Genomic DNA, 54,326 nt, shown 5'->3' with positions numbered 1-54,326 from the left:
CTTCAGCACATCGACTACAGCCTCGAAGAACTGGGCCTTCTGGCTCATGAACTGCAGTTGTTGCTCCAGCTCCTTGATGCGCTGCTCAGGCGTCAAGTTTTTAGGATCGGTCACGGCTTGGCTCCTGTCGGCTCGAATCGAGGCCCCCTGACTCCAATCCTGCCGACCATGCTTACGCAACCATACCAAAACAGTGGAGCGGCCCTGGATGCCATAGCGCTCCTGAGCCTGCGTATAGGTCAACTCGCCTTTTTCGATCTGGTCGACCACCGCCAATTTAAAAGTCAGCGAGTAATCACGCTGCGTACGCTTAACACCTTGCTCCATCGAGATCTCCAGATTCTCAGGTAGAAGGTGTAAACCTTATTCAGGACGGGACACGGCCCACAAAAAAGGCCCCATTCATACGAATGGGGCCTTTTTTGTGGCTACTGGCAGCTCCGCAGAGCCGCCACGCAATCAGTTACTGCGGTTTGCGAGTGCCACGCCCAAAGCCTGGACGCTGACCTTCGCCGGCCGGACGGCCACGGCGATTGTCGGCATCGGCTGGCTTGCGCGGTGCGCGCTCGCCTGACTCGGGACGCTCACCACGTGGCTTGCCAGGCTTCTTGCCGACATCACGTGGGCGCTCTGCCACCGGCGTGCCGCGCGACGGCTCGCTACGGCCTTCACCACGTGGCGCGCGAGGCGCACGTACTGGGCGCTCGCCTTGCTCCTCGCGTGCACCACGGCCACTGCTGGACGCAGGTGCAGCGCCGCCAGCAGCCGGGCGCAATGTGCGGCCAGGACGCTCACCACGGCCAAGCGGCTTGGCCGCCTTGCGTTGCAGGCGGTCCAGCTTGTCGCGGGCCTTTTCCTTCATTTCCGGCAGTGCGACCGGCTTGAGGCCGACTTCCTCGCTGAGGATGTCAACTTCACGCTGGCCCATTTCGCGCCAGCGGCCCATCGGCAGGTCGGAGGTCATGAACACCGGGCCGAAGCGCACGCGCTTCAAGCGGCTGACCACCAGCCCCTGGGATTCCCACAGGCGCCGCACTTCACGGTTACGGCCTTCCATCACCACGCAGTGGTACCAATGGTTGAAGCCCTCACCGCCCGGTGCTTCCTTGATGTCGGTAAACTTAGCCGGGCCGTCTTCGAGCATCACGCCGGCCTTCAGGCGTTCGATCATTTCCTCGTCGACCTCACCACGCACGCGCACCGCGTATTCGCGGTCCATTTGGTAGGACGGGTGCATCAAACGGTTGGCCAGTTCACCGTCTGTGGTGAACATCAGCAAGCCGGTGGTATTGATGTCGAGACGGCCGATGTTGATCCAGCGGCCTTCTTTAGGACGTGGCAGGCGATCAAACACGGTTGGGCGCTTTTCCGGGTCGTCACGGGTGCAGATCTCGCCATCGGGCTTGTTGTAGATGAGCACGCGGCGCAGGTTTTCCGTCGCTTCTTCGCGGCGCAGCACGCGGCCATCAATGGCGATAGCATCATGCAGGTCGACGCGCTGGCCCAGGGTGGCATCTTTGCCGTTGACCTTGACGCGGCCAGCACTGATCCAGGATTCGATTTCGCGGCGCGAGGCAAGGCCCATGCGAGCCAGGACTTTCTGCAGTTTCTCGCCAGCGGGGCTGTATTCTTCGGTTTCACTCATCTGGGCACCTCCCGGTGTTCTCTGGTGATGGGACGATCAAGTCGTCGAAGGGGCGCGCATCATACGCGTAACGGGCAGGCAGCGCACCTGGCGCAGAGCATAGCTGGAGAGAGCGATGCGTCCAGCTACCGGTGGTCGGCTCAGCGCTTGCGTCGTGCCTTGGAGCCCAGCACCAGCAGACGCATGTCCGCCTCGGCCATGACCAGGCGCTGCTCACCCTAGTCGAGTTTCTTCCAGGCCTTTATCTCGGCCTTGCTACGGCCACAACCCAGGCAGATGTTGTCGCTGAACTTGCAGACGCTGATACAGGGGTCTTTCATGAGGTCTCTTCACGGCTGGCAGATGGATCATCTGCAGCAGGTGAGACAGCCTCAGTGTCGCCGCGGTTCGGCTCTTCGTCCGCTTGCGCCAGGTCATCGAAATCGGTTTTCAGGCCTTGTTCCATGGCATCCAGTTCCGCCAGCAGCGAGCCGAAGCTGGTTTCCGAGCGGGCATCCGCTTCGCCGGGCTCTTCACCCAACGCAAGGTCGGCGCGCGCCTGCAGGCTCTGCGGTACAGCGGGATCGTCATCGTCGGCAAGGATCGGCTCCGGCTCCAGTTCGCGCAGCGCAGCCAGCGGCGGCAGTTCATCGAGATTCTTCAGGTTGAAGTGATCGAGAAAGCCCTTGGTGGTGGCGAACATCGCGGGGCGCCCGGGCACGTCGCGGTAACCGACGAAGCGAATCCACTCGCGCTCCTGCAGAGTCTTGACGATCTGGCTGTTGACCGCCACGCCGCGAATCTCCTCGATCTCGCCACGGGTAATCGGCTGCCGGTAGGCGATCAGCGCCAGGGTTTCGAGCATCGCGCGTGAGTAGCGCTGCGGGCGCTCCTCCCACAACCGGCCGACCCAGGTGGAGAGGTTTTCGCGGATCTGCAGGCGGTAACCGGAGGCCACCTCCTTGAGCTCGAACGCGCGCCCCTTACAGCTGCCACCGAGAATCGCCAGCGCCTTGCGAAACACATCGGGCTCCGGCCGCTCGGTCTCCTCGAACAACTCCATGATCCGCTCGAACGACAGCGGTTTGCCAGACGCGAGCAGAAGGCCCTCGAGCAAAGTTGCGAGTTGTTTGGGATCGGACAGATTCATGGTCAGGACATACCGCGAGAGGGCTGCAAAAGCGCGAGTCTAGCAGTTCATTCAAACTCGCTCTCGTCGTCTTCAACGCCCGCCACGCGCAGGCGCACATGCACGGCGGCAAAGGCTTCGTTCTGCACCAGTTGCACAAGGGATTCCTTGACCAGCTCGAGAATCGCCATGAAGGTCACCACAACACCGAGGCGGCCCTCTTCGGCGGTGAACAGCTCGACGAAGGGCACGAATTCACCGCCTTTGAGGCGTTCCAGCACTTCGCTCATGCGCTCGCGGGTGGACAGCGCCTCGCGGCTGACCTGGTGGCTCTCGAACATGTCGGCGCGGCGCAATACCTCGGCCATGGACACCAGCAGTTCCTGCAGACTGACCTCGGGCAACAACTTGCGCGCGCGTGCTTGGGGGGCTTCGACGCGCGGCACGGTAAGATCACGACCGACCCTGGGCAAGGTGTCGATGCCTTCCGCTGCGGCCTTGAAACGCTCGTACTCCAGCAAGCGGCGGATCAATTCGGCACGCGGATCGTCTTCCTCCTCTTGCGCCTCGGAGGAACGTGGCAGAAGCATGCGCGACTTGATCTCGGCGAGCATGGCGGCCATCACTAGGTACTCGGCGGCCAGCTCCAGGCGCACGCTGTGCATCAGCTCGACATAGCCCATGTATTGGCGGGTGATTTCCGCCACAGGAATGTCCAGCACATCGATGTTCTGTTTGCGAATCAGGTAGAGCAACAGGTCCAGCGGGCCTTCGAAGGCTTCGAGAAAAACCTCCAGGGCATCCGGGGGGATGTACAAATCCACCGGCAGTTCGGTTACCGCCTGGCCGTAAACCAAGGCGAACGGCAGCTCCTGCTGGGCACCGGCCTGGCTGTCGACGGAAGCGGCCGTGTCAGTCGTCAACTCAGCGCTGCTCGGCAAACGGAGACGGGTCGCCACAACCGACGCGGATCACCTCGGGCTCGTCATCGAGCAGGCTGATCACCGTGGACGCTTCCAACCCGCCGAAACCACCATCGATGATCAAATCCACCTGGTGTTCGAGGATCTGGCGCATTTCGTAGGGATCGCTCATCGGCAGATCCTCGCCCGGCAGGATCAGACTGACGCTCATCATCGTCTCGCCCAGCTCCTCCAGCAGCGCCGAAGCGATCGGATGATTGGGCACGCGCAAACCGATGGTGCGACGCTTGGGGTGCAGCAGCATGCGCGGCACTTCTCGCGTAGCGTTGAGGATGAAGGTGTACGGGCCGGGCGTGTGGTTCTTCAGCAGCCGAAAAGCTGCGGTGTCGACTTTGGCGAAGGTACTCAGCTGCGACAGGTCGCGGCACACCAAGGTGAAGTTGTGCTTGTCATCAAGCTGGCGCAGGCGACGGATGCGCTCCAGCGCACTCTTGGCGCCCATCACGCAACCGACGGCGTAGGAGGAGTCTGTGGGATAGACCACGACACCGCCGTTGCGGATGATTTCCACCGCCTGTTTGATCAGGCGGGCCTGGGGACTCTCCGGGTGAATCTGAAAAAACTGGCTCATGGTCAGAGGCTCTCAAACGGCATCGGCAGACGGGGCGCAGGCGAACCGCGTCCAGATGGGTGACAGATCATCAGGCAACGGCCGGTGCATGCCCAGTTCCGACCAATCGCCAGGCGCGTGAAAATCGCTACCGACACTGGCCAGCAGACCGAATTCACGTGCCAGGATCGCCAGGCCACCGACCTGCTCCGCAGGCTGCATGCCATTGACGACTTCCAAGGCATGACCACCCGCTGCAGCGAACGCCGTGACGAGTTTGCGCCGCTTGCTGCGGGTGAAATCGTACTGCCAAGGATGGGCCAGGCTGATCCATGCGTTGGACTGGCGCAGGGTCTCAAGCGTTTCATCTAACGTCGGCCAGTGCTGCTTGACGTCGCCCAGCTTGCCGGAGCCCAGCCATTTGCGGAACGCATCGGCGCGATCCTTGACGTAGCCGCCACGCACCAGAAACTCGGCGAAATGGGGCCGCGCCGGGGCATTGCCGCTTTCGCCCTGAGCCAGCTGAATGGCGCGCGCGCCTTCGAGCGCCCCCTCCATGCCCTTGAGTGCCAGGCGCAGTGAAATCTCCTCGGCGCGCAGCCAGCGGCCCTGGTGAAGGTCGGCAATCGCCTGAAGCAGCGCTGGCGCATCACGGTCAAAGGCGTAACCGAGCACATGGATGGTCGCACCGCCCCACGTGCAGGACAGCTCGATGCCATTAACCAGCCGCACGCCCAGGCTCTCAGCCGCCGCGCTGGCTTCGTCGAGTCCTTCGAGGGTGTCGTGATCGGTCAGCGCCAGCATCTGCACGCCTCGCCCATGGGCACGCGCGACTACCTCGGCAGGCGGCAAGGCGCCGTCCGAGGCGGTGCTGTGACAGTGAAGATCAACCTGCATAAGGGGCGCTTTCCCGACAATTCATGTTTGTTATTATGCCCCGGCTGGCGGATTCTTGCTGGCACGCACTGCTTTCTCTCCCAATGTTTGCGAACCCAAGGATCGACATGCTCTACGCTATCATCGCCACCGATGTGGAAAACTCCCTGGAACGTCGTCTTTCTGTCCGCCCGGCCCACCTGGAGCGCCTGGAAAAACTGAAAACTGAAGGGCGACTGATTCTCGCCGGCCCCAACCCGGCCATCGACAGCAACGATCCAGGCCCTGCCGGCTTCAGCGGCAGCCTGATCGTCGCTGAATTCGAGTCACTGGAAGCCGCGAAGGCCTGGGCCAATGCCGATCCGTTCCGCGATGCTGGCGTGTATGCCGAGATCGTGGTCAAACCGTTCAAACACGTACTGCCTTGATCGGGAATCGTCACCACCTACCATGAGCAATCTGCTGCTGATCGACGACGACGTCGAACTCTGTGACCTGCTGGCCAGTTGGCTGACCCAGGAAGGCTTCCAGGTCACCGCCTGCCACGACGGGCAGAGCGCTCGCCAGGCGTTGGCACAAGCGGCCCCTGACGCCGTGGTACTGGATGTGATGCTGCCAGATGGCAGCGGTCTCGAGGTGCTCAAGCAGCTGCGCAGCGAGCACCCCGAATTGCCGGTACTGATGCTGTCGGCTCGCGGCGAGCCGCTGGACCGGATTCTCGGCCTGGAGCTGGGCGCGGACGATTACCTCGCCAAACCCTGTGATCCCCGTGAGCTGACCGCCCGCCTGCGCGCCGTGCTACGCCGCAGCTTGCCGCCGGCAACTTCGAGCCAGCTGGAGCTGGGTGACCTGCGTTTCAGCCCGGCGCGCGGCGTGGCGGCACTTGGCGCAGACGGCCAGGAGATCGTTCTGACGCTTTCCGAAAGTCGCGTCCTAGAAGCCCTGCTCAAGCAACCCGGCGAGCCGGTGGACAAACAGGTGCTCGCGCAACTGGCCCTGGGCCGCAAGCTCACCCTGTACGACCGCAGCCTGGACATGCACGTCAGCAACCTGCGCAAGAAAATCGGCCCCCATGCGGACGGCCGCCAGCGCATCATTGCCCTGCGCAGCCGCGGCTATTACTACGCTATCTGAGCGCCTATCCAACGTCTCGCAAGCTAGAGCCAGGCAAGGCGAAGAAGCGCAGTTTGCTAGCGGTAAATGAGCATTCGGGGTCCGACTTCAACGCAGCAGGGCCGACGCGCCGCAGACTGTTGAGCGCTTTACACAGCGCCGCATCTCTTTACCCTGCCTTTACCTTGGCTGACCGCGCCTTACCTTGGAATCCCTAATCTGGGCACATCCGGCAACTGGCCGGTTTCGAGACAAGGAGATACACCATGCGCAAGACCATGACCGCCCTGCTCCTCGCCATGACCCTGCCGACACTGGCAATGGCAGCCCCCGGCGGTGACCATCGTCCAGGCGGTGATCACGGCCCGCGCTTCTTTCAGCAGCTGGACCTGAGCAAGGATCAGCAACGCCAGGTGCACAAGCTGATGGGCGAGCAGCGCAAGAACGATCGCGAACTCACCCAACGCTACCTGGATAAACTGCCGGCAGCCGACAAGCAGGCACTGGAAACCGAGCGCAAGGCATCGCGTGAGAAACAACAGACCGCCATCCGCGCCCTGCTGACACCCGAGCAGCAGAAGACCTTCGATGAGCAGGCTGCCAAAATGAAAGAACGCAAAGCCGACCGCCAGGCCTTCGAAGCCTGGAAAGCCGAGCACAAGAAAGCCGGCTGATTACACAGCCTGCCGCCTGAACAGCAGGCGGCCCCCATCAAGGCCTGCGCTACTCACGTGGCGCAGGCTTCTGCCGTTCAAGGAGTTTGTGTGCGTTCATTGTTCTGGCGAATATTTGGCAGCTTCTGGCTGGCCATCGCCCTGGTGGCAGGCTTGTCGATGCTGCTCGGGCGTGCCCTGAATCAGGACGCCTGGATTCTCAACCAGCACCCCGGCCTGGAAAACCTGCCGGCGAAATGGGTACAGGCGTACGAGACGGACGGCGCGCGGGCAGCACAGGATGTGCTGGAACAACGCAAACGGCGCTTTCGTATCGACACCCAAGTACTGACCGAAGCTGGCCAACCGGTGATTCGTGGCACTTTCCCACCACGCGCCGCCGCTTTCGAGGAACGCAATGAGGGCGAACGACGCTTGCCCTGGCGACGCCTTACTACCGACTACACCAGCCCAACAAGCGGCGAAACCTATCTGTTCATCTACCGCATTCCGCACCCGGAACTGGATGCCTGGCACCGCGGTAGCCTGCTCTGGCCACTGAGTGCACTGGGCATTGCACTTGTAGTGTTGACGCTGTTCAGCCTGCTGCTCACGCTTTCCATCACCCGCCCTCTGGATCGTTTACGTGGCGCAGTGCACGACCTCGGGCAAACGACCTATCAGCAAAACAGCCTGGCGCGCCTGGCTAGCCGTCGTGATGAACTTGGCGTACTGGCCAACGACTTCAACCGCATGGGTGCGCGCCTGCAAGACCTTATCGGCAGCCAGCGCCAACTTCTACGCGACGTGTCCCATGAATTGCGCTCGCCCCTTGCCCGCTTGCGCATTGCCTTGGCGCTGGCAGAACGCGCCGAGCCTGCAGAACGGGAAAAGCTCTGGCCACGCCTGATTCGCGAATGCGACCGTTTGGAAGACCTGATCAGCGAAATCCTCACCCTCGCCCGCCTCGATGCCGAGCCTGGCTCGGCGCAGCCCATCGACCTGGCGCAACTGGCCGGCAAACTGCGCGAGGACGTGAAGCTCAGCCATCCCGAGCAGCAACTCGACATCACCCTGCAACCCGGCATGCACCTGCAGGGCTGGCCGGATATGCTCGAGCGGGCGCTGGACAACCTGCTGCGCAACGCGCTGCGTTTCACCCCCGCAGGGCAGCCCATAGAGCTGAATGTCGTGCGCCGTAGCGATGAGGTGTATCTGGAAGTCCGCGACCGCGGCCCCGGCGTTGCCGAGCAGCACCTTGCGCAACTGGGCGAGCCGTTCTTCCGCGCGCCGGGTCAGAGCGCCGCCGGTCACGGCCTCGGCCTGGCCATCGCCCGGCGCGCCGCAGAGCGCCATGGTGGCCGGCTGCAACTGGACAATCTCGCGGACGGCGGTTTCAGCGCCAAGCTCATCCTGCCTCACGACGCGGCGCACCCGGCTTGATCGCCACTGCCTGAGCCGGGGCAGCGCAGCGGCCATGCACCGGACGCTGCATTACACGTTTCCGCGTGCGCTAGCGGCCGCTGGGCGTTGCGAAGGCGCCCTCATCGTCCGCATTGCCTCAAAGGCGTTGCAGCGCTGGACTCGTCAGGCAAGCATCAGGCGATGCCTGCATCCACCGAAACGCGGGCTGACAGTGAGCAAGCAGCTAGTTCTTGTGGGGCCAACTGCTGACGAACGCGCCGATATCCGCTTGCGGCGCGACACGCAGTTCACGCTGCGGGGTGCCCAGGTAGAGATAGCCAATCACCTGCTCGTTGTCCGCCAGACCGAGACCGGCATCCACGATCGGATCATGGGACAACTCACCGGTGCGCCACACGCCGCCAATGCCTTGAGCATAAGCGGCAAGCAGGATCGCGTGAGCCGCGCAGCCAGCTGCCAGAACCTGCTCCTGCGCCGGCACCTTCGGGTGCTCCTGTGCGCAGGCGATCACCACCACCAATAGCGGTGCGCGCAGCGGCATGTTGCGCGCCTTGGTCAACGCCTCTTCGTCCGCCTCGGAATACTTGCCTGCTATCGCCTCGGCGAACAAGTCGCCCAACGCATGACGGCCGTCACCTTCGATGGTGAGGAAACGCCACGGGCGCAGCTGGCCATGATCCGGTGCACGCAGCGCAGCACGAAACAACTGTTCGCGCTGCTCGGCAGTGGGTGCGGGCTCGATCAAGCGAGGAGCGGAAACACGGTTGATCAGCGCATCGAGAGCATCCATCGGCTCACCTCCAGACAAAGAACCGCGATTCTACCAGCCAAGCGACAGAAGCAGCGCAGCGCGCCTGACATCCGCTGGCTGCCAGCGCCTACCGAGCCTTACCGCACATCCGTCCGTAGCCTGGCGTTGAGCGTAGCGATCTCCTGGAGGATTCCCCCGGTGTCGCTGCGTTCGACCCAGGCTACAAAAAAGCAGAGGCCGTGTTGCTCGCACCGCGCTTAGGCCGCTAGGCAACGCGATCAGGCGACAGTTCCGGCTCCATTGTTGGCAACAAAGGGGGTAAGCCATGAGCGTGGCGGGCGGCATCGCATTGAGGTTGGTGCTCCCCGTTTACCCATGACGCCTCGAACTCACGGCAGGTACTGGAGCGCTGCTCATACAACGTACAGCGCGTACCCTGACCAACATCGCCAAGCAAGGCCGTGCAGCGCGAGGGCTTGGCCTCGGTGCCGCGCATGGCGACACGATGTGGCGTAATCAGAATCACCTGATCATCCGGCACGCTGCCGCCTGCCGACTGGCACTCGCCCCAGAAAAAGGACACACGAAAATGCGCGCAGCAGGCGCCGCACGTAAGACAAGGATTATGGCTGGACATGATTTCACTCAGAAACCGGCAAGCAAGGGCCGGCACCTGAGGGCATATATTATTCACCGCGCTGACGTTGTAAAGCGGGCCGGGCACCTTTTAACGCGCCGCATCGCAGCCGGCATGGTTCAGGTTTACAGCATCCATGGCGAAGGTAGAATGGCGCCACTTTTTCGCGGAAAAAACCGATGGACTGGCCGACCCTTAGATTCATTGCCTTCGTCAACGGCATTTTCCTGATCACCCTCTCCATCGCCATGACCGTTCCGATGTTCACGCTAGTGGCCTTCGATCGCTCAGCGGAACTGTCACCCTTTCTCTGGGCAAGCCTGACCACGTTCCTTATCGGTCTGTCGATGATCTCCCGCGGCCGCCCGAAGGAAACTCACCTGCGCCCGCGAGACATGTACCTGTTGACGGTTTCCAGCTGGCTGATGGTCTGCATGTTCTCGGCACTGCCGTTCATGTTCACCCAGCACATGAGCTACACCGACTCGTTTTTCGAGAGCATGTCAGGCATCACCACCACGGGCGCCACCGTACTGACCGGTCTGGACAACATGTCTCCCGGCGTCCTGATCTGGCGCTCGCTACTGCACTGGCTTGGCGGCATCGGCTTCATCGCCATGGCCGTGGCAATTCTGCCTATGCTGCGCATCGGCGGCATGCGCCTGTTCCAGACCGAGTCCTCGGATCGCTCGGACAAGGTCATGCCGCGTTCGCACATGGTCGCCAAGTACATGGTGGTGGCTTACCTGGGCATCAGCCTGCTCGGCTGCCTGGGCTTCTGGCTGGCTGGCATGAGCCTGTTCGATGCCATCAACCATGCGATGTCGTCGATCTCGACCGGCGGTTTCTCCACCTCTGATCTATCCATGGGCAAGTGGAAACAGCCCGCCGTGCACTGGGTCGCCGTGGTGTTGATGATCCTCGGCAGCCTGCCCTTCGTGCTCTACGTCTCGACCCTGCGCGGCAATTATGGCGCTGTGTTGCGAGACCACCAGGTGCGCGGCTTTCTGGCAATTCTGATTGGCACCTGGCTGGCTCTGGGTACCTGGTACTGGCTGACTACCGACCTGCACTGGCTCGATGCACTGCGCCATGTTGCCCTCAACAGCACGTCGATCATGACCACCACCGGCTTCGCACTCGGCGACTACTCGCTGTGGGGCGGTTTCGCCGGCATGCTGTTCTTCTACCTGGGCTTCATCGGTGGCTGCTCCGGCTCAACCACCGGCGGGCTGAAGATCTTCCGTTTTCAAGTCGCTTATATCCTGCTCAAGGCCAACCTGATGCAGCTGGTGCACCCACGGGCGGTGATCAAGCAGCACTACAACGGCCACCGCCTCGATGAAGACATCGTGCGTTCGATTCTTACCTTCTCATTCTTTTTTACCATCACCATCGCGGTGCTGGCACTGGGGCTTACGCTGTGTGGCCTGGACTGGATAACGGCATTGAGCGGCGCTGCCAGCACGGTTGCTGGCGTCGGCCCCGGCATGGGTCCGATCATCGGTCCGGCCGGTACGTACGGCAGCCTGCCGGATGTAGCCAAATGGCTGCTGACATTCGGCATGCTGCTGGGTCGCCTGGAAATCCTCACGGTGCTGGTGCTGCTGATGCCGGCTTTCTGGCGGCATTGACGGCGGCGGCTCCAAGCGGCTTGCAGAGAGAGACGACCGGACGCCACGCGTACTCGAAAGCGACTTAGACTGCCTGACATAACAACAACAGGAAGCGTGTCGATGAGCACTCAGCCGCAGCGTTTCAAAAGCTTTGCCGAGTTCTACCCCTACTACCTGCAAGAACACAGCAACCCGACCTGCAGGCGCCTGCACTATGCCGGCAGCCTGCTGATACTGGTCGTGGTCGGTTATGTGCTGGTCAGCCAGCAATGGCTCTGGCTGCTAGCGTTGCCGGTTATTGGCTACGGATTCGCCTGGGTGGGCCATTTCATATTCGAGCGCAACCGGCCGGCCACCTTTCAATATCCGCTGTATTCACTCATGGGTGATTGGGTGATATTCAAAGACGTCCTGACCGGACGAGTTCGTTTTTAAAACAGCAGCGGGAGGACACCTCCCTGGCTTTGCCGGTTCTGGTTTCAGCGTATATGATCGCGATTTGCGCTGACTCCTGTTCCCACGTCATTTTCCACTGGCGTTCAGTGATGCAGTCGGACTCTCGGCAGGAAACCTTCACCCAAGCATGAATGGAACTCGATCACCGCATCCGACCTCGCTGCCAAAGGCGCCGGTCCGTGAATACTATTCGCGGGTAGTGGCCTATCTTATGCTGGCGGCCAGCGTTGCAGCTGGCAACTACGCCAATGTGTTCAGTCACACCCTGCTCTGGCTGGTGCCGTATGCGCTGCTCTATCCGCACCTTGCGTATTGGGTAAGCGAACGCTTCCGGCTGGATCGCCCGCATTACACGTTGCTGTCGTTGCTATTTCTTGATGCCTTGCACTGCGGGGCCGCGGCGGCGCTGCTGGGGTTTTCGGTCGTACCGAGCATGATGGGTCTGCTCGCCCTGACCTTCAGCGCCTTGATCATCGGCGGCCTGCGCAACCTGTGCCTCGCGCTGCTGGTGGCCTTCAGCGCTACGCTGCTGACAGCATCGCTGATCGAGGTGCAGGTGGTACCGGAAACGCCAGCCCTGGTCGACCTGGTCAGCATCCTGTTCGCCACGCTGTATATCTGCATAAACGCCTATTACCTGCATCAACAAAGCATCCGCCTGAGCCAGATACGTATCGAGATAAAAGGCGAGCAGGAAAAAGCCGCACGGCTGGCGCGCAACCTGGCCAAGTACTTGTCGCCCCAGGTATGGGAGTCGATCTTCAGTGGCAAGAAGCACGTGCGCCTGGAAACCCAGCGCAAGAAGCTCACGGTATTTTTCTCGGATATCCGCGGCTTCACTGAGCTTTCGGAGGAGCTAGAGGCCGAAGCGCTGACCGACCTGCTCAACACCTATCTGAACGAGATGTCGAAGATCTGCATGAAGTTCGGCGGCACCATCGACAAATTCATTGGCGATAGCGTCATGGTGTTCTTCGGTGACCCGAGCAGCCAAGGTGCCAAGAAAGACGCCATGGCGGCGGTGTCGATGGCGATCGCCATGCGCAAGCACATGAAAGTGCTGCGCCAGCATTGGCGGGCCCAGGGCATCACCAAGCCGCTGGAAATTCGCATGGGTCTCAACACTGGCTATTGCACGGTCGGCAACTTCGGTGCCGATACACGCATGGATTACACCATCATCGGCCGCGACGTAAACCTGGCCAGCCGCCTGGAAAGCGCCGCAGAAGCGGGCGAAATTCTGATTTCCCACGAGACCTACTCGCTGGTCAAGGACGTGATCATGTGTCGCGACAAGGGCCAGATCAACGTCAAGGGCTTTACCCGCCCGGTGCAGATCTATCAGGTGGTGGATTTCCGTCGCGACTTGGGAGCCAGCTCCACGTTCCTCGAACACGAACTGCCTGGCTTCTCCATGTATCTGGATACCAACGGCATCCAGAACTTTGACCAGGAGCGAGTTATCCAGGCCCTGGAACAGGCTGCCGAGAAGCTGCGCGACAAAATCATCATGTGATCAGGATGTGTGCCTCCCGGGGGCTGCTCGCGGTCAAAAACCGCGCGCAGCCTGGGCGGGCAGATCGATTCCTGGTGATTCACCGTTGAGCAGCGGCTGACAGGCGAGAAATTCGACAGCCGATGCGCGCCAGGATTGCCGCCCCGCCCTTTCAGCACAGCGTGCGCGATCCAGCTCCAGCGCAGCCAGACACGCCTGAGCCAAGTCATCGCCAACCACGCCCGTGATACCTGGCACTATTACATCCAGCGGGCCAGGTACCGCAAATGCTGCTACCGGCGTTCCGCAGGCTTGGGCTTCAAGCATCACCAAGCCGTAGGTATCGGTCAGCGAGGGGAATACCAGCACGCTGGCACGACGATAGAAGTCGGCAAGCTCCTCGCCATGGCGGTAGCCAAAGAACTTCACCTGAGCATGTGCCTGCTGCAATGCATGACGCTGCGGCCCGTCACCTACCATCCATTTCTCGCCCGGAAAATCCAGCGCGAGAAATGCCTGCAGGTTTTTCTCCGCTGCGATGCGCCCAACGTACAGAAACACTGCTTTCACCGGTGCGGTTGTTTGAGCTCTAGGGGCGAACACATGGGTATCGACGCCCTTGCGCCAAGGCATCAGGCACTGCAGCCCATGCGACGCAAGCTCTTCGCGCATCCGCTCAGTACTCACCAGTACCGCCTGGCTAGGACGATGGAAGCGCCGCAGGTAGGCATAACCGAGGCCAAGCGGGAGCCAGTGGCAACGGGCCGTCAGGTATTCGGGGAACCGCGTGTGCACGGCGCTGGAGAACGCCAGCCCTCGCCGCAGCAACCAGCGCCGCGCTGCCCACCCCAGCGGCCCTTCGGTGGCGAGATGCACGGCATCAGGCGAAAACTCCTTGATCGCAGCACCGACGCGCCACAGGTTCCAAGCCAGCGGAATTTCCGGATAACTCGGACAAGGCACGCAACGGAATGCTTCCGGCGACAGCACCTTGACCTGATGCCCAAGCCCACGCAGTTCGCCGACCAACGCCTGCAGGCAAGTCACCACGCCATTCACCTGGGGCGCCCAGGCGTCGGTGACGATCAGCAGCTTCATGCCGCCGGCTCGATAACCGCTATCTTGTCAGCCTCTAGCTGGGCCAGGCGCTCCTGCTCCTCGGCCAGCCGGTACAGCTCGATCCGACCGTCCGGATGCTCGATCAACGCAGTACAGGACTCCACCCAATCGCCGCAATTGAGGTACTCGACATCGCCGAGCTTGCGGATTTCGGCATGGTGAATATGCCCGCACACCACGCCATTGAAGCCGCGGCGCGCGCATTCGTGGGTGATGGCTTCCTCGAAGTCGCTGATGAAATTCACCGCGCTTTTGACCTTGTGCTTGAGGTAGGCGGACAGCGACCAATAGCCGTAACCGTAACGGCGACGCCAGTGATTGAGCCAGCGGTTAAGCACAAGGGTGAAGGTGTAGGCCGAGTCACCGAGAAACGCCAGCCAGCGGTGATAACGGGTGATCACGTCGAACTGGTCACCATGGATGACCAGCAGACGTCGGCCATCGGCGGTTACGTGCTCGGCTTCGTCGACCAGCTGAATGTTGCCCAGCAGCAGCTTCGAGTAGCGGCGCAGAAACTCGTCATGGTTGCCGGTCACGTAGATGACTTCGGTACCGCGCTTGCTCATGGTCAGCAGACGGCGGATCACATTGGTGTGAGCCTGCGGCCAGTAGATGCCGCCACGCAGCTTCCAGCCATCGATGATGTCGCCCACCAGGTAGATGCGCTCAGCCTGGTACCGCTTGAGGAAAGCCGCCAGGTGCTCTGCCTGACTATCACGTGTGCCCAAGTGCACATCGGAAATCCACAGTGTGCGGACACGTTGCTTGCGGCTCGGCGTTACCAGTTGTGCAATGCTCATCGGGCGTTCTCCGGCAGATTTCGGCCGAGCTTGCGCGAATGCGGTGAAATGATTGTGAACGGGGCATGGCGATTCGATGACAACCGGGACACCTGCCTTCCCTGAACGACATCGACGCAGCGTTTCAAACGCAGTCTCGCGGAGTAAACTGCGGCGACCGTCGAGGAGTTTCAGCATGTCACCGCTCTTGTCAGTGCGCCATTACCATCAGGACATTGTCTGCCATGAGCATGAGCATGCCCAACTGGTGTTCGGCCTGAGCGGCCACCTGCAGTTCGAGGTCGCGGGGCTGGGCAGTCGTATCAGCCGGCAGACCCTCGTGGTAGTGCCTGCCGGTGCACGTCACGCTTGCGACAGCCGTGATGGCAGCGAATGCCTGGTACTCGACGTGCCCGATAGCGATTGGCTGCAGCAGCACCTGGGCAGCCATGCCGACTGCAGCCGTCGATTGCTGGAGGCCCCGCTGGCCATGGATTTATCAGTGGTCCAGAGCGGCCTGGTCAATTGGCTGGCGGCCAGCCCGATCAATGATCCGCTGGTCGCACAGCAAGGCTCGATCCTGCTGCTTGCCGCCCTCAGCCTCGATACCGATACGCGCCCTACCGGCGGCCTGCCGCTGGCGCGACTGGATGCCTATATCGAGCGGCGCGCCGCCTACCCGATTCAGGTGGTGGATCTGGCGCGCATCGCCGGTCTCTCTGCCGCACGCTTTCACCATCGTTTCGTCGAAGAAACCGGCAACACGCCGATGGCCTACGTGCGCGACAAGCGCCTGCGTCTCGGTCGCCAGTTGCTGCACAACAGTCGCCTGAGCGTCGGCGAGATCGCCGCCCGAGTTGGCTACGCTTCGCAAAGCGCCTTCACCGCCGCGCTATCCCGACATTTCGGCGAAACCCCCAAAGCACTACGCGAGCGCCAGCCTCGCGACAAATAACGCCAGTCACGCGACAGCTGAACCTGTTCAGGCCCATTACAGTTGCGGCCAGAACAGGAGATTCGTCATGCATATCATCGAGTGGCAGGACTTCGAACGCGTCGACCTGCGCGTCGGCACGCTGATCAGCGCAGCCCCCAACGAAAAGGCCTTGAAACCCGCCTATGTGCTGCAGGTAGACCTCGGCGAGCTCGGTATCCGTACCTCCAGCGCGCAACTCACAGCCCACTACAGTGCCGAAGAACTAGTGGGTCGTCAGGTGCTGTGCGTGTGCAACTTCGCCCCCAAGCGGATCGCTGGTGTGCGCTCTGAGGTGTTGGTGACCGGCGTTTATGACAGCGACGGCAAGGTCGTTCTGGCCGGCTTCGACAAGCCGCTGCCCAATGGCGCACGCCTGGCATGAGCCCGCGCAACGCCCTGCTTGGCCTGCATGTGGGCGCGCTGGCGTTTGGCCTGTCCGGCATCTTTGGTGAACTGGCGGGCACCACGCCGATGGCTATCGTCAGTGGCCGCGCCGTGTTCGCCGTGTTCGCCCTTGGACTGTTTCTCGCAGTGCTCGGCAGACCGCTACGCGTCGCATGCCGACACCTGCCATGGCTGGTCCTTGGCGGCTTGCTGCTGGCTGCCCACTGGCTGACGTTCTTCGAATCGGTGCGGGTGGCCGGGGTCGCGATTGCCACGCTGGGGTTCGCCAGCTTCCCGGCGTTCACCGTGGTGCTGGAAGTCCTGTTGGGTGAGCGTCCACGGCCACTCGAGTACCTGATGGTGATTGTGGTCAGTATCGGCTTGCTGCTGGTCGCGCCAGCTCTGGATCTTGGCGATGGCGCCACGCAAGGGCTGATCTTGGGCATCCTTTCAGGATTGCTGTTCGCCCTGCTGTCGCTATTAGGCCGGGCCCTCTCCAGGCGGATCGATCCCATTCAGGTTGCGCTCGGTCAGAACCTGGTGGCGCTGGCCTGCTCCCTGCCATTTGCCAGCGCGACCCTGCAGACCCTGACTGTGCCCCAGTGGCTGTGGCTGGCATTGCTCGGCGTGTTCTGCACGGGCATCGCGCACAGCCTGCTGGTGGCCAGCTTGAGGGTCGTCAAGGCGCGTAATGCAGCGGTAATCTTCGCCCTGGAGCCGGTCTACGGCATCAGCTTCGCCTGGTTGCTGTTCAGCCAGACGCCGACGCTGGGCATGCTCGCAGGCGGCAGCCTGATCATCGCCGCAGTGAGCCTGAACGCCCTGCTCGGCAGTGCCAACCAGCTGCCGAAGACGGCCTAGCAGGATTCCCTCAGTTCGCGCCGGACCGATCGTTATGACCGAGGTCGCGAGCAGGGTCGATCTGATCGCGCACGCGCTGTTTGAGCACCTTGGCTTCAGGAAAACCGCCGTCGGCCTTGCGCTCCCAGATCTGCACGCCGTTGCAGAGAATACGAAACGTACCGCCTGTGGCCGGCTCCAGGCTGACCCTTGCCAGGTCGTCGGCGAAGGTGGACAGCAGCTCCTGAGCCAACCAGGCCGCACGAAGCAACCACTGGCACTGTGTGCAATAGATGATGGTCACGTCGGCTTTGTCTGCTGTCATCGATCGGCTCCGTGGCTGAGAGGCGTATCTTAGCGCCCGCCTGACCGAGCGCTCATGAAAAAGCGCGGCCAGGCCGCGCTTGGTTTGCAGCAGTGAGCGTCAGGCAATGCGTGCGAGCAGCTCGCGGGCTTCCTGTTTTTCTTCCTCGTCACCCTCGTTGATCACTTCATTGAGGATGTCGCAGGCGGCCTCAAGATCGTCCTGCTCGATGTAGGCCATCGCCAGGTTGAGCTTGGTAAGGTTCTCGTGGTTGGTGACGAAACGATCAACGCCGTCAGACGGGTCGGTCGGCAGATCGTCCAGCTCTAACCAATCGTCATCCGCACCCTCTTCTTCCACCAGCATGGTGCCCGCGAACGGGCTATTGACGTCATGACCGAAAATATCCGTCGACTGCTCGTCGACTGGCGCCAGGGGCTCATCGGGCTCTACGCCAGCGCGCTTCTTGCGGGCGTTGTTCTCGAACGGGTTGACCAGATCCCAATCGGCATCCAGTGAAAGATCGTCCAGATTCAGCTGGAAATCGTCGTCCTGATTTTTGGCCTGCTGGGGCGCAGCGGGCGGCAGCTCATCGAGCTCAAGAATCAGCTCGTCGAGGCCTTCCAGCGGCTCAAGCGACTCAACTGGCTGCATCATCTCCGGAGCCAGCGTGAACAGCGCCGGGTAGCGGCCTTTCAGCGCGTCGATGCGTGTGCCATCAAAACCGGCCTGACGTAGCGCCGCCTCTTCCTCGGCAAAGGCCACGGTATTGCCCTGCTGGGCCAATACCTCGAGCAAGCGGAAGCGAATATCCAGGCGTTGCGGGTTGGCGGCGGACGCCTGGCGCAACACGGATATCGCTTCGCCAAAGCGGCCGTAGGCGATATAGATATTGGCGCCGTCCAGCGGGTCGGTAGGGTTCGATTCCGGTTTTGCGACTACCGGGGGGCGCACTGGCAGCGGTACATCCACCACGGCGCGTGGCGCCACGACAGGCTCGACGGGTTCAGAGACTGGCGCACGAACCACGGGCGGCACGACTATTACCGGCTCGACGGCCGCGTCAGGGGCCGGCTTACGCTTGCGTTTGAACAGCAACAGGAGCAGCGCCAACACCGCGAGCAGCGAGGCCAGCAGCACGTTCCACAGATTCCAGAAGCCTTGCGCAGCAGGTTGCGCATCCGTTACGGGGGCAACGGCGGACTGCTGTGCAGCGGCAGGCGGCGCGCTATCTGCAACAGGTGCAACGGCCTCGGCTGGCGCCGGGCGCTGGGCCAACTGCTCGAGCAACTGAGCAATCTGCTGATCACGCGCTTCCATGCGCGTCATCATGTCCTTCAGCTGGTTCTGCACCACCAGCAGATCCTGCTGGAGCTGGAGGTTTTCGGCGCTACGGTTGGCAACTTCTTCTTCAACCCGTCGAATCTGCGCGATCATTTCAACCTGCGGCTCGGCAGGTTGCTGGGGCGCGGTATTCGGGATGATCTCGGCCGGCGCCTGAGCAGGCGGTGCCGTCCCGGCCGCGGCTGGCTGGCTTGGCGCGGCCTCTGGCATGCGGGCGTGATCCGGCAAGAGCAGCGAAGCCCCAGCGCGCAAACGATGGATATCACCATTGCTGAACGCATCGGGGTTGAGCGCGTGAATGTCGAGCATCAGATCTTGCAGGGACGATTGATTGCCCTCGACCCGCAGTTTTGAAGCGATCGTCCACAGGCTGTCACCACTGGCGACCTGATAGCGCTCACCGCGGCTGGCAATCGGCGTACGGCGCGGCGGCGCATAGGACGTGAACTGTTCATTGCCGACCGGGGCAGCCTGGCTGCTATAGGAAGACGATGTGGGCGGATCCAGCAGCAGCGTGTACTCGCGCAGCAGTTGCCCGCCTGGGCGCTTGAGTTCAACGATGAAATTCAGGTACGGCTCGCGCACCGGCTGGTTGGACACCACCCGCACGATGCTCTTGCCGCCGCGCAGGATCGGGCTGAAACGCAGGTCGTTAAGAAAATACACACGGTCGACACCAGCCAGATTGAAGGCATCGGCCGGTGCCAACGAGACCTTGACGTCCGAGGTGCTCATGTCGTCGCCGACCGCCAACAGCTCGATCTCGGCATTCAGTGGCTGGTTGAGTGCCGAATGCAGGGTGATCTCACCCAGCCCCAGCGCTGGCGCCAGTCCTGAATAAAATGCCGAACCTGAGGCCAGGCCGATCAGTAGGTGACGAACACGAGTCATAAAAGCTCCCGATAACTCCGCTCGAAGAGTAGCTGCAGCCGCCGGAACCGGGCCGGATGCTCTGCAAATTCGATATTGGCACAGCGCTGCCTCGGCAAACGCTCCTTGTCCCACCGAGTAGTGAGTATGGTCATATTTCAAGGGCTTGCGAGTTTTCTACCTGCTTGTTCCACTTGAAGCCCAGCATCTGGCCATCATACGCAAAAAGCCGGAATTTCGGCTAGTTATGTGAAGGACCTCAATGTTGTGGCGGACGGATGTTCCAGGCGGCCAAAAGGGTCATCGCAAACAGCGCGCCCATCAGCAAATAACTCTGCTGGAAGGCCATCACTTCGGCGGCAAAATCGCCGCCCTCCTGGCGGTGCCGCCATTCCAGAAAGAAGGTCAGCAGGTTCACGCCAAACGCCCCACCCAATTGCCGCACGAAGGTGATCGCACCTGCTCCATGGGCCAGTTGCTCGCGGTAGAGAATATCAAGCGCGCCGGCGTTCAGGGCCGGCAGCAGAATACCAAGGCCAACGCGGCCTACACAGGCCCAGCAGCACAGCACCAGAAACGACGCGCCGGGCTCCAGCCAGCCAAGGCCGAACGAAGATAGCGCCAAAAGCAGTAAGCCGCTGACCAGCAGCGCAGCGGTAGACAGACGGTCACTCAACCAGCCGCCCAGAAAGGACGCCATGCCCATCAACAGCCCGGTCGGCAGTAACAGCAATCCTGCCCAACCGGCGCTGTATCCCTCGATGGTCTGAACATGCAAGGGAATCAGATACGTCGTGCCATACAGACCCAGGCCAAGGGCAAGCGCCACCCAACTCGCCTTGCGAAAACCAACATGCCGCCAGAGTTCCAGCGGCAATAAGGGTCGCGCGCTGTAATGGCTGCGCAATAAGAAGCCGATGCCGCCAAGGATGCCAGACAGCCCGGTTAGCCATACGCGCGGCTCACTCCAGGCGAAGCGCTGTGCTTCAGCGAGCGCGCCAAGGCTGGCAAACAAGCCGATGCACAGCAGGCCAAACGCCCACATGTCCAGAAACGGGGTATCCCGCTGCCGCTCGCTGGGCATCAGAAACTGCCCGGCCAGCATCGCCAGCACGCACATAGGCAGAGGTAACCAGAACACCGCGTACCAGCCAAACCCATCGACCAGGTAACCGCCAATAGTCGGGCCCAGGGTCGGCGCGATCATAACGCCAAGGCCGTAAGCACCCAGCGCGGTACCGCGACCGCCGCCAGCGAACACCTTGAAAATCAGCACCATCGCCAGCGGCTGCACAATGCCGGCGCACAGTCCCTGGATGATGCGCAGCGCGATCAACTGCCAGGCGTCGCTGGCAACGAGTGCAAGCAGTGATGTGACGATAAACAGGCTGAGTCCCGCTTGCGCGGTGAGGCGCGCACCCAGCCGCGCCTGAGCCCATGCCGAGAGCAGCAACCCGGCGGTCATCGCCGCGAGAAAGCCGGTAGAGAGCCACTGAGCGAGGGGCCGGCCGATATCGAAATCGGCCATGATCGCAGGTAGGGCGACGTTAATGCTGGTCGAGGCGAGAATCATGGCCATGCTGCCGAGCATCAGCACGACCAGGAGATACTGCGGATAGCGCGGCCCGAAGCGTCTCTGCAGGAGAGACAGACCTTCCATCAGCGCCGTTCCAGGTTACCCAGAATACGCGCATGAACCTGCTGGCAACGGCGCAGGTCGTCTTCGTCGATGCCGGCGAATAGCTCCTCGCGCAGCTGCGTGGAAATCGCCTCGATCTGCTCGATCAGCGGCTTGGCCGGTGGGCACAGGGCAATTTTCTTGGCACGGCGATCTTCCGGCACCGCGTGCCGCACCACCAGTCCCTGGGCTTCCAGGCTATCGAGCAGACGCGCCAGCGTCGGTCCTTCAACCCCGACGCTTTGGGCCAGCTCACGCTGGGTGGGCAATTCGGCGAAGCGCCCAATGTGCAGAAGCACCAGCCAGCGCGCCTGCGACAACCCCAGGCCGGCGAGACGCCGATCCAGTTCGGCACGCCAGGAACGGGACAGCTGGGCCAACTGCATGGCGAAACGGTGTTGTTCGGATTGGGACATTTAGGCAACTCTTGGAATTATCAAAAAACTAATTATTAGCGAGCTAACCATAGCTTTTGACGGAGAGCAAGATCGCAGTCGTTGCCGGATAAGAGCTAGTCGCAGCAATCATCGCCGATCAGGCTTCGAATTCAGCCTGCAAGGCGGCGCGCACGCAGTGCAGTACGCCCTCCTCTACACGCCCGACGAACAACGGACTGATCTGCGCCACGGGCGGCAGCTCACCTTCACCGTCGAGAAACGCGTCCTGGATTTCACCGAGCAGCTCCTCGGGAAGGTCGAGGGCCTGCTCCAGCGAGATTTGCTGATCGGCAATTGCTTCAGCCAGGAGCGAGTACGCGCTCTTCTGGCTGCAACCGAGCTGATTGGCGATCTGCGCTGGCGTCATGCCGGCGCGTGCCAGGCTGACCAGCTCATGGCGCAGGTCGACCGCTGGCTGCGGCGTGTCGCCGCCGGCCAGCACTTCGAGGAAGGCATCGCCATAACGCTCTAGTTTGCGGGCACCCACGCCACTGACGCGGGCCATGTCCGCCAGAGTGGTAGGTTTGCTGCGCAGCATCTCCAGCAGTGTGGCGTCGGGGAAGATCACGTAAGGCGGCACCCCATGCTCTTCAGCCAGGCGCTTGCGCAACGCGCGCAGCGCTTCCCATTGCTCGCGCTCATCACCACGTACCAGCTGCCGTGCCGCGCTGCCTGAGGCCTTGGCGCTCTGCTGCGGCTTGAGGTCGCGCCGCAGTTGCAGCGTTACCTCACCGCGCAGCAGAGGCCGGCAGCTGTCGGACAAGCGCAGGCCGCCGTAGCCTTCCAGGTCTACATCGGCCAAACCGCGCGCCACCAACTGGCGAAACAGCGAGCGCCACTCGCCATCGTTGAGCGCATTGCCGACGCCGAATACGGACAGATGCTGGTGGCCGAGGCCGCGGATCTTTTCGTTATCCCGGCCAAGCAGGATGTCGACCAAATGCCCCACGCCGTAGCGCTGCCCGCTGCGGTAGATCGCCGACAACGCCTGGCGCGCTGGTTCGGTGGCATCCCAGGTCTGCACGCCGTCGGTGCAGTTATCGCAGTGGCCACAGGGCTGCGGCAGGTCTTCGTCGAAATACGCCAGCAGCACCTGCCGGCGGCAGCGCGTCTCTTCGCACAGCGCCAGCATGGCGTCGAGCTTGTGCTGCTCCACGCGCTTGTGACGCTCATCGCCCTCGGAGTTGGCCAGCATCTGCTTGAGGAAGATCATGTCCTGCAGCCCGTAGGCCATCCAGGCGTCAGCCGGCAAACCGTCGCGGCCGCCACGGCCGGTTTCCTGGTAATAGGCTTCCAGCGACTTGGGCAGATCGAGGTGAGCGACGAAGCGCACGTTGGGCTTGTCGATGCCCATGCCGAAGGCAATGGTCGCGACCATGATCAGGCCTTCCTCATTGAGGAAGCGCTTCTGGTTGTAGGCGCGCAGTTCGGCCGGCAACCCCGCGTGATAAGGCAAGGCCGGAAAACCCTGCTCGGACAGGAAGGCGGCTACCTCTTCGACTTTCTTGCGTGACAGGCAATAAACGATACCGGCATCCCCCTTGCGCGCAGCCAGGAACGCCAGCAACTGCTTGCGCGGCTGCTCCTTGGGCACGATGCGGTAGAAGATGTTGGGACGGTCGAAGCTCGACAGAAAGCGTTCGGCATCCTGCAGGTGCAGGCGGTTGACGATTTCCTCGCGGGTACGCATGTCGGCGGTGGCCGTCAGGGCGATGCGCGGCACCTCGGGAAACAGCTCGGCCAACTGCCCCAGCTGCAAGTACTCGGGGCGGAAGTCATGCCCCCATTGGGACACGCAATGCGCTTCATCGATGGCGAACAGGGCAATCTTCAGCTGCTGCAAAAACGCCAACATGCGTGGCTGCACCAGCCGCTCGGGGGCAAGATAGAGCATCTTGATTTCGCCACGACGAATACGCTCAGCGATGTCGCGCTGCTGGTCGGCCTCCAGCGTGGAGTTCAGCGCCACGGCCGCGACGCCCAGCTCCTCGAGGGTCGCCACCTGGTCGTCCATCAGCGCGATCAGCGGCGACACCACCACCGCCAATCCATCACGCAGCAGTGCCGGCACCTGGAAGCACAGCGACTTACCGCCGCCAGTGGGCATCAACACCAGCGCATCGCCGCCGCTGGCCACGCGCTCGATGATCGCACCCTGACGGCCACGGAAGCTGTCATAGCCGAATACGTCTTTGAGGATGCGTTGCGCCTGCTCGAGCATGTAGGGTCTCCGAATCAAGCGGGGCATTATACGCAACTGTCTCCCGGCGACGGGCAACCGATGTGTTTTTTAGCGTTTGGCCCGCTGTTTTGCCTGCAACTCTGGCGCGGGTGATTGGTCTGCTCTAGCAGGTCGATGAAAAACCTCAGCGCGACGGCCGCGGCAGCTGAAGCAGGTGGCAGAACGGCTTTCACCAATCGTGAATGAGCCCTGTGTACCTGCCTGAGATGAAGCGACGGCAACGCAGATAGTTTTTCAACAGCCTGCTAGAATCCAGCCTCGTTTACTTATTCAAGGTAGCCACCGATGTCCTTCGCCGAGCAACTGTCCCGCCTGCAAGCCTTCCTCGATGCTGATGATCTGCACGAAGAAGCGCTGGACTATGTCGCCGCACACGGTTACCTGACTGCCCTGTCGATCTGCCCGGACAAGGTCGAATCGCGCGAGTGGATCGACGCCCTGTTCTCCGAGCCGCCGCACTACCGCAGCGATGAAGAACGTGACGACATTGAAGCCACGCTGATCCAGCTGCAGGCCCATATAGCCCGCCAGCTGGCCAGCGATGACGAGCCAGAAGTGCCGTGCGATCTGGACCTGGGTGACGAGCCGGACGACTCGGATCTGCGCGGCTGGTGCATCGGTTTCATGGAAGGCGTGTTCCTGCGCGAAGCCGTGTGGTTCGACGATGCTGAAGATGAAGTCAGCGAACTGCTGCTGCCGATCATGGTCGGCTCCGGCCTGTTCGACGAGCAGCCCGAGTTTGCTGAAATCGCGCGTGACCGCGACCTGGTCGACAGCATGGTCGAGCAGATTCCAGAGCTCCTCACCGCGCTGTTCCTGCTGTGCAACGCGCCTGATGAAAAACCGGCGCTGCTCAAACCCCGCCATCATTGATGGCGACGCCATCGATATGGCGCGCGAACCCTACGAAACCCGAAACCCTCTGCTGCGCTACAGCCTGCTGATCCTCGGTTGGCTGAGCGTGGCGCTGGGCGTTTTGGGGATTTTCCTGCCGGTATTACCCACCACACCTTTTCTGCTACTGGCCGCGGCCTGCTTCATGCGCAGCTCGCGGCGCTTCTACTTGTGGCTGGTCGAGCACCCGCGTCTCGGCCCGTGGATTCGCGATTACCTGAGCGGTGAAGGCATTCCGCGCAAGGCCAAAGGCTATGCCATCGCACTGATGTGGCTGAGCATTGCAATCTCCTGCTGGCTGGTTCCGCTGATCTGGGCGCGGGCGTTCATGCTAACCAGTGCTGTGCTGGTCAGCCTGTATATCCTTAAACAGAAGACCCTTCCCGACCGCCGCTAGGAGCGACGTGCCTGGTCGGCGCGGGAAATCGCCGGGCCCATGCAGGTATCGCGGTATGCCCACAATCTTTCGCGCCGGGGGCGACGCTCCTACGCGGCGTGCGCTCCTGTTGTAGGAGTCGCGACCTCGCGGCGAATCGAGGGGTCTATGCCGATGTCGCGGTAAGCCCACTATCTTTCACGCCGGGGCAAGGCTTCTACGCGGCAAGGTAGGATTGCTGTACCTGCGGGTAGCACCGCGCGCGCAGGTCTTCAAACCGCTGATACACTCGAAGGGCATTGGATTATTCGAAGGTGCCCCCATGGCCACTCAGCGCGCGCAGGATACGGTGCAGACCACTCACTTTCGCAGTGACCGCATCAGCACCATCAATGGCCGTTTTTTCTTCACGACCCGCGAAGGTACGCTCGAAGGCCCTTACTTTTCCCGCGACGAAGCCGAGCGCGGCATACCCCGCTACATTGATCGCATGATGCAGTCGCTGGCGATTCTCGACAGTCGCAACGCTGAAGATGAATTCAGGCCATAACCATTTAAAAACACGCCCTGGGTATCGCTTCGCTCAACGCCAGGCTACCGGGCACCGATAGCTGCGGCATTAGCGCTCGCTCTTTTCGAACGCGGCTTCCAACGCATCATTAATGGTACGCAGCACCTTGACCCGGGCATACGGCTTGTCGTTCGCCTCGACCAACGTCCACGGGGCCAGACGAGCACTGGTGCGATCGACCATATCGCCCACGGCTTCACGGTACTGCGACCACTTCTCGCGGTTGCGCCAGTCTTCCTCGGTGATCTTGAAACGCTTGACGGGGTTCGCCTCGCGCTCGCGAAAACGCGCCAGCTGGGCCTCTTCGTCGATGGCCAACCAGAACTTCACCAACACCACGCCGGCATTGCTCAGTTGCTCCTCGAAATCATTGATCTCACCGTAGGCGCGCAGCCAGTCTGCGGGCTCGCAGAAGCCCTCGACTCGCTCCACCAACACGCGGCCATACCAGGACCGGTCAAACACGGTGAATTTCCCGCGTGCCGGGATGTGCCGCCAGAAGCGCCACAGGTAGGGCTGGGCCCGTTCTTCCTCGGTGGGCGCCGCGACCGGCACAATCCGGTACTGCCGAGGATCCAGGGCTGCGGCAACCCGACGGATCGCTCCGCCCTTGCCGGCAGCGTCGTTACCCTCGAACACCGCAATCAGGGCATGCCGACGCATGCGTTTGTCGCGCATCAGCTGCGAGAGGCGCGCCTGCTCGCGGGTCAACTGCTCGCGGTAGTCCGCCTTGGCGAGACTCAGGCTCATGTCCAGACTGTCGAGCAGGCTGCGTTGATCGGTACGGGTCATTAACGGCGTAGCGTGAGGCAACGGCGCGCGTTCGCCTGTGCCACGCAGAGCCGCCTGCAAGCCCTCCAGCAGAATCCGACCGACCGTCAGGCTGCGGTAGTTCGCGTCCGCGCCGGCCACGATATACCAGGGTGAATAATCACGGCTGGTGCGACGCAACACATCCTCACCGGCACGCACGAACTTGTCGTAGGTCTTCGATTGCTGCCAGTCCAGCGGGCTCAGGCGCCAACTGTGCAACGGGTCATCCTGCAAGGTTTCCAAGCGCGTGAGCATCTGTTTCTTGGAGAGGTGAAACCAGAACTTGAAGATCAGCGTGCCTTCATTGCACAACATCTGCTCCAGGCCGAGCGCGCCTTCGATGGCGCCGCTGAGCTCGTCCTTCTTGAGGTCGCCGTGCACGCGGCCTTGCAGCATTTGGCTGTACCAATTGCCGAAGAAAATGCCGATGCGCCCCTTTGGAGGCAGCTGCCGCCAATAGCGCCAGGCGGCGGGGCGAGCAAGCTCCTCGTCGGTCTGCTGATCGAAGGTGCTGACCTGAATCAGACGCGGGTCCATCCACTCATTGAGCAGCTTCACCGTCTCGCCCTTCCCGGCGCCTTCGATGCCATTGATCAGGATGATTACCGCAAGTCGCCCTTGCTCACGCAGCGCGTACTGCACCTCGAGCAACGCCTCGCGCAGCACTTGCTCCTCTGCATCGAAAGTGGCCTTGTCAATGACGTGGTCGATCTCGGCAGACTCGAACATAAGCACCTCTCCGGAAATGTATGACCCAGACTAGGGGCCGCTGGCGTTTCAGTGCAAGCCGCAATGCAAGCGAAGCGTGTGCGACTGGCGAATCGTATGGGCACCACCAAGCCCGCGTTATAGCCACTCTCATTCGCGCCGAGGTCGACGCTCCTACACACGATGTGATGCAACCTCCTCTGTAGGAGCCGCGACCCCGCGGCGAATTGTCAGGCCAGCACAATAATTGCGGTACGGTCGCCTCATTCGCGCCGACGTCGACGCTCCTATACGACATGCCAGCCGCGTTCTGCACATCGCCCCTGCTAGAATCGCCGCCCTGTTTGATCCGGAACACCGCCATGGCCGACCAACACGCCCAACTCGACTGGAATGACCAGGGCCAGCCCCTGTCGCGCCTGTACGACGACGTCTATTTTTCGCGGGAACACGGCCTGGAAGAAACCCGCTACGTGTTCCTGACCAATAACGATTTGCCGCAGCGTTTCGCCGCGCTGAAGTCGGGCGAACAACTGGTGATCGGCGAAACCGGGTTCGGTACCGGCATGAATTTCCTGTGCGCCTGGGAGCTGTTTGAGCAGCAGGCACCGGCCGGCGCGCGGCTGCACTTCGTCAGCGTGGAAAAACACCCGCTGACGCAACACGATCTGCAACGTGCCCTTTCCTTGTGGCCCTCGCTGCAGCGTTACAGCGCCCCGTTGCTTAGCGCCTATGTCGCGCTCAACCCAGGCTTTCAGCGCTTGGTATTCGATAGCGGACGTGTGGTGCTGACGCTGCTGATCGGCGATGCCAAGGCCATGCTGCCGCAGCTCAATACGCGCATCGACGCCTGGTTTCTCGACGGTTTCGCGCCGTCGAAGAACCCCGATATGTGGACGCCCGAGCTATTCGCGCAGCTGGCACGGTTGAGTACCCCCGCGACCACTCTCGGCACCTTTACCTCCACCGGCTACGTGCGCCGTGCACTCAACGAGGCGGGCTTCCAGATGAAGCGTGTGCCGGGGCTCGGCAAGAAGTGGGAAGTGATGCGCGGCACCTTTACCGCACCGGCGAGCGCGCTGAGCAAACCGTGGTTCGCACGCCCGACCTATCGACCCTCCGAACGCCGAGCTCTGGTCATCGGCGCCGGGCTGGCCGGTTGCGCTACTGCGGGCAGCCTGGCCGCACGTGGTTGGCAGGTTGAGGTGCTGGAGCGTCACGCCAGCATCGCTCAGGAAGCCTCGGGCAATCCTCAGGGCGTTCTGTATCTCAAGCTGTCCGCTCACGGTACGGCGCTGTCGCGGCTAATTGTCGATGGTTTCGGCTACACCCGTCGGCTGCTCGAACACCTGCACAAGGGCCAGGAATGGGACGATTGCGGCGTACTGCAACTGGCGTTCAATGAGCGTGAAGCGCAGCGCCAGGCCAAACTCGCCGCCGCCTTTCCCGATACCCTGCTGCTTCAGGTGGATCGTGAGGAGGCCGAGCAGCATGCCGGTGTCGCGCTGGCGAGCGGCGGGCTGTTCTACCCCAACGCAGGCTGGGTGCACCCGCCGGCGCTCTGTCAGCTCATGATCGACCATCCCAACGTGCAGTTACGACACTGCCAGGAAGCGCTACAGCTCAAGCATGAAAATGGCGAATGGCAAGCTTGGAGCGGCGAGCAGTTGATCGCCAGCGCGCCGGTGGTGGTGCTCTGTGGTGCGGCGGATATCACCCGTTTCGAGCAAAGCGCCCAGCTCCCGCTCAAGCGCATCCGCGGGCAGATCACCCGCTTGCCTGTCTCCCCGGAAAGCACGGTGCTGCGCACGGTGGTGTGCGCCGAGGGTTACGTCGCTCCCGCACGAAATGGCGAGCACACACTTGGAGCCAGCTTCAATTTCGACAGTAATGACCTGACGCCGAGCAGCGCAGAGCACGCGAGCAACCTCGATTTGCTCCGGGAAATTTCCGCCGATTTGACCGACCGCCTGCAGGCGGATGCCATCGATATTGAAGCGGCGCATGGCCGTGCCGCCTTTCGCTGCACCAGCCCGGACTACCTGCCCATCGTCGGCCCGCTTGCGGACGCCGACGCTTTCGCCGAAGCCTACGCAGTATTGGCACGCGACGCCCGCCAAGTGCCCCAAATCCCCTGCCCCTGGCACGACGGGCTCTATGTCAATAGCGGTCACGGCTCGCGTGGGCTGATTACCGCACCGCTGTCCGGCGAGCTGATTGCGGCCTGGGTGAACAATGAGCCGCTGCCTGTCCCCCAGGATGTCGCAGACGCCTGCCACCCCAACCGCTTCATGCTGCGCCAGCTGATCCGCAAGGGTTGATATCTACCTATTGGTACGCGGCGCACCCTAGGTGTGTGCCATACCGCGATTCTGGCGTCGCACTTGCGATTCGCTGCGAGGTCGCAGCTCCTAAAGAGGCGATAGCAGCATATCGTGTAGGAGCGTCGACCCCGGCGCGAACGAGGGTGGTCGCGCCGCAATTTCGGAGTTCCCCCACATGATTCGCCGCAGCCATGCTCCTGCCCTACACGCCATCGACCCTTCATTTTATTGAACATTCCCGCGCCAAGGGGACTCGAAAAAGCTCGGGACGCGTGCGCCGCTTATGGCGGGCACCCGCTCCATACATGCTTGATCGTCTCCGGTGCGCCCTGGAGCGCACTGGAACTCAGAACCGGTACACAACTGGTACGGACTGAAGTTAAGGAGGAACAGAGCCCAGGAAATACGAGGGCTTTATAGATTATGTGCGGAATAGCAGGCGAACTACGCTTCGATAACCAACCAGCCGACCTGGCTGCCGTTGAACGCATCACTCACCACCTCGCCCCGCGTGGCCCCGACGCCCACGGCTTCCATAGCCGCGGCCCTGTCGCGTTCGGCCACCGCCGGTTGAAGATCATGGATCTCGCCGAGGCCTCGGGCCAGCCGATGATCGATAACGATCTTGGCCTTTCGATGGTCTTCAATGGCGCCATCTACAACTACCCGGAACTGCGTGGCGAGCTGGAACAGCTGGGCTACCGCTTTTTCTCGGGCGGCGATACCGAAGTGCTGCTCAAGGGCTATCACGCCTGGGGCGAAAAACTGCTACCCAAACTCAATGGCATGTTTGCCTTCGCCATCTGGGAGCGCGACAGCCAACAGCTGTTCATCGCCCGTGACCGCCTGGGCGTAAAACCGCTGTATCTGTCCAAGACCAAAGATCGCCTGCGCTTCGCCTCCAGCCTTCCAGCCCTGCTGAAGGGCGGCGATATCGGCAAGACGCTCGACCCAGTCGCACTCAATCATTACCTGAATTTCCACGCGGTGGTGCCAGCGCCGCGCACGATCCTGGCCGGTGTCGAGAAGTTGCCACCAGCGACCTGGATGCGTGTCGACATCAACGGCAAGGTCGAACAGAAAGTCTGGTGGACGCTGAATTTCGGCCCCAACGCTGATGAAGCCAACTACGGTTTTGACGAATGGCGCGATGCGGTGCTCGATGGCATGCGCGAAGCAGTGTCGATCCGTCAGCGTGCAGCGGTGGATGTTGGTGTGCTGCTGTCCGGCGGCGTCGACTCTAGCATGCTGGTCGGCCTGCTGCGTGAAGCCGGCGTCGATAACCTGCTGACCTTCTCCATCGGCTTCCAGGATGCTGGCGGCGAGCGTGGCGACGAGTTCCAGTATTCAGACCTGATCGCACAGCGGTTCAATACCCAACACCATCAGCTGCGCATCGGCGAAAGTGAGATTCTTGACGAGCTGCCGGCTGCGTTCCGCGCCATGAGCGAGCCGATGGTCAGCCACGACTGCATCGCTTTCTACCTGCTTTCGCGGGAAGTGGCCAAGCACTGCAAAGTGGTGCAGAGCGGCCAGGGCGCCGATGAACTGTTCGCCGGCTATCACTGGTATCCGCTGGTCGATGGCGCCGATGATGCTTTCAGCGCTTACCGCAAAGCCTTCTTCGACCGTGAGCACGACGAGTACGCGGCTTGCGTGCAGCCAGCATGGCTGACCGATGACGTCGCTGGCGAGTTCGTCCGTCAGCACTTCGCCCAACCAGGTGCCGATGCCGCCGTAGACAAGGCCCTGCGCCTGGATAGCACGGTGATGCTGGTCGATGACCCGGTCAAGCGCGTAGACAACATGACCATGGCCTGGGGCCTGGAAGCGCGCACGCCGTTTCTCGACTATCGCCTGGCCGAGCTCTCCGCACGCATTCCTGGGCAGTACAAACTGCCTGAAGGTGGCAAGTACGTGCTCAAGGAGGCGGCGCGCAAAGTCATCCCGTCCGAGGTCATCGACCGCAAGAAGGGTTACTTCCCCGTGCCGGGCCTTAAGCACCTGGAAGGCGCGACGTTGGGCTGGGTACGCGACCTGCTGGTCGATCCAGCGCATGACCGCGGCATCTTCAACCCGCAGATGGTTGACCGCCTGCTGACCGACCCACAAGGCCAGTTGACCCCGCTGCGCGGCTCCAAGCTGTGGCAGATGGCGGCGCTGAACCTGTGGTTGGCCGAACAAGGGCTGTAAGGACGAGCCGAGGGAGCCGTGCGCTCCCTCGCGACTCAACAGAATATGAACGGAAGGGCCTCGACGCGGATCAGCGGACAGGCCAACCGAAAGCCGGTAGAAGCCGGACGATGCGAAAGCAAAGGAACACTCTCCAATGCGAGCCACTGCCCACAATCAACGCCTCCTCCGAGGCCAATCGCCCTCCTACGAGCGCCTGCAGGCCCGCTTTGCCGAAGAGCATGGCGACGGTATCAGCCAACCGCAGATCGTCCATTGCGGCTGGGGCCGACTGCTGATCGGGCACACTTTTCCAGATGCAGCGGTACTGGCTGAAGAGTTGCTCAGTGAGCAGCCCGGCGAGCGCGACATCGCACTTTACGTGGCCGCGCCTCAGCAGGTATTGGCCCAGGCGCCGCAACAACTGTTTCTCGATCCATCCGACACCTTGCGCCTGTGGTTCAGCGACTACCGCCAGGCGCGCAGAGGCTTTCGCGGTTTCCGTGTGCGCCGCGCTCAGACGGACGCAGACTGGCAGGCCATCAACTGCCTCTACCAGACTCGCGGCATGCTGCCGATCGACACGGCAAAACTGACTCCTCGCCACCAGGGCGGCCCGGTTTACTGGCTGGCCGAAGATGAAGACAGCGGCGCTGTGATCGGCAGCGTGATGGGCCTCAACCATCAGAAGGCCTACCAGGACCCCGAACTCGGCAGCAGCCTGTGGTGCCTGGCGGTCGACCCGGCGTGCAGCCGCCCCGGCGTGGGCGAAGTGCTGGTGCGGCACCTGATCGAGCACTTCATGAGCCGTGGCCTGAGTCACTTGGACCTGTCGGTGTTGCACGATAACGACCAGGCCAAGAAGCTCTACGCCAAGCTGGGCTTCCGTGAACTGCAGACCTTCAGCATCAAGCGCAAGAACGGCATCAACCAACCACTGTTCCTCGGCCCTGGGCCGGACGATAACCTCAACCCGTACGCCCGCATCATCGTCGACGAAGCCCGTCGCCGCGGTATCGACGCGCATATCGACGACGCCGAGGCTGGCCTGTTCACGCTGAGCCAAGGCGGCCGCCGTATCCGTTGCCGCGAGTCGCTGACCGACCTGACCAGCGCCGTGACCATGACGCTGTGCCAGGACAAACGCCTGACCCACCGCACGCTAAGTCGAGCAGGCCTGAGCCTGCCGGCGCAGCGCCTCGCCGGCAGCGCCGAAGACAATGCGGCCTTCCTCGCCGAGCATGGCAGCCTGGTCGTCAAACCAGTGGATGGCGAACAAGGCCAAGGCGTTGCCGTGGATTTGCGCACCCCGGCAGAGGTGCAAGCCGCCATCGAACGTGCCCAGCCCTTTGACGAGCGCGTGTTGCTGGAGAGTTACCACGAAGGTTACGACCTGCGCATCGTGGTGATCGGATTCGAGGTGGTTGCTGCTGCGATTCGTCGCCCAGCGGAGGTGCTCGGCGATGGTCGCCACACCATTGGCGAACTGATCGACGCGCAGAGCCGTCGCCGTCAGGCTGCCACGGGTGGCGAAAGCCGCATACCCAAGGACGCCGAAACTCTGCGCACCCTGCATGCAGCCGGTTACGACTACGACAGTGTGCTGCCACAGGGCAAACGCATGGCCGTACGCAAGACCGCCAACTTACACACGGGAGGCATTCTTGAGGACGTTACCGGCATCCTGCACCCGACGCTTGCCGAAGCGGCCGTCAAAGCCGCCCGTGCGCTCGATATCCCGGTGGTAGGCCTCGACCTGCTGGTGCCCGCAGCGGATCAGCCCGAGCACGTATTCATCGAAGCCAACGAACGCGCCGGCCTTGCCAACCACGAGCCACAGCCGACTGCAGAGCGCTTTATCGATCTGCTGTTCCCGCTAAGCCACGGCGTTGGTGATTGATTGAGGCTGCCACATCTGCCGTCCGCCACAGTGCGACGCTCTTGTAGGAGCGTCGCCCCCGGCGCGAACAATTGCGGCTACAACGCAATTCCAGTGTTGCCCACACATTCGTCGCGGGGCTCGGCTCCTACGATGTATTAGGCACTAACCATCGATCACCACAACAACGAAGCGTCTTTGAAACCCTCACCGTTATCTCAGGTCAGCATGTAACACAGAGCTGATTCGTGTCCGTCGACAGGCGTCAAAGCATTCACCCAAGACTGACGTCGCTCGGCGGCCCAATCCCCGTCATAGATGGAGATCCCATGTCGCAAATTCCTGAACCCGATCTCGAGTACATGCAAAAAGTCCTGCTGGAAATGCTCGCCATTCCCAGCCCTACCGGTTTCACCGACACCATCGTGCGCTACGTCGCCGAGCGGCTGACTGAAATCGGCATCCCGTTTGAAATGACCCGCCGCGGCACCATTCGCGGCACGCTCAAAGGCCGTCGCTACAGCCCTGACCGCGCAGTTTCCGTGCACCTCGACACCATCGGCGCCATGGTGCGCGAGATCAAAGACAACGGCCGCCTGTGCCTGACAGCCATTGGTTGCTGGTCAAGCCGCTTCGCCGAAGGCAGCCGCGTCAGCGTATTTAGCGACCACGGTGTACTGCGCGGCAGCGTGTTGCCGTTGCTCGCCTCCGGCCACGCCTTCAATACCGAAGTCGATCAGATGCCAATCTCCTGGGATCACGTCGAACTGCGCCTCGACGCTCTGGTGGCCAGCCGCGCTGACTGTGAAAGTCTGGGTGTGTCGGTCGGCGACTTCGTGGCCTTCGATCCGCTGCCAGAGTTCACCGAAAGCGGTCACATCAGCGCCCGCCACCTGGACGACAAAGCCGGCGTCGCCGCCCTGCTCGCCGCCCTCAAGGCCGTAGTAGAAAGCGGCCAGGAACCACATATCGACTGCCACCCGCTGTTCACCATCACTGAAGAAGTCGGCTCCGGTGCAGCAGCAGCCCTGCCGTGGGACGTCAGCGAGTTCGTTGGTATTGATATCGCCCCTGTCGCCGCCGGTCAGCGCTCCACTGAGCATACCGTCAGCGTCGCCATGCACGACTCAGGCGGCCCGTACGACTATCACCTGTCCCGGCAACTGCTGCGCCTGGCCAGCGAGAATGAAATCCCGGTACGCCGCGACCTGTTCCGCTACTACCACAGCGACGCCCAGTCGGCAGTCACCGCAGGCCATGACATCCGCACCGCGCTGATCGCCTTCGGCTGCGACGCCACCCACGGCTACGAACGCACCCACATCGACAGCCTCGCCGCCCTCTCCCGCCTGCTCGGCGCCTATCTGCTCAGCCCGCCGGTATTCGCCAGCGATGCACAGCCGGAGAATGGCTCGCTGGAGCGCTTCAGCCACCAACTGGAACACGACGCACAAATGGAACCGGATACTCGCGTGCCGACTGTCGACAGCTTGGTAGGCAACCGCGAAAGAGACAGTTAATCGAGCAGCGCGCGACGCTCCTACAAAGTGCAACAACCTGTAGGAGCCGCGCCCCCGCGGCGAAACGCATGAACACCACCAATATCGCGGCACGCCATACCGCTCGACCAAACGCGGCGCTCTCAAGAACACAGCGATTTAGACGTCGAATGGCATTGGTCACACAGTAATCGCGGCAGGCCCATGATCATTCGCGCCGAGGGCGACGCTCATACACAGTGTGCGCGACGATCAATTGTGTAGGAGCCGCTCCCCAGTGGCGAATCCCTTGAACCACTGCAAGCCCACCCCATCTGAACAGACGGCAATGCTCCTGCATAATCGTTGCATTTAGGACTGAAACGCTACTCCAGCGGGCGCTTAGCCGCGCGGCGCAGGTGCATCCAATCGACGATTTCGCCTTCCGGAGCGTAGCCACAGACCGTGTCACGCAGCAACTGGCGCACCCGGTCGTAATCGTCCTGCTCAACAGCCTTGATCAAATCGGCCATCACTACTTTGAAAGGCTCCCACGGCAGGTGTTCTTCGTTGGCGCGCATGATCATCGGGTGATCCGTAGGGCTCACATTGTCGCCGATCAACAGCTCTTCATAGAGCTTCTCGCCAGGACGCAGGCCGGTGAATTCGATAGCGATATCACCACTGGGGTTCTCATCCGACGCAACGCTGAGCCCGGTGAGGTGAATCATCTTCTCGGCAAGCTCGGCGATCTTCACCGGTTGCCCCATGTCCAGCACGAACACGTCGCCGCCCGTCCCCATCGAGCCCGCCTGGATCACCAGTTGCGCAGCCTCGGGAATGGTCATGAAGTAACGGGTGATGTTTGGATGGGTAACGGTAACCGGCCCACCCTTGCGGATCTGCTCATAAAAGCGCGGAATCACAGAGCCTGAGGAGCCGAGTACGTTGCCAAAGCGCACCATAGTGAAACGGGTCTTGTTGACCTGATGCAATCGGTCTTTATCACTGAACAGTACTGGCGCAGTTTCTTGGCTCAGTGCCTGCAGCACCATCTCGGCCAAACGCTTGGTACTGCCCATCACGTTGGTGGGGCGAACCGCCTTGTCGGTCGATATCAGCACGAAGTTCTCGACACCAGCGCGTAACGCAGCCTGTGCCGTACACAACGAACCAAACACGTTGTTGAGAACGCCCTCGGCTATGTTGTGCTCAACCATCGGGACATGCTTGTAGGCCGCAGCGTGGTAAACGGTGTTCACATCCCAGGCACGCATAAGCTGAACCTGACGCTCCTGATTACGCACCGATCCCAGAATGGGCACCAGGCGAACGGGCAAGGACTCGCGGCGGATTCGCTGCTCCAGCTCGCTGTGAATGGAGTAGAGATTGAATTCGCCATGCTCGAGCAGCAGCAGCGTACGAGGCCCGGAGCCCAAAATCTGCCGGCACAACTCCGAGCCAATCGAGCCACCCGCCCCTGTCACCATCACCGCCTTGTCGCGAATGCAGCGCTCGAACAATTCGCGCTGTGGTGGTACGGCGTCCCGCCCCAGCAGATCGGCAATATCGACCTCCTGAACATCCTCCACCTTTACCCGACCGCTGGCCAGGTCCATGAAGCCAGGGACGGAACGTACATGCAGCGGGTATTGTTCCAACAACTGCAGAACAGCGCCCCGCCGCGAGCGGGACACGGAGGGCAGCGCAAGTAGAATCTCGACAGCGCCGGTATCATCGATCATCTGCTGGATATGCTTTGGCGAGTAAACACGCAGACCAGCGATAACGCGATTGGCAATATTCGGCTCGTCGTCGATGAATGCGACTGGCCTCATGGCCCGGCCCATACGCAAGGCAGCGGTCAATTGGTTGCCTGCAGAACCTGCTCCATAGATAGCAACGGGCGGCAAGCTAGCCTCACGGTTGCTTAGCTTGTAGGGCTGATCAGCGGAGAACCAATCGCCCATGAAGAATTGGCGCATCGCCAAGCGCAATCCACCGATCAACATGATGCTCAGCCACCAGTAATTGAAGACCATGGAGCGTGGAATCACCGCATCAGCATCGTCACGCCAATAAATGACCAAGGCCAGAATCAATGCGGATAGCGAAACCGCTTTGGTAATGGCAATCAGTGCTTCGTTACCGAAGTAACGCAGCACGGCGCGGTACATGCCGAAACGGATGAACAAGGGAATGGAGATAAGAGGAGCCAGTGCAAAAAGCCACAAGTGCCCGTCCAGTGGATGGATCTGACTGAAATCGCCCAAGCGCACCACGAATGCCAGCCACAGGGCAGCCCAGACCAGCACAACATCGACGGAGACCTGAATCAAACGTTTCTGGCGGCGCTGTAACCCTACCAGTCGAGTTCGAATGAGCTCGGCAAATCTCAACACAACAACACCTCGTATACCTGCAACTGGATTTGCGTAAGCGGGTAATGTACCCCTAAAAGTCTCTGCACATACCTAAAGAGCCAGCGACGCCTCACGCAAAACATTTTCAAGCACCAGACAGGTCTTAGATATCTCATCGTTGGTAAGCGTCGGATGTACCAGAAACATCAAGCTGGTTTCGCCAAGCTCACGTGCGACATCCAATGGGAACTCAGGCCTCCAACCTGTGTGATCGAATGCCTTCTCTAAGTAAACCTCTGAACAGGATCCCGAGTAACATGGCACGCCACGAGCATTCAATTCGTCGAGAATACGATCACGGCCCCAGCCTGATTTGAGCTTTGTTGGCTCGACAAATACATAACACTTGTAGGCAGCGTGATTGATATCGACAGGTATCAGGGGAACACGCAAACCAGGCAAAGTACTGGCAACATTCCATATACGCCTGGCATTGGCCTGGCGAGCGGCAGTCCAAGTGCTCATGCGACTCAGTTGGATTCGGCCAATGGCACCCTGAACCTCCGTCATCCGCCAGTTCGTGCCAAAGCTCTCGTGCACCCATCGGAAACCCGGTGCGTGTTGACGTTCGTAAACGGCCTCCCACGACTTGCCGTGGTCTTTGAAAGACCACATCTTCAACCATAGGTCACGATCATTGGTAGTGACCATTCCCCCCTCGCCCCCGGTGGTCATTATCTTGTCCTGGCAGAAAGACCAAGCCCCAATATGACCGATCGCCCCAACTGCACGCCCCTTGTAACGCGCACCGTGGGCTTGGGCACAGTCTTCGATTACCTTTAGCCCATGCTCTTCGGCTACTGCCATGATGGGATCCATATCGCAGGGCCAGCCAGCGAGGTGCACACAGATCACAGCCTTGGTTCGCGCGGTCATAGTCGCGGCAATGGTCTCGGCAGTGATGTTCTGAGAGTCGCTATCAACGTCGGCAAATACCGGAACAGCACCAGCATTGACGATTGACGATACCGACGCAAGAAAAGTGCGCGAAGTGACAATGACTTCGTCACCTATACCGATCCCCATAGCCTTGAGCGCAACATCCAAAGCAACTGTGCCGTTGGCAAGAGCAACAGCGTAGTCAGCACCTACCCATGCAGCGAATTCATTTTCAAACTCACGGCACTCCTGCCCTGTCCAGTAATTGACTTTATTGGAGAGAATGACAGCCCGCACAGCATCGGCCTCCTCTTCAGAAAAGGACGGCCAAGGAGAAAACAAAGTGTTCAGCACAGAAAGGACTCTTCAGTATTTAAATCAATGAGGATGGATTTACGAAGCCGAACAGCGAGTCGAACAACGTAATAAAACTCACCGTTGCGAAAGGACAAGGCAGACATCTGGCGCTATTTTTTGCCCTTGGTAGGCAGGATCCTGGCAGGCACACCAGCGACAGTCATCAGATCCAAAATGTCGGAAACGACCGCTGCGCCTGCGCCGACCGTCACTTGACTACCGATTCGCACAAGCTCACGAACACTAGCACCGATGCCTATCCAGCTCAAATCTCCAACCCTGACGCCACCGGCAAGCCGAGCACCGGGACTGACATGCACACCAGCCCCCAGAACGCAGTCATGATCGACGCTACACCCCGTGTTGAGGATAGCGCCCATGCCAATCCGAGCATCCGCATTGACAACAGCCCCTGCAAAGACCACCGACCCTATTTCAAGCGTAGCGTAGCGGCTGACGATTGCAGTTGGATGAACCATGGTGGGAATCATTGCTCCCGCCTCCACTAGCTCCAACAACTTATGGTATCGAACCTGATTGTTACCTATAGCGACCAGAACACCGTCATAAGACTGTAATTTACCCTTTAGCAGAGCCGTGTCACCAATAACCTGCCACTCGCTAACGCTTTCAATCTGCGGCCATGCATCGTCAAAAAATTCTATAGCCTGCCAGCCGCAGCATTCGGCAGTATCAGCCAGCACCTTTCCATGACCGCTCGCACCTAATATGGCCAGTCTATTCACTTCTTGCTTCCTGTGAACTTGGGCATCGTGGCTTCGCCCTCAGCACTAATACCATCCCGAGCGACAACCTTTTTTATTGTCAGCAGTAGAATTTTTATATCGAGCCAAAAAGTTCGATTATCTACGTACCACACATCTAGTTTAAACTTCTCCTCCCAAGTCAATGCGTTTCGCCCGTTCACCTGCGCCCAACCAGTGATACCAGGTTTAACTTCATGGCGCCTAGCCTGTTCAGACGTATACAAAGGTAAGTATTCCATCAAAAGCGGACGCGGCCCCACTAGACTCATTTCGCCCTTCACCACATTCCATAACTCCGGAAGCTCATCTAAGCTAGTAGAGCGTAGAAAGCGCCCAAGGGAGGTAAGGCGTTCGGAATCAGGCAACTGCCGACCATAAACATCCGTAGCATCTCGCATAGTCCGAAATTTTATCAGCTCAAAAGAAACCCCTTCCATCCCTGGACGCAACTGGCGAAAAAAAAATCGGACGGCCTATATATATATTAACGAGGAAGGAAACTCCTATAAAAATAGGCAGAAAAAGAACAAGTGCAATGCAAGAAGTCAGCACGTCAAAAAATCGCTTAATCATAGATCGCCAACCACAAAAGATATCAATTTCCGATTAACAACTACGGAGCTAAAGTCTCGCTGAGCAATACGATGACTTTCTCGTCCCATGGAAATAGCCAAATCGACATTCTCAACAAAAACAATCATTTTCTTTAAGATAGCATCCGCAGACCAAGGCGGGATCAAAAAGCCATTTATTCCGTCAAAGACCGTATCTTTACAACCCGGCACATCAGTGGTGATAACTGCGCGCCCAATCGCCATAGCCTCTTGAGTGCTTCGAGGGAATCCCTCGCGGTAAGAGGGAAGAATAAAAACACTTGAGCTTGCCAACCAGTCAGAAACATTCGCCACATGGCCCGGACATAAAATCACTCCTTTCTTCACAAGTCGCTCTATTTCTTCGCCTATGAAGCCAGGACTATTACTATCTATAGCGCCAATAATCACACACTCCACGTGTGGATATTGAGCTTTAAGCATTTCACAAGCAGCCAAATACTCCCTAATACCCTTTTCTATCAAAAAGCGCCCAACAAATATAAAGCGTACTGGAGATGTTGGAACTATCGACAGTGGGTAACGAGCTAAGTCCAGCCCAATCCCGCCAAGAATGCAGTATTTTTTAACCCTAATTTTTCTCAAGACAACAAGATCTTTGTAGTCATCCTCATTCAGAAAAACCATTCTGTCTAAAAAAGGAAACGTCAAACGATAAAGCAGTACCTGTACATTTCTAATGAAAGCGGCCTTGAGACTTACGCCTTGCGGCTGTAATGTAAAGCTAAACCCAAGCCCTTCAAGCATACCAACCCTAGTTTTAACACCAGCTAGGCGGGCTGCAAGAGTAGAAAAAATAACAGGCTTAGAAAAATAAGAAAAAACCAAATCTGGTTTCAAATGTTTGAAAATTTTTACGAGTTTGAGCATATCCAGCAAATCCCGCACTGGGTTCAAGCCAGTCCTACTTAAAATATAATCCACCGGCTCAGCGCCGATCTCCCGTACTCGCACTCTATCTAGCGCTTTATAATCAGTCGCAAAAGCAAAAACCTCATAACCCAAAGCAACCAAGGAAACAATTAATTCTTTTCTGAAATTTAAAATTGAATCGGCGGTAGTACCAACGATTGCAATCCTTTTCAATTCACTCATCATGATACCCAAGCATTACAGTTCTCCAACTAGCCATTCGTCCGAACATTCATTAGAAAGTGTGCAAAACCGCTCTGCTCCAAAACATTAAACCAAGAATAGTCACGAATATTTTTAGACGTAGATGATATCGCTTTAAATTCACCAAAATCTATATACGACGTAACACCATCAAGCCAAATAAAATCATAGCCATTACGTTGAGAAAAGTTTTCCGACCAAAGATACTTATTCGACAAAACAGAAAGACCAGAAGCAAGATACTCTAATGTTTTAGTGCTAGTCTGAACATTAAAGGGATACAAGTCGGGAGTATAATTTAAGCCCGCACGGCACTGCCGGTACAACTCAGGCAATTCCTCTCGAGCAACGCGTCCAGCAAAAAAAACATTTTTCAACCTCGCAAACTCTTCACGAACGCTTTGTTCTACAGTGCCGACAATCAGCAACTTATAGCCAAGCGCTGCTAAACGCTTTAACTCCTCGACCAAGCCTACACGCCCACCAACAGACCCGGAATAAACAATATCATAGAGCGGGTCTTGACTTGGAGCTTGAAACAGAGATTCATCAACGCCCATATCACGAAAAATATAAGGCGCCGAGTCGGAAAACCCAAGCCTGGAATGCACCGAACTGTTTAAAAAGATTCTGCCACCAGGTATTCGATTAATTGTTTTCTTCAAATAGTCTTTGAGTCGAGGCGCTGGAGGCGTAGAAAGGCTTTGATACTCATGAATCTCAATGGCCGTAGTTTTTTTATCTAAAAATCTCGGTCTAAATCCCATAAAATAGAGATTTATATCATTATCGGGACTGACAGAAATTTCATCGACCATCTGCACATCAAATTTCAGATCCTCAAGATATTTCTTATAGGCATATGCCTCTGGTGTGTAGGCTGATTTTTTCAGCCCCAGCCCTACTTTCACACTAAGCCTCTCAAGAGCTGAAAAAAATATTTAAACACCCGAACCTGAAACACATACAGTGGCGAAATAATGAAACCCTTTAAAAAATACTTAACCGAATCCACCTTAGAAACATTCAACAACTCATTAGCAGAAGCTAAAAAGCAATTTGCCTCAGCAAGGCTATAAAACCTTCTTCCCGTATACTCCTTAACGACTTGCAATCGCCCAATATGCATGAAGTCGATATTAGAAGACGAGTTACCTGCATGTCTTCTATAAAAACAAACAACCGTCTTAAGAAGAGCAAGTTTTTTATCGTCAGCCTTCGTGATCAGAAGCCACATATACCAGTCATCAATTACAATACTAGGATTATATCCTCCGATATCGATTAAGCAATTTCGCCTCAACATTTGCGTCGGTGCTGGTAGGCTGTGCCGATGGAGAAAAACTTCCTTAAAACCATATATCTTTTTTTCCGTGCCAGCAGCAGCTTCCACGACAAGAAACTCATCACCGCTATCGTGTAAGGTATGAACCAAACCAAAAACACCAGCACAATGAGGATTTTTTTCTAAGAAACTTACCTGCATAGAGGTTTTATTAGGAAGCATCACATCATCGGAGGCGATAGGCGAAAAATATTCTCCTCTAGCCCAGCTTAACGCCTCATTCAGCGTGGAACTTAATCCCTTATTTTCACGCGCTCTAAACTCAAACCTCGTAAAGCGCGCCAAACAAACGGATGAAAGACTTGAAATCACATCTATGGAATTATCACTTGAGCCATCATCTATAATAATTAGCTCTATATTTTTATATGACTGAGACACAATACTATGAATAGCTTCTTTGATATAGCTACCGTGATTGTAACTCGGCACAACCACAGTCACCAAAGGCTCCAAACCTTGCCCACTTAAGCACATAAATTAACGTCCCAGCATCTTATTCTGAAAAATTACGCAGAATGCCACAAACACAGAAAGGTAGCTATACATGCGCAGCCGAACGGCCGTTCCTAAATTATCATTACCAAGCAGCCAAACCAGCGAATACAACACAAAAAAAACAATTAAAAAATCAACAAAAGCATTGCTATACCTACGATTTAAAATAATGTAAAAGAAAAAAAACAAAAATGGAATTGATTCGAAAATAAAAACTAACAGACTGGCCCTATTCACAAAATAAAAGCCAAACATTTGGTAGATCATACTCAGGGTAAAATCTTGGAAAAAAAGTTCCAACGTAGAAAACTGAATACCTAAGTTGGACGCCCCAACACTCTGAGAGCCAAACAACCCTCTATAATTAAGAAGAGGATCGATTAGTCCAAAAGCGTAAAGCACAAATACAGAAACATATATAAGAAAAACACTTAACAACAGTGGCGCTTTTTGAAAGCTATAAAACCTCGAAAACAAAAAGGATAAAAGCAAAGCACCGCCTAAATATGAACGAAAAAAATAGAGCCCCCCCCCTACACTTAGACAGATGACAAAATAGAGCACCTTAACCTCACCTTTGCTTTGCAAGTAAAGCTTATATGCATAGCAGCCCATCACCCAAACAAAGACCATAAACACATCCCTGTATACATCTGTTGCGAAATAGGCCAATGTTGGATAAGCGCTTACAACACACATGCTAAGCCAGAAAAAAGCAGTACTATTTTTTGTTTCCGGATTGATTGCGAGCTTGGAAATTATGATTGGCAAAACAACAAACCCGGTAAAGCCCAAAAAAACTGTTACTCCACCTCGGCTATAAAATCCGAAATCGTTGAGGTGGCGAAGCAGCACAGACCAGTAATTATAGGAAACACTAACCTGTCCCAAGGCATACTGGTTATAGTAATCAGCATCGTTAGCACCGCCAAAATAAGAATACTCTTGAGAAAAAATATAATAAGCAATTAAAGCCTTTAAAAAAAGCAGCCCTATAAAAAACACTCGAAACCAATTAGCGCTTAATTCCATTTTCCCAATTTCCATTTTCTTGCAAAGGGCCTCATATAAAAATTGAATCTCTATTCCCCACCTTGAGGACTGCGATCGCTACCACAGGCCAATATAACGCATATGTAAAAACATGAGCCATTGCCACACCCACAAAGCCAAATTTACCAGTCAATACAACAACGGCCAAATAGAATACAAAGCAGAATACAATTTCTGTAAAAATAAAGGTTTTAACCATTGCCTTGCCCAGCATCAGATAGGCAAGAATCCAACTACCTATCTTTAATGTATCCCCTAACAGTTGCCATGCAAAAAGCTCACGCATGGGAGAAAAATCTTTAGTAAACAAAATTTCAATAATCAGATCTCGCAATAAATAAACAGTCACCCCAATAAACGCAGTCATAGGCAGAATAATTTTATACCCTAATAATATTTCATGTTTTATGTCCTTCAAAAATCTCAACTCAGAGAGACGTGGTAAGTAATAAACACTTAGCGTGGTGGTAATCAGCATAAGATAAGCACCACTAAGCCGCCACGTTGCCTCCCAATAACCGGCGACGTTCCATCCCAATGTCTCGCCTAAGTGATTGCGCACCAAAATATGGCTAACGGGGACACAGGCTGCACTGGTAAGCGCCATAGCAGTGTACTTTGCAAGATTTAGAACTGACTCTCGATCTAGCGCACCAAAAAGATGGTCAAATCTAAACCACGTGGTTCTGTAGCATATGTACAACGTAACGAAAAACGCCAAAGATTGATAAATCGATAATGCTACTAGTGCACCATACAATCCATATTTAACAGCCATCACACAAGTGAGAAACAGTGAAAAAATACTGCCTACAATATTAGCTAGAACATAAAGGTATATCTCTTTCTTGCCATTCAATATAGCCAGCAGCAACGTATTAAGTATGAAAAAAACTAACGTGAGAGCAAACCAAATGAACACACCACTAAGACTTTCATCATTTAGAAACCAGCTGGCTAACTCTTTACTAAATACAGCTACCAATAAGCCCGTTACGATAGATCCGGAGATAGCAATGGTGCCAGCTGTACGCCATACCTTAATTTGCTTTTCTACATCACTCTGATATTCGGCCGTATATTTGGTCACGCCTGTATTTATTGCTCCACTTGCGAAAGTGGTAATCATTTGCAATGCATTTTGAAACTGACCGATTGCCGCGTAACCTGTTGGCCCGACATATATAGCAAGGATTTTATTGATTCCAAGCAGGGTTAAAATCTTTATCAGCACAGCAATGCCACTTAGCAAGCTGGTTTTGATCAGCGTCATTCGCCTTGGCCTTGAAAACTATTCACAGCCTGTACCACTTGCTGAGCCTGCGTGAGGCTAACTGTTGGCCCCATAGGTAAACTAAGCACTTCGCGGTGAAGGCTTTCTGTAAGCGGATAATTGCGGTCATTCCACTCCGCATAAGCCTGCTGTTGATGAGGCGGAATTGGATAATGGATTAATGTTTGTACACCATGTAGCGCTAGATGTTTCTGCAATGCTTGTCGGGAGTCGGTGCGGATAACATATAAATGGAACACATGGCCGGCGCAATTCTCGCTGCTTAGGTCCGCCTGATCGACAGGCAAATCAATGGAAGGGTTTGTGATATTATCTGTATAGATTCTAGCAATCTGACGGCGGTGATCAGTCTCCTGATCAAGGTATTTAAGCTTTACACTGAGCATAGCGGCCTGAATTTCATCGAGGCGACTATTCACACCTTTAAATAGGTTTTTATATTTTTCATGAGAACCATAGTTGCGTAACGCTCTCAAAGTTTCTGCAAGCTGATCATCGCTAGTAGTAACTGCACCTGCATCTCCAAGTGCACCAAGGTTCTTGCCAGGGTAAAAGCTAAACCCCGCAGCATGCCCCCAGTTACCAGCCTTCTTACCTTTAGCAATTGCCCCGTGGGCTTGGGCGCAGTCCTCCAAAACCAGCAAGTTATGCGCATCCGCAATCGCCATAATTGCGGGCATATCAGCTATCTGCCCATAAAGATGAACCGGCAGTATAGCGCGTGTCTTTTTTGTTATAGCTTGCTGTAGTTTGTCGGGACACAGATTGTAGGAGTTTCTATCAGGCTCAACGAGCACAGGCGTCAGCCCATTTGCGCTTATAGCCAGAATACTTGCTATGTAGGTATTTGCAGGAACAATTACTTCATCTCCATCTCTGAGCCTTCCAAGCTCAATCCAAGCACGCAAAACTAAAATAAGTGCGTCAAGTCCATTGGCGACGCCAATAGCGTGACTCGTTCCACAGTAGTTAGCAAAGTCGCGCTCGAATTGTGCAAGCTCGTTGCCACCAATGTACCAACCGGAATCAATCACGCGGGTGCACGCGGTAATCAACTCATTGCGGTATTGGATGTTGATGGCTTTGAGATCGAGAAAAGGGATCATTAAAAACCTCTATAAATTTTAGTTTGCAGCATGGCTTTTGCGACATTACCATTCTAGCGATGGCCCGGAGGGATAACCGCCGGCTAGAACAACACGATCTACAGCAACGTCAGAAACTTAAAAATAATCAACGGCTACCGACCCCCATAATAAAAACACTTAAACCGACTCTAAGGCTATCTACTATGGTTCAGATATCGAACAATGTAACATCATTAATTATAATGTCAGGATTGTAACATTTGAGTGCCACCTCTGACATAAAGCCACTTAACACAGCACAGGTTTGCGTCCCAATTTCTTTTCCTGTTTTTATATCGTGACCAGTATCACCTACGAACCAATCTCTTTTGCTAAAAACAATACCACTTTCCAGTAGCAGTTCAGCTTTTGAGCTCTTCTGCTCCGTAACAAAAACACCTTCAAGAAAATCTAAAATAGCAAGCCTTTGAAGCTGTTTTTTTACTTGCTCAGCTGACTGTCTAGCTGTACAAACATAGAGCTTGTGATTACTACTCGCTCTATCTAGAAAACCTGCTAACCCTACTATCGGTGTATCCATTGCCAAATAATGATTATCCTCAATATCACCCATCCAGCAAGCAACAAAATTGTCAACCCTATCTTGCGAATATTGAAATTTATCCCTAATGATATCTTGATTACTACAACCCGAAAACTTTAGCTCCCAATAAGCATTGAAATCTAATTGCCTGTTATTTACCAAGTCACAAAAAAGCTCATAGAGCCTTTTCTTTGAGCAGATCAAAGTACCATCAAGATCAAATATTATTTTCATACTTATCTTTCATATAATTGTATTCTATTTTCAGCCCCTCCATTAAATCTATTTCTTTTTTTAACAGCGTCCCCAACAAAAGGCCATTATCAAAAAGCAAGTCCCTTTTCTCATGACTCGACTCTTTTTTATTTATTTTAACTTGTTGGCCACTAACTTCAATTATTTTATTTAGTAAGTCTCGAATTGAAACGGCAACACCAGAAGCCACGTTTATATCTAAATTCTTTTCAGATGACTCAAGTGAATTCAAAACCGACTCAACGACATCTTCAATAAAAATAAAACTTCTCAGCTCACTGCCATCCCCCCAGAGCTCTAAAGGTTTATTTTCTAAAATATTTCTAATAGCAGCAGGAAGTACTTTTTTATACTTTTCCTCACCCGGTCCGTATACATGACCAATACGTAAATTCATGTAAGTGATATTTCTCTGCTCTGAAAAAGCTTTTATCATTTTTTCGCAGTAGAGTTTTGATGAGCCATACAGACTGACAGGTTCAATTTTTGACTTTTCTGAAAGTTTTTGCTCAGCTGAAGCGTATACATCTAAACTACTTAAGTTCACGAATCTTTTTAAACTAGCAAATTCGTATGAAAGCAATTTATTTGTATAGCAAATATTATCAAAAGACCTGTCTAAATCATTTGCCTGACTTGCATCTTTAGGTGTAAATGCACCAGCGTGAATAACGTGAGTAATATCGTTGAAGCATTTTTCCTCTAAACCAAAATTATTGAAGGCTTTATATATCAGGCAATTCATATTGTTGATTTTTTTTGAAGCCAACGCTAGGACAGCACTCTTGCCATACATCTCTATTAAGGCATTACTAATGTGGCTACCTATAAAGCCTGACGCCCCCGTCAACAATACTTTCATTAAAAAACAATCTCTTGCTCGATACGCTCCTTAACAACCAATAAAGGTTCTATGTCCATACCTCGCATCCACATCAATCCATCCGTTAAAGGATTGATTAATCCATTAGCAATACCAATTCTTTCACCCAGGGCAAGGTTTTTAAATATTTCTGGAAAATTAACACCTGCTTCAGTAAAGAACCTGACTGTAGTAAAAAATCTTGATATATTAATTTCAGTGGGATTAGGAATGCCGTTTTTATCATAAGCCATATCCACTCCAAATATACCATGTGGCTTATCACTTACAGCCCTAACCGTATTCATAGCAACTTGAGTCACTAGGTCATCTGAAACGGTCACCCCTACTTTTGTTACCCCAGTTATACCAGAAATAGCTCTATTACCATGCGTCCAGCCTTCTCTGGCACGAGTTTGAGCAACAACCAACTCTCCTTCGTGCCAAATTGAAAGCCATGTCACTGTTTTAGGCGTTAGCATTTCTGCTGCGATAAAACCACCCCAACCCTTATAGTGGTCAATCCATGATTTAGCTAAAGCGTAATCATTGGTAGGTAAAGCGCCTTTGCCACCACCACCAATACCACTGTCTCTCAACCAAATTTTACCACCAACATCACTCAACTCTTTGAATGCTGTTTTCAGATCTTCTTCTGTATTAATTTGTATATTTTCGGGTACAACTACGCCCGCTTTCTTGAATGCTATATAGGACTTATATTTGTGCACACACGTATCAATTACCGAATGCTCAGGCATAAAAATTTTAGTGCCAGTAGCTTCGATATCTTTACGAATTAGGGAAGCATGATAAATTTCCAAATCATTTTGAAAATGAACAAGATCAGGCTTTTCTTTATTCAAAATCCCTAGAAGTCTTTCTTTGTAGCCACTTGTATTGGCATAGGGAACATAATATTTCTTATGAGCTTTTGATAGAATTAGGTCTGTAGGCTCTGAACCCATGCCTATAATGTAATTGTTGGGATTTTTTCGTAAGGAAAAAACCACACCTTCGGTTGGGGCACCACCTGCGCCAGCTATTAGTATTTTTTTCATACGTTATACATCTCTAAAAATTCGTCATAGTTACGAATGTAGTCTTCTTCATCGTAGTGTTCACTGGCGAGCACAAGCAATACACAATCTTCACTGAAGTCGTGCATTTCACCCCAGACCATTCTGTCTTGAAATAAACCAAGATTTGGCTGATTCAATTTGTAGGTTGTTTTTTCATTGCCATTATCTAATGTGACCTTGCAACTTCCACTTACGACGATTAAATACTGCTTAGTCTCATGGTGCGAATGCTGGCCTCTTGGTATTCCTGATTGTGTTCCGTAGATATAAAAAACTCGCTTAACCTCAAACGGCACATCAATACCAGACTCAATTGCTATGAGCTTCCCACGGTGATCACCAAGAATTTGGTGGTATTTAGTTGTCATTATGCTCTCACTAATTCCAGCAGGTACTGACCGTAGCTGTTTTTACTTAAGGCCATACCGATGCGGTGCAGATCATCGGCGTTCAACCAACCATTGTTGAACGCTATTTCTTCTAAACAAGCAATCTTATTGCCCTGCCGTTTTTCTATAGTCTCAACAAAATGCGAGGCTTCCAGCAGGCTTTCATGGGTGCCGGTATCCAGCCAAGCGAAACCGCGACCGAGTAGTTCGACATTGAGATCGCCACGTTCTAGGTAAGCCTGGTTGATGCTGGTGATTTCCAGCTCGCCACGATCCGAGGGGTTTACTTGCTTGGCTATTGCCACAACATCATTGTCGTAAAAATACAAACCCGTAACCGCAAAGTTGGATTTTGGCTTGAGCGGTTTCTCTTCGATGGATATGGCGCGCTTACTTTCATCAAACTCAACCACACCAAAGCGCTCTGGGTCTTTGACTTGGTAGCCAAATACGGTGGCACCCGTTTTCCTGGCTGCCGCTGCTTGTAGAAGGGGGCTGAAGCCTTGGCCGTAGAAGATGTTGTCCCCAAGCACCAAACACACAGAATCGTTGCCGATAAACTCTTCACCAATGATGAACGCCTGTGCCAGACCATCGGGGCTCGGCTGCACTGCATAACTAAGTCTAAGACCGAATTCGCTACCATCCCCCAGTAAACGCTGAAAACCACCGATATCATCCGGCGTGCTGATCAGCAGGATATCGCGTATACCAGCCAGCATCAGCACTGATAATGGATAATAGACCATGGGCTTGTCGTAGATTGGCAGCAGTTGCTTGGATACACCCTTGGTGATGGGGTAAAGCCGAGTGCCGGAGCCACCGGCGAGGATGATACCTTTCACTGACACTGTCCTTTATTCATTATAGGGCTACCCATGCATCAGCAACCAAGCTTACTGGAATTGCACGACTATCCACGATAGGCGAAGCCAGCGAACTGGAGTACTCCAGTGAGAAGTCAGCAGGCATGCATACGACAAACAGGCAGTGCCCCGACAGGGCTAAATTGAACATTTTCATAACTGGATCCAGCAATCGTTGCCGTCCCTAAACTCCTTAAAACCCGCGGGCACGCTGGGCGCAGGCGCGTGGTATCGCGCTCCCACAGATTGTGAGTTCGCTACGATCAGAGCATTACTGTTTCTAGAAGCGTCCAGGACTGATTGGATGAGGCTCGCCAGTCAATTCAGCCGAGCCTGGGCACTGCTACTCTGATCAGTGCGGATTCTAACCGTTCTTTATAATCGAATTCTCATTTTGTATGCTGCCTCTATAGAGGTGAAGCGCGGTGAATATGTGCGGCCATACCAAGATCCTCATAGGCACTTGCCAAAGCGCTCTTCAATGCGCTTCTAGCCCCCTCCTCCCCATGCACCAACCGAATCTCACTCGGCCACTGCCCCATCGCCGTCACGAACCCAACCAACCCAGCCTGATCGGCATGCGCTGAATAGCCACCGATGCTGTGCACGCCAGCACGGATATCATAGCGCTGGCCATCGAATTCTACATAGCCGTTACGCGGCCCGAAGCGCTGGATAGCGTGACCGGGCGTGCCGCGGGCCTGGTAGCCGACGAACAGAACGTCGTGCCGTGGATCGCCCAGCATGGCTTTGAGGTAGTTGACGATGCGGCCGCTGGAGCACATGCCGTTGCCGGCGATGACGATGGCCGGTCGCGCGCTGCTGACCAGGTGGTTGAGGATCTTCTGGTGGTCGGCGTGGCTGTCGATGGTGATCAGTTGGTCGAACGCCAGTGGCCTTCTGCCGGATTGAACGCGGGCCTGGGCTTCGTCGTTCCAATGGTCTTTCAGTTCGCGATAAGCTTGGGTGAAGCGGCTGGCCAGTGGTGAGTCCAGGATGATAGGCAGGCTTGGCCAGGTGATATCGGGTTTGTTTCCGTTGTTCTTTTGTGCGGGTGCGGCAGCTTCAGGGCTTTGTTGCGATTGAGATTTTTCGCGGACAGAGCCCGCTCCTAAAGGGAAAGCATCCTCAAACTGGGCGTCCAGTTTTTTGCTGTGAATGATGTCTTCGAGTTCGTAGAGCAGCTCTTGGGTGCGGCCGACGCTGAACGCTGGAATCAGTACGGTGCCGTTGTTGGCCAGGGCGTGTTCGATGACCTGTTCCAGGCGCTCGCGCCGGGTACTGCGGTCTTCGTGCAGGCGGTCGCCGTATGTACTTTCCAGCACCAGGATGTCGGCGCGGCGTGGCGGTACGCAGGGCTTGAGGATCGGAGCACCAGGCGCACCAAGGTCGCCGGAGAAGACGATACGTTTGCTACGCTCGCCGGCATCGCCTTGCAGGTCCACTTCCACGTAGGCGGAGCCGAGCATGTGGGCGGCGCGCTGCAAGCGAACCTTGGCGGTCAAGCCATCTGCGTCGTGCAGGGTGAACCAGTGGTTGTACGGGAGCGCGATGATTCGCTGCTGCACTTCCTTTATATAGCGCTCGACCTGTTTCTGATCGCGGCTGAAGGTCAGCTTGAAGGCGTCTTCGAGCACGATGGGCAGCAGTTTGGCGGAGGGCTCGCTACACAGGATCGGGCCCTTGAAGCCTGCGGCTAGCAGATAGGGAATGCGCCCAACGTGGTCAGCGTGCACGTGGGTAGCGATCAGTGCGCGAATGCCATCTAGCGGGAAGTCGATGATCTGGTGATCGGCTTTGGCGCCATGGGCGGACGCGTCGGCACCCTGGAAAATGCCACAGTCTATGAGGACGCTGCTGTTAGCCGCCATTTCTAGCTGGTGGCAGGAGCCGGTTACGCCATCTTGGGCACCGTGGTGGGTGATGCGGGGAAAATCCATCAGTTAATCCTTTAACTTTTGGTGGCGTGGCTAGGCGGGTCGATCCCCGGATTACGTTACGCCTTCGGCTAATCCAGGCTACTGCCACTTAGTGAGAATGATTGTGATAAGGAAACGGTGCAGGCAGACCAGGGTCATCGCTGGTGGATGAACATTATTCGTCTTCGTCCTCGTTTACCCGATCACGCAGCTCTTTGCCCGGTTTGAAGTGCGGGACGAACTTGCCGTCCAGGCGTACCGACTGGCCAGTTTTCGGGTTGCGGCCTACGCGCGGCGCGCGGTAGTGAAGGGAAAAACTGCCGAAGCCACGGATTTCGATCCGATCACCGGTCGCCAGCGCCTGGGCCATCTGTTCCAGCATGGTCTTGATGGCCAGCTCGACATCTTTGTTTGAAAGCTGTCCTTGGTGGGTGACGATTCTTTCGATCAGCTCCGACTTGGTCATACTTTTCCCTTCGTTTTCAAGCGGCTATGTCACTCGATGGAACGGTTTTAGCACGCTGATCAGCTTTTGAACAGTCTAAAAAATCACCAATTGAGAAAATGTGCATTGGTTGTTCAACAGGCACCCCAAGATTCGAGCAGGTGAGCGTAAGTTGTTGTATGGCTTGGGATGTTGGTTTTGCGGGTGCTTGGCAAGGTGCGTGGGTAGCGTGCGCGCCAGCTCATCAATACGAGAGGTGATCAAAATCTCGTTGTAGTCGTCCAACAGGATTAATGTGTTTGGATGTTCGAAAGGCCTCGCGTACCTCAGGAGAAAACCGTGTTGATTCCCGCCAGCCTGCTTGAGGCAGACACCCTCACCCGCTTGATCGAAGACTTCGTGACCCGTGAGGGTACTGACAATGGTGACGAAACACCGCTGGAAACCCGCGTCAGTCGTGTACGGCGTGCGCTGGACAAGGGCGAGGCAGTGATCGTGTTCGACCCGGAAAGCCAGCAATGCCAATTGGCGCTCAAGCGTGATGTGCCGAAGGAGTGGCTGGAGGAGGATGAGGCGTAAGCGCCAGCACTAGCGTGTTAGAGCGCGGATGCGGTCTGGTGAAATCTTGTGGCGAGGCTGCCATCGTTTCGCGCCGGGGGCGACGCTTGTATGTTCTAGGCTAGGTACCTGTCGAGGGGTGGAGGGACGTGCGAGGCTTCTGCAAGCGACAAGCCAGACAGTAGGAGAATTCCCCCACCCCTTACTCACCACAAGCGCCGATAAAGAATCCTTCGGTCGGAGCGACAACCCGAGCCGACAATACCGGCAAGCCTGCGCAACGTGAGTTTTCGACAGGTCGCTCAATCTTCACCGTCGGAGCACGCCATGACAAGCCCCACGCCCGTTATCGGTATCGATGTTGCTAAAGATTCCCTAAGCCTGTTTTGTGCAGCCTCTGGCCAGGCAATTGAGATCGGCAATGACACCCGCTCGAT

Annotated in this window: 49 protein-coding genes and 3 pseudogenes; 18 read left to right on the top strand and 34 right to left on the bottom strand. The window is 57.0% G+C overall.

Annotated elements, in window-relative coordinates:
* The 7 genes and pseudogenes from BLS60_RS20980 to BLS60_RS20950 form a co-directional block, all read right to left on the bottom strand.
* Positions 1-327 (bottom strand): annotated as a pseudogene (locus tag BLS60_RS20980) (IS3 family transposase); the annotation flags it as partial.
* A 136-nt stretch (positions 328-463) separates the two neighbouring features.
* Positions 464-1,645: a 23S rRNA pseudouridine(2605) synthase RluB gene (gene rluB, locus BLS60_RS20975; RefSeq protein ID WP_092372007.1), complete on the bottom strand. Its 1,182-nt coding sequence runs from the start codon at positions 1,643-1,645 to the stop codon at positions 464-466.
* A gap of 140 nt (positions 1,646-1,785) precedes the next feature.
* A pseudogene (locus BLS60_RS20970) lies at positions 1,786-1,965 on the bottom strand (DUF1289 domain-containing protein).
* Positions 1,962-2,774 (bottom strand): SMC-Scp complex subunit ScpB, encoded by an 813-nt coding sequence (scpB, locus tag BLS60_RS20965; RefSeq protein WP_092372005.1) that lies wholly within the window; start codon positions 2,772-2,774, stop codon positions 1,962-1,964. Before scpB ends, BLS60_RS20970 begins: the two are co-directional and overlap by 4 nt.
* Before the next feature lie 47 nt (positions 2,775-2,821).
* A complete protein-coding gene (locus BLS60_RS20960) occupies positions 2,822-3,676 on the bottom strand; it encodes a segregation and condensation protein A (RefSeq protein ID WP_092372003.1) in 855 nt (284 codons plus the stop codon).
* 1 nt (position 3,677) lies between these two features.
* Positions 3,678-4,307, bottom strand: coding sequence for an L-threonylcarbamoyladenylate synthase (locus BLS60_RS20955; protein ID WP_092372001.1), 630 nt, complete (start codon positions 4,305-4,307; stop codon positions 3,678-3,680).
* Positions 4,308-4,319: 12 nt separating this feature from the next.
* Positions 4,320-5,183: a PHP domain-containing protein gene (locus BLS60_RS20950; RefSeq protein ID WP_092371999.1), complete on the bottom strand. Its 864-nt coding sequence runs from the start codon at positions 5,181-5,183 to the stop codon at positions 4,320-4,322.
* A gap of 107 nt (positions 5,184-5,290) precedes the next feature.
* Between BLS60_RS20950 and BLS60_RS20945 the strand changes: the two genes are divergently transcribed.
* The 4 genes from BLS60_RS20945 (at position 5,291) to BLS60_RS20930 (ending at position 8,371) form a co-directional block, all read left to right on the top strand.
* The gene (locus tag BLS60_RS20945) at positions 5,291-5,590 is read left to right on the top strand and encodes a YciI family protein (protein WP_070882994.1); all 300 of its coding nucleotides are present in this window, start codon (positions 5,291-5,293) and stop codon (positions 5,588-5,590) included.
* A 22-nt stretch (positions 5,591-5,612) separates the two neighbouring features.
* Positions 5,613-6,296, top strand: coding sequence for a response regulator transcription factor (locus tag BLS60_RS20940; protein WP_092371997.1), 684 nt, complete (start codon positions 5,613-5,615; stop codon positions 6,294-6,296).
* A 245-nt stretch (positions 6,297-6,541) separates the two neighbouring features.
* A complete protein-coding gene (locus BLS60_RS20935) occupies positions 6,542-6,949 on the top strand; it encodes a Spy/CpxP family protein refolding chaperone (RefSeq protein ID WP_092371995.1) in 408 nt (135 codons plus the stop codon).
* Positions 6,950-7,039: 90 nt separating this feature from the next.
* Positions 7,040-8,371, top strand: a complete 1,332-nt coding sequence (locus BLS60_RS20930) for a sensor histidine kinase (protein WP_092371993.1) — start codon at positions 7,040-7,042, stop codon at positions 8,369-8,371.
* 205 nt (positions 8,372-8,576) lie between these two features.
* On the opposite strand, the gene BLS60_RS20925 is transcribed toward BLS60_RS20930, so the two are convergent.
* Positions 8,577-9,143, bottom strand: coding sequence for an NAD(P)H nitroreductase (locus BLS60_RS20925; protein ID WP_092371991.1), 567 nt, complete (start codon positions 9,141-9,143; stop codon positions 8,577-8,579).
* 226 nt (positions 9,144-9,369) lie between these two features.
* Positions 9,370-9,741, bottom strand: coding sequence for a YkgJ family cysteine cluster protein (locus BLS60_RS20920; RefSeq protein WP_083328726.1), 372 nt, complete (start codon positions 9,739-9,741; stop codon positions 9,370-9,372).
* Between the two features lie 179 nt (positions 9,742-9,920).
* Here BLS60_RS20920 and BLS60_RS20915 point away from each other — a divergent pair, with 179 nt between their 5' ends.
* From BLS60_RS20915 to BLS60_RS20905, 3 genes are all read left to right on the top strand, one after another.
* Positions 9,921-11,375: a TrkH family potassium uptake protein gene (locus BLS60_RS20915; protein ID WP_092371989.1), complete on the top strand. Its 1,455-nt coding sequence runs from the start codon at positions 9,921-9,923 to the stop codon at positions 11,373-11,375.
* Positions 11,376-11,477: 102 nt separating this feature from the next.
* Positions 11,478-11,792 (top strand): Mpo1-like protein, encoded by a 315-nt coding sequence (locus tag BLS60_RS20910; protein ID WP_092371986.1) that lies wholly within the window; start codon positions 11,478-11,480, stop codon positions 11,790-11,792.
* Positions 11,793-11,940: 148 nt separating this feature from the next.
* On the top strand, positions 11,941-13,329 hold the full coding sequence (locus BLS60_RS20905) for an adenylate/guanylate cyclase domain-containing protein (protein WP_092371984.1): 1,389 nt from the start codon (positions 11,941-11,943) through the stop codon (positions 13,327-13,329).
* A gap of 33 nt (positions 13,330-13,362) precedes the next feature.
* Here BLS60_RS20905 and BLS60_RS20900 read toward each other — a convergent pair whose 3' ends face one another.
* Positions 13,363-14,406 (bottom strand): glycosyltransferase family 4 protein, encoded by a 1,044-nt coding sequence (locus BLS60_RS20900; RefSeq protein ID WP_092371983.1) that lies wholly within the window; start codon positions 14,404-14,406, stop codon positions 13,363-13,365.
* On the bottom strand, positions 14,403-15,227 hold the full coding sequence (locus tag BLS60_RS20895) for a UDP-2,3-diacylglucosamine diphosphatase (RefSeq protein ID WP_092371981.1): 825 nt from the start codon (positions 15,225-15,227) through the stop codon (positions 14,403-14,405). Before BLS60_RS20895 ends, BLS60_RS20900 begins: the two co-directional genes overlap by 4 nt.
* Positions 15,228-15,402: 175 nt before the next feature.
* On the opposite strand from BLS60_RS20895, the gene BLS60_RS20890 reads away from it, so the two are divergent.
* From BLS60_RS20890 to BLS60_RS20880, 3 genes are all read left to right on the top strand, one after another.
* Positions 15,403-16,161 carry a helix-turn-helix transcriptional regulator gene (locus BLS60_RS20890; protein WP_092371979.1) on the top strand — a complete coding sequence of 253 codons (759 nt, stop codon included), beginning with the start codon at positions 15,403-15,405 and terminating at the stop codon, positions 16,159-16,161.
* A 67-nt stretch (positions 16,162-16,228) separates the two neighbouring features.
* Positions 16,229-16,564: a tRNA-binding protein gene (locus tag BLS60_RS20885; RefSeq protein WP_070882983.1), complete on the top strand. Its 336-nt coding sequence runs from the start codon at positions 16,229-16,231 to the stop codon at positions 16,562-16,564.
* On the top strand, positions 16,561-17,427 hold the full coding sequence (locus tag BLS60_RS20880) for a DMT family transporter (protein WP_070882982.1): 867 nt from the start codon (positions 16,561-16,563) through the stop codon (positions 17,425-17,427). The genes BLS60_RS20885 and BLS60_RS20880 overlap by 4 nt, the downstream gene beginning before the upstream one ends.
* Before the next feature lie 10 nt (positions 17,428-17,437).
* Here the strand turns inward: BLS60_RS20880 and BLS60_RS20875 are convergent, their stop codons facing one another.
* The 5 genes from BLS60_RS20875 to recQ form a co-directional block, all read right to left on the bottom strand.
* The gene (locus BLS60_RS20875; RefSeq protein ID WP_070882981.1) at positions 17,438-17,731 is read right to left on the bottom strand and encodes an Rdx family protein; all 294 of its coding nucleotides are present in this window, start codon (positions 17,729-17,731) and stop codon (positions 17,438-17,440) included.
* A gap of 99 nt (positions 17,732-17,830) precedes the next feature.
* On the bottom strand, positions 17,831-19,945 hold the full coding sequence (locus BLS60_RS20870) for a motility hub landmark protein FimV (RefSeq protein ID WP_244153451.1): 2,115 nt from the start codon (positions 19,943-19,945) through the stop codon (positions 17,831-17,833).
* 238 nt (positions 19,946-20,183) lie between these two features.
* Positions 20,184-21,584: a DHA2 family efflux MFS transporter permease subunit gene (locus BLS60_RS20865; RefSeq protein WP_092371977.1), complete on the bottom strand. Its 1,401-nt coding sequence runs from the start codon at positions 21,582-21,584 to the stop codon at positions 20,184-20,186.
* The gene (locus tag BLS60_RS20860) at positions 21,584-22,018 is read right to left on the bottom strand and encodes a MarR family transcriptional regulator (RefSeq protein WP_070882979.1); all 435 of its coding nucleotides are present in this window, start codon (positions 22,016-22,018) and stop codon (positions 21,584-21,586) included. Before BLS60_RS20860 ends, BLS60_RS20865 begins: the two co-directional genes overlap by 1 nt.
* Positions 22,019-22,136: 118 nt before the next feature.
* Entirely contained in the window at positions 22,137-24,260 is a 2,124-nt protein-coding gene (recQ, locus tag BLS60_RS20855) for a DNA helicase RecQ (RefSeq protein ID WP_092371975.1), read from the bottom strand.
* A gap of 306 nt (positions 24,261-24,566) precedes the next feature.
* On the opposite strand from recQ, the gene BLS60_RS20850 reads away from it, so the two are divergent.
* The 3 genes from BLS60_RS20850 (at position 24,567) to BLS60_RS20840 (ending at position 26,101) form a co-directional block, all read left to right on the top strand.
* On the top strand, positions 24,567-25,154 hold the full coding sequence (locus tag BLS60_RS20850) for a UPF0149 family protein (RefSeq protein WP_070882977.1): 588 nt from the start codon (positions 24,567-24,569) through the stop codon (positions 25,152-25,154).
* Positions 25,155-25,170: 16 nt separating this feature from the next.
* Complete coding sequence (locus BLS60_RS20845; RefSeq protein WP_092371973.1) at positions 25,171-25,572, top strand: YbaN family protein; 402 nt, start codon at positions 25,171-25,173, stop codon at positions 25,570-25,572.
* Between the two features lie 301 nt (positions 25,573-25,873).
* Entirely contained in the window at positions 25,874-26,101 is a 228-nt protein-coding gene (locus BLS60_RS20840) for a DUF6316 family protein (protein ID WP_092372013.1), read from the top strand.
* Between the two features lie 69 nt (positions 26,102-26,170).
* Here the strand turns inward: BLS60_RS20840 and pap are convergent, their stop codons facing one another.
* Positions 26,171-27,664: a polyphosphate:AMP phosphotransferase gene (gene pap, locus BLS60_RS20835; RefSeq protein ID WP_092371971.1), complete on the bottom strand. Its 1,494-nt coding sequence runs from the start codon at positions 27,662-27,664 to the stop codon at positions 26,171-26,173.
* A 341-nt stretch (positions 27,665-28,005) separates the two neighbouring features.
* Here pap and mnmC point away from each other — a divergent pair, with 341 nt between their 5' ends.
* The 4 genes from mnmC (at position 28,006) to BLS60_RS20815 (ending at position 35,538) form a co-directional block, all read left to right on the top strand.
* The gene (gene mnmC / locus BLS60_RS20830) at positions 28,006-29,964 is read left to right on the top strand and encodes a bifunctional tRNA (5-methylaminomethyl-2-thiouridine)(34)-methyltransferase MnmC2/FAD-dependent 5-carboxymethylaminomethyl-2-thiouridine(34) oxidoreductase MnmC1 (protein ID WP_070882975.1); all 1,959 of its coding nucleotides are present in this window, start codon (positions 28,006-28,008) and stop codon (positions 29,962-29,964) included.
* Positions 29,965-30,390: 426 nt separating this feature from the next.
* On the top strand, positions 30,391-32,160 hold the full coding sequence (locus BLS60_RS20825; protein ID WP_092371969.1) for an N-acetylglutaminylglutamine amidotransferase: 1,770 nt from the start codon (positions 30,391-30,393) through the stop codon (positions 32,158-32,160).
* A gap of 136 nt (positions 32,161-32,296) precedes the next feature.
* Entirely contained in the window at positions 32,297-34,039 is a 1,743-nt protein-coding gene (gene ngg / locus BLS60_RS20820) for an N-acetylglutaminylglutamine synthetase (protein ID WP_092371967.1), read from the top strand.
* 308 nt (positions 34,040-34,347) lie between these two features.
* The gene (locus BLS60_RS20815; RefSeq protein ID WP_070882972.1) at positions 34,348-35,538 is read left to right on the top strand and encodes an osmoprotectant NAGGN system M42 family peptidase; all 1,191 of its coding nucleotides are present in this window, start codon (positions 34,348-34,350) and stop codon (positions 35,536-35,538) included.
* 344 nt (positions 35,539-35,882) lie between these two features.
* Here the strand turns inward: BLS60_RS20815 and BLS60_RS20810 are convergent, their stop codons facing one another.
* The 17 genes and pseudogenes from BLS60_RS20810 to ihfB all read right to left on the bottom strand — a co-directional run bounded on the left by BLS60_RS20810 (position 35,883) and on the right by ihfB (position 53,352).
* Positions 35,883-37,898: a polysaccharide biosynthesis protein gene (locus tag BLS60_RS20810; protein WP_092371965.1), complete on the bottom strand. Its 2,016-nt coding sequence runs from the start codon at positions 37,896-37,898 to the stop codon at positions 35,883-35,885.
* Positions 37,899-37,970: 72 nt separating this feature from the next.
* Positions 37,971-39,152, bottom strand: a complete 1,182-nt coding sequence (locus BLS60_RS20805; protein WP_092371963.1) for a DegT/DnrJ/EryC1/StrS family aminotransferase — start codon at positions 39,150-39,152, stop codon at positions 37,971-37,973.
* 113 nt (positions 39,153-39,265) lie between these two features.
* Positions 39,266-39,901, bottom strand: a complete 636-nt coding sequence (locus BLS60_RS20800) for an acetyltransferase (protein ID WP_092371961.1) — start codon at positions 39,899-39,901, stop codon at positions 39,266-39,268.
* A pseudogene (locus BLS60_RS20795) lies at positions 39,898-40,495 on the bottom strand (sugar transferase). The gene BLS60_RS20800 and the pseudogene BLS60_RS20795 overlap by 4 nt, the downstream one beginning before the upstream one ends.
* Positions 40,492-41,631 (bottom strand): glycosyltransferase family 4 protein, encoded by a 1,140-nt coding sequence (locus BLS60_RS20790; RefSeq protein ID WP_092372011.1) that lies wholly within the window; start codon positions 41,629-41,631, stop codon positions 40,492-40,494. The pseudogene BLS60_RS20795 and the gene BLS60_RS20790 overlap by 4 nt, the downstream one beginning before the upstream one ends.
* 29 nt (positions 41,632-41,660) lie before the next feature.
* Positions 41,661-42,563 (bottom strand): glycosyltransferase family protein, encoded by a 903-nt coding sequence (locus BLS60_RS20785; protein ID WP_092371959.1) that lies wholly within the window; start codon positions 42,561-42,563, stop codon positions 41,661-41,663.
* The gene (locus BLS60_RS20780) at positions 42,560-43,441 is read right to left on the bottom strand and encodes a glycosyltransferase family A protein (protein WP_167357695.1); all 882 of its coding nucleotides are present in this window, start codon (positions 43,439-43,441) and stop codon (positions 42,560-42,562) included. The genes BLS60_RS20785 and BLS60_RS20780 overlap by 4 nt, the downstream gene beginning before the upstream one ends.
* A 36-nt stretch (positions 43,442-43,477) precedes the next feature.
* Entirely contained in the window at positions 43,478-44,527 is a 1,050-nt protein-coding gene (locus BLS60_RS20775) for a hypothetical protein (RefSeq protein ID WP_092371955.1), read from the bottom strand.
* Positions 44,528-44,558: 31 nt separating this feature from the next.
* The gene (locus BLS60_RS20770; RefSeq protein ID WP_092371953.1) at positions 44,559-45,821 is read right to left on the bottom strand and encodes an O-antigen translocase; all 1,263 of its coding nucleotides are present in this window, start codon (positions 45,819-45,821) and stop codon (positions 44,559-44,561) included.
* The gene (locus BLS60_RS20765) at positions 45,818-46,948 is read right to left on the bottom strand and encodes a DegT/DnrJ/EryC1/StrS family aminotransferase (RefSeq protein WP_092371951.1); all 1,131 of its coding nucleotides are present in this window, start codon (positions 46,946-46,948) and stop codon (positions 45,818-45,820) included. The genes BLS60_RS20770 and BLS60_RS20765 overlap by 4 nt, the downstream gene beginning before the upstream one ends.
* Before the next feature lie 190 nt (positions 46,949-47,138).
* The gene (locus tag BLS60_RS20760) at positions 47,139-47,747 is read right to left on the bottom strand and encodes an HAD family hydrolase (protein WP_092371949.1); all 609 of its coding nucleotides are present in this window, start codon (positions 47,745-47,747) and stop codon (positions 47,139-47,141) included.
* Positions 47,731-48,630 (bottom strand): NAD-dependent epimerase/dehydratase family protein, encoded by a 900-nt coding sequence (locus BLS60_RS20755; protein ID WP_092371948.1) that lies wholly within the window; start codon positions 48,628-48,630, stop codon positions 47,731-47,733. The genes BLS60_RS20760 and BLS60_RS20755 overlap by 17 nt, the downstream gene beginning before the upstream one ends.
* Positions 48,630-49,691: an ATP-grasp domain-containing protein gene (locus BLS60_RS20750; protein WP_092371946.1), complete on the bottom strand. Its 1,062-nt coding sequence runs from the start codon at positions 49,689-49,691 to the stop codon at positions 48,630-48,632. The genes BLS60_RS20755 and BLS60_RS20750 overlap by 1 nt, the downstream gene beginning before the upstream one ends.
* The gene (locus tag BLS60_RS20745; protein ID WP_092371944.1) at positions 49,688-50,080 is read right to left on the bottom strand and encodes a sugar 3,4-ketoisomerase; all 393 of its coding nucleotides are present in this window, start codon (positions 50,078-50,080) and stop codon (positions 49,688-49,690) included. Before BLS60_RS20745 ends, BLS60_RS20750 begins: the two co-directional genes overlap by 4 nt.
* A complete protein-coding gene (gene rfbA, locus BLS60_RS20740; protein WP_244153450.1) occupies positions 50,080-50,946 on the bottom strand; it encodes a glucose-1-phosphate thymidylyltransferase RfbA in 867 nt (288 codons plus the stop codon). Before rfbA ends, BLS60_RS20745 begins: the two co-directional genes overlap by 1 nt.
* A 428-nt stretch (positions 50,947-51,374) precedes the next feature.
* The gene (locus BLS60_RS20735) at positions 51,375-52,907 is read right to left on the bottom strand and encodes an MBL fold metallo-hydrolase (RefSeq protein WP_092371940.1); all 1,533 of its coding nucleotides are present in this window, start codon (positions 52,905-52,907) and stop codon (positions 51,375-51,377) included.
* A gap of 154 nt (positions 52,908-53,061) precedes the next feature.
* Positions 53,062-53,352, bottom strand: a complete 291-nt coding sequence (gene ihfB, locus BLS60_RS20730) for an integration host factor subunit beta (protein ID WP_070882958.1) — start codon at positions 53,350-53,352, stop codon at positions 53,062-53,064.
* Positions 53,353-53,670: 318 nt separating this feature from the next.
* Here ihfB and BLS60_RS20725 point away from each other — a divergent pair, with 318 nt between their 5' ends.
* Positions 53,671-53,910, top strand: coding sequence for a YheU family protein (locus BLS60_RS20725; RefSeq protein ID WP_092372009.1), 240 nt, complete (start codon positions 53,671-53,673; stop codon positions 53,908-53,910).
* Positions 53,911-54,326: the final 416 nt, after the last annotated feature.

Origin of the sequence: Phytopseudomonas seleniipraecipitans (assembly GCF_900102335.1) — a bacterium.
In the GTDB taxonomy this organism is placed as follows: Bacteria; Pseudomonadota; Gammaproteobacteria; order Pseudomonadales; family Pseudomonadaceae; genus Aquipseudomonas; species Aquipseudomonas seleniipraecipitans.
This window is presented reverse-complemented; position numbering and strand designations above follow the sequence as displayed.

What these genes read in the sequence shown, in the direction of transcription:
- BLS60_RS20845 (WP_092371973.1), top strand. Translation starts at nt 25,171, where the DNA reads ATGGCGCGCGAACCCTACGAAACCCGAAACCCTCTGCTGCGCTACAGC.
- ihfB (WP_070882958.1), bottom strand. Translation starts at nt 53,352, where the DNA reads ATGACCAAGTCGGAGCTGATCGAAAGAATCGTCACCCACCAAGGACAG.
- BLS60_RS20910 (WP_092371986.1), top strand. Translation starts at nt 11,478, where the DNA reads ATGAGCACTCAGCCGCAGCGTTTCAAAAGCTTTGCCGAGTTCTACCCC.
- BLS60_RS20865 (WP_092371977.1), bottom strand. Translation starts at nt 21,584, where the DNA reads ATGGAAGGTCTGTCTCTCCTGCAGAGACGCTTCGGGCCGCGCTATCCG.
- BLS60_RS20870 (WP_244153451.1), bottom strand. Translation starts at nt 19,945, where the DNA reads ATGACTCGTGTTCGTCACCTACTGATCGGCCTGGCCTCAGGTTCGGCA.
- BLS60_RS20920 (WP_083328726.1), bottom strand. Translation starts at nt 9,741, where the DNA reads ATGTCCAGCCATAATCCTTGTCTTACGTGCGGCGCCTGCTGCGCGCAT.
- BLS60_RS20915 (WP_092371989.1), top strand. Translation starts at nt 9,921, where the DNA reads ATGGACTGGCCGACCCTTAGATTCATTGCCTTCGTCAACGGCATTTTC.
- BLS60_RS20945 (WP_070882994.1), top strand. Translation starts at nt 5,291, where the DNA reads ATGCTCTACGCTATCATCGCCACCGATGTGGAAAACTCCCTGGAACGT.
- BLS60_RS20950 (WP_092371999.1), bottom strand. Translation starts at nt 5,183, where the DNA reads ATGCAGGTTGATCTTCACTGTCACAGCACCGCCTCGGACGGCGCCTTG.
- rluB (WP_092372007.1), bottom strand. Translation starts at nt 1,645, where the DNA reads ATGAGTGAAACCGAAGAATACAGCCCCGCTGGCGAGAAACTGCAGAAA.
- BLS60_RS20955 (WP_092372001.1), bottom strand. Translation starts at nt 4,307, where the DNA reads ATGAGCCAGTTTTTTCAGATTCACCCGGAGAGTCCCCAGGCCCGCCTG.
- BLS60_RS20760 (WP_092371949.1), bottom strand. Translation starts at nt 47,747, where the DNA reads ATGAAAATAATATTTGATCTTGATGGTACTTTGATCTGCTCAAAGAAA.
- BLS60_RS20895 (WP_092371981.1), bottom strand. Translation starts at nt 15,227, where the DNA reads ATGAGCATTGCACAACTGGTAACGCCGAGCCGCAAGCAACGTGTCCGC.
- pap (WP_092371971.1), bottom strand. Translation starts at nt 27,664, where the DNA reads ATGTTCGAGTCTGCCGAGATCGACCACGTCATTGACAAGGCCACTTTC.
- BLS60_RS20905 (WP_092371984.1), top strand. Translation starts at nt 11,941, where the DNA reads ATGAATGGAACTCGATCACCGCATCCGACCTCGCTGCCAAAGGCGCCG.
- ngg (WP_092371967.1), top strand. Translation starts at nt 32,297, where the DNA reads ATGCGAGCCACTGCCCACAATCAACGCCTCCTCCGAGGCCAATCGCCC.
- BLS60_RS20935 (WP_092371995.1), top strand. Translation starts at nt 6,542, where the DNA reads ATGCGCAAGACCATGACCGCCCTGCTCCTCGCCATGACCCTGCCGACA.
- BLS60_RS20900 (WP_092371983.1), bottom strand. Translation starts at nt 14,406, where the DNA reads ATGAAGCTGCTGATCGTCACCGACGCCTGGGCGCCCCAGGTGAATGGC.
- BLS60_RS20815 (WP_070882972.1), top strand. Translation starts at nt 34,348, where the DNA reads ATGTCGCAAATTCCTGAACCCGATCTCGAGTACATGCAAAAAGTCCTG.
- BLS60_RS20825 (WP_092371969.1), top strand. Translation starts at nt 30,391, where the DNA reads ATGTGCGGAATAGCAGGCGAACTACGCTTCGATAACCAACCAGCCGAC.
- BLS60_RS20735 (WP_092371940.1), bottom strand. Translation starts at nt 52,907, where the DNA reads ATGGATTTTCCCCGCATCACCCACCACGGTGCCCAAGATGGCGTAACC.
- BLS60_RS20755 (WP_092371948.1), bottom strand. Translation starts at nt 48,630, where the DNA reads ATGAAAGTATTGTTGACGGGGGCGTCAGGCTTTATAGGTAGCCACATT.
- BLS60_RS20885 (WP_070882983.1), top strand. Translation starts at nt 16,229, where the DNA reads ATGCATATCATCGAGTGGCAGGACTTCGAACGCGTCGACCTGCGCGTC.
- BLS60_RS20840 (WP_092372013.1), top strand. Translation starts at nt 25,874, where the DNA reads ATGGCCACTCAGCGCGCGCAGGATACGGTGCAGACCACTCACTTTCGC.
- mnmC (WP_070882975.1), top strand. Translation starts at nt 28,006, where the DNA reads ATGGCCGACCAACACGCCCAACTCGACTGGAATGACCAGGGCCAGCCC.
- BLS60_RS20890 (WP_092371979.1), top strand. Translation starts at nt 15,403, where the DNA reads ATGTCACCGCTCTTGTCAGTGCGCCATTACCATCAGGACATTGTCTGC.
- BLS60_RS20940 (WP_092371997.1), top strand. Translation starts at nt 5,613, where the DNA reads ATGAGCAATCTGCTGCTGATCGACGACGACGTCGAACTCTGTGACCTG.
- BLS60_RS20775 (WP_092371955.1), bottom strand. Translation starts at nt 44,527, where the DNA reads ATGGAATTAAGCGCTAATTGGTTTCGAGTGTTTTTTATAGGGCTGCTT.
- BLS60_RS20850 (WP_070882977.1), top strand. Translation starts at nt 24,567, where the DNA reads ATGTCCTTCGCCGAGCAACTGTCCCGCCTGCAAGCCTTCCTCGATGCT.
- recQ (WP_092371975.1), bottom strand. Translation starts at nt 24,260, where the DNA reads ATGCTCGAGCAGGCGCAACGCATCCTCAAAGACGTATTCGGCTATGAC.
- BLS60_RS20860 (WP_070882979.1), bottom strand. Translation starts at nt 22,018, where the DNA reads ATGTCCCAATCCGAACAACACCGTTTCGCCATGCAGTTGGCCCAGCTG.
- BLS60_RS20750 (WP_092371946.1), bottom strand. Translation starts at nt 49,691, where the DNA reads ATGAAAAAAATACTAATAGCTGGCGCAGGTGGTGCCCCAACCGAAGGT.
- BLS60_RS20875 (WP_070882981.1), bottom strand. Translation starts at nt 17,731, where the DNA reads ATGACAGCAGACAAAGCCGACGTGACCATCATCTATTGCACACAGTGC.
- BLS60_RS20880 (WP_070882982.1), top strand. Translation starts at nt 16,561, where the DNA reads ATGAGCCCGCGCAACGCCCTGCTTGGCCTGCATGTGGGCGCGCTGGCG.
- BLS60_RS20770 (WP_092371953.1), bottom strand. Translation starts at nt 45,821, where the DNA reads ATGACGCTGATCAAAACCAGCTTGCTAAGTGGCATTGCTGTGCTGATA.
- BLS60_RS20765 (WP_092371951.1), bottom strand. Translation starts at nt 46,948, where the DNA reads ATGATCCCTTTTCTCGATCTCAAAGCCATCAACATCCAATACCGCAAT.
- scpB (WP_092372005.1), bottom strand. Translation starts at nt 2,774, where the DNA reads ATGAATCTGTCCGATCCCAAACAACTCGCAACTTTGCTCGAGGGCCTT.
- BLS60_RS20745 (WP_092371944.1), bottom strand. Translation starts at nt 50,080, where the DNA reads ATGACAACTAAATACCACCAAATTCTTGGTGATCACCGTGGGAAGCTC.
- BLS60_RS20925 (WP_092371991.1), bottom strand. Translation starts at nt 9,143, where the DNA reads ATGGATGCTCTCGATGCGCTGATCAACCGTGTTTCCGCTCCTCGCTTG.
- BLS60_RS20790 (WP_092372011.1), bottom strand. Translation starts at nt 41,631, where the DNA reads ATGAGTGAATTGAAAAGGATTGCAATCGTTGGTACTACCGCCGATTCA.